Genomic DNA, 57,671 nt, shown 5'->3' with positions numbered 1-57,671 from the left:
CCTGGTCCGCGACTCGCTGCTGCCGGCGGTGCCGGCACCGGACCCGTGGTCGGCTCCCTGGCCGCCGCCGTTCTCGTTGCTGCCTGTGGCCTCGTTCATGACTACCTCCTTGACAACAGGTTAGGTCGGGGAACGCCTTGGCGCATCCGCCGTTCGGATGACTCGCGACCCTCGTTACCTGATCCGCAGCCGAAGCCGACACGGCCCCTGAGGCGTCCGAGGGGCGGTTACCGGCGACGCACCGCGCGCGAGGTGCCAATATTGGGCATGCCGGTGCGCAGCCGATGATCTATTTCCTGGTGAGACTACTCGTCTACACGCTCTCCGCTGCGGTGGTGCTGAACGTCGTGCCGGGCCTACTGGCGCGCGGCAGCGACGCTCCGGCGGCGGCGTTGCCGCCACTGCTCGCCTACTTGTTGGTGGGCCTCGTCTTCGGCGCGCTCCACTCCTTCGTGCGCCCCGTCATGCTCGTGTTCACCGGCCGCCTCTACATCTGGTCACTGGGCCTCATCGCCATGGTCGTCGACGTCCTCATCTTCTTAGGTCTAAGCTACCTGGCGCGAGAGGGCTGGGCGGACCCCCTGGGGCGCCTGACGACGGCCTTCATGGGTGCGGTGCTGATGGGCGTGCTCGTGTTCGTGCTCGACGCCATCGTCGGCTTCGACAGCCCCCGCAAGCCAGCCGAGTCCCGGGCCTCGCCGGCTTACTGGCGCTGGCTCGAGCGCCTGCCGGGCGGGGAGCGCAACCGCCTGGTGGAGAACCTGCGCACGGTGCAACTGATCGCCATCTTGCGCTCGTACCTGATAGACATAGCGCTCGGCTACACGTTCCTGGGGCCCGTCCGCAACTTCATGAAGCGCATCCTCTACCGCTTGAGGCCGCGCCTGGTCGAGGGAAGCGCGGCCGTGAAGTTGCGCCTCATGCTCCAGGAACTGGGGCCGACCTTCGTGAAGTTCGGGCAGCTGGTGGCGAGCCGTATCGAGGTGCTGCCGCCAACCTGGCGCGCGGAGCTCGAGACGCTCGAGGATCACGTGCGGCCGTTCACGTTCGCGGAGGCCTCTGCGCTCGTGGAGCGCGACCTCAAGATGCCCCTCTCCAAAGCCTTCGCCACGTTCGATCCCACCCCGCTGGCCGCCGCGTCCATGGGCCAGGTGCACGCGGCCACTTTGCCCGACGGGACGTCGGTAGTGGTCAAGGTGCTGCGCCCCAACATCGAAGTGCAGGTGCGCGGCGACCTGAACGTGTTGCGAGACCTCATCGCGACCCTCGAGGCGCGGCTTGGGCGGGTGCGCCGCTTGGGGCTCTCGCCGCTGTTCGACGAGTTCGCGGACTTGGTCGTCGACGAGCTCGACTTCGACAACGAGGCGTATCAGGCCGAGCAGCTCAGGCACAACCTGAAGGAGTTCCCGTTCGTGCACGTGCCGGCGGTTTATGGCGACTGGTCGAGCCGCCGGGTCCTGACGCTCGAGCGAGTCTCTGGCAAGAAGATCACGGACGTCACCGCCCTCGGCCTGGACGAGCGTGGGCGGCGCAAGTTGGCGCTTCAGTTCTTCGAGGTGCTCTTGCAGCAGGTCGTGCTTGACGGCTTCTTCCACGCGGACCTGCATGGCGGCAACGTCTGGTACGACCGCCAGCAGGGGCAGATCGTGTTCCTCGACATGGGCCAGGTGGGCCAGCTCGCGCGCGGCGACCGCGTTCGGTTGGCGCAACTCATCTGGGCGCTACACGACCGCGCCGCCGGCCCCACCGCGCGGGTGTTGCTTTCCGTGTGTCAACCGAACGTTTCGGTCGATTCGGCGGCGCTGGAGCGCGACGTGCGGCGCCTGCTCAACCGCCACCTCCTACTGCACCCCACGAACCCCGACGTCGGCGAGCTCCTGAGCGAGCTGGTGACGCTGCTCATGCGCCACGGGCTGAGGCTGCGGCGCGAGTTCACGCTGGCGTTCAAGGCCATGGGCCAGGGCGAGGGCATCATGCGCACGCTGATGGGTGGCGAGGAGGCGGACGAGGTGGTGGACATCGCCTACCGCACGCTGCGCGACCTGGTCCTCAGGCGCCTCGACCCGCGTAAGTTCGTGCCCGACGTCCTCGAGCCGTGGACGCGCGAGGCCATCGGCCGTGTACCGAACCTCGTGGGGGCGGCGCTCAACCTGCTGGAGGACTTCGAGCATGGCCGCACCGCCCTGCAGATGGACGTGGGAAACCTGACCTACCGTCTCGAGTCGGTGGAGCGCGGTTTCGAGCGGGGCTTCAGGCGCATGGTGCTGAGCATCTCGCTGGTGGGCCTCATGCTGGCGTCGGCGCTGGTCGTTGGAGCCCCGCTCACCGAGATAACCTTGCCGGCGGAACGCATCATCATCCGCATAGCCGCCATCGTCGGCGTGACCGTCAGCGCGGTCTCGACGGTGTTGGTGCTGGCCGGAGTGATCTTGCCACGCCGGCCGCCTCGCCGGAACTAGGCCTCAGGCGGCGCGGTCGGTCACCTCGGCCAGCGTGATGAGCACCGCTGCGGGTTCGTCCGACTCGTTGCAGGGCCGCACCATCAGCTCACCGGAGAAGCTGAACAACTCGTGCGTCTTGAGTGGGTAGCTTGCGCCCTCCAACACGACGCATGCCTCCCCCGCCATGCACTGGATGGTCACGGTGCAACCGGGGTGGTTGTGGACCGGCATGGCTTGGCCCGGTCCCATCGTCAGGTGGAGGATCGTCAAGCCGGGTTCTTTGACGAGAACCCGCCTGCTCGGGCCCGAGGGGTCGGGCACGAAGCAGGCGGCGAGGTCGTGGCGAGTGAGTGTCATGCCGGCCAGCATCTCACGTGTTTCAACAGCGCGACATTGACCTAGGTGATTGAAGTCGCTCTAGTACTTGCACACTCCCGTCGGGAAGATGGCCTCGAGCCGCGCCACTTGCGCGTCGGTCGGGCGCCAGTCGCCGTAGACGCCGGAAGCGACGGCGGCGCGCACGGGCTGCAGGTCGCACTTGTAGGCGTCACCCGTGAAGGGCGCGCCGGCCTGCGTGCGCGACGTGCCGTAGATCTTGTAGCGCTCCGCGCAGGGGCCGGCCCGGTGGTCGTCGATGATGCCCCACCAGGCGTCGGCGCCCGCGTACTGCAACTCACCATCGGCCGCGAAGCAGGAGTCGACGGCCCGCGCGGGTCGCGCCTCGGCCACGCTCATGCCGGGGTACTTCTCGAGGTTGGCCATCCATTGATCGATGACTTGGAACGCCTGTAGGGTCGGGTCGTAGCGGGGCTCGCCGGGCACCGCGTCGACGAACCAGATGACCTGGTTGCCCTCGGGAGAGCCGTTGCGCTTTATACGCTCGCGGATGACGAACGACTGCCTGGTGTTATGCATGTCCAGCTCACGCTCGAGGTAGTGCCTCACGTCGATGGTGGGCAGGTTCAGCTCGCCACGGAAGTAGAGTCCACTGCTCAGCACGGCGTCGATGGCTCCCGGGTCGGCGGCGGTGCGCGGGGCGGGTGTGAGGCCGTCCGGGCTCAGGTTCATGTTGCGCGAGCTCCACGGGTCGAACTGCGTGGGGTCGTCGCACAGCTGCTCGATGAACGGGCAGCCCTCCTGGACCATCTCGGACTGGTCCTTCCAGCCCCCCACGAACGCGTTGAGGTCGAGGAACTCCGCGGGCGTGATCTGGCCCTGGTTCAGGGCGACGAGGCCGTACTGCACCCCGACGTTGTCCCATGTGCTGCGCGCGTAGCCGTCGGCCCGGCGCCCGTAGACCTGCACGGCGTCCTCGAAGTGAGTCCAGTCGACGGCGGCCTGCTGTTCGGCCGTGATGCCGGGGGCAGTGCCGAAGTGGGGGTTCAGGGCGAGGGGGCTGAGGCCCCGCCAGCCGTTGATGCATTCGGTGAGGCCCGGTTCGCCACCGAAGTAGGGGTTGGGGATGTCGTCCCAGGCTGCCATGCCTTCGAGGATGGTGCGGTTGCTCCACGTGGCCCACTTGGAGTCGGGGTCTTGAGCCACCTTGGCGTCCATCCAGCGCTCCAGAAGCTCGCAGTCGCCAACGTGGATGGTCTGGGTCACCATGTCGGGGTACGGGTATTGCGGGATCAGCGCGTCAAGGAGGCCGGGAAGGTTCTGGCCGTAGATGTACTGCTGGATCCCCCCGCCGGAGCCGCCGAGACCGACCGTGTAGTCGGGGACGCCGTACGCGCTGACGAAGCGGTCCTTGACCATCAGCGCCGTCTCGCCGCCCACGATCAGGTTGTAGTGCACGTCCGTCTTGGTCCCGGTGGAGTAGGCGATGGCGTAACCGAGGCCTAAGTAGGTCGGGTTGAGCATGTAGCCCCGGCTCGGGCTTCCCTGATAGTGGCCCACGCCGACGCCGCCCTGGAACTGATAGATGAGGCGACGGTTCCAAGCGCTGAGGTCGGGCGTGGCGGCGTCTTGGCCGTTGGGCGAGAGCATGGCGATGGAGTAGATGAAGCGGTCGAGGGTGCCCCGCTCCCAGCGCACGATGGCGTCGACGTCACGGCCGTCGGGCAGCGTCACGGTGGCCATGTCGTCGGGCCGCGCCGCGCCGGCGTCGTAGGGCAGGAAGTCGTCGGCGGCGGTGGACCAGTACAAGAAGTCGACGCGCGTCTCCATGGAGCAGTCGTCGTCGAGGATGTCGCCAAGTGCGGCCCTGTCGCGGTGGCTCTCGGTGGCGCAGAAGAACGGCTCCTGCTGGGGTCCGGAAAACATGGCGTCCGTGCTTCGGTGGTTGGTCAGCGTCAGCCGATCCTTGTACAGCCCCGCCAGGACGGTGATCACCGTGTCACCCAGCGGCAGGCCGCTGACGAGACCCTCGAGTGCGTGACCCTTGCGGTAGGGAGCGAAGTCGGCCGTGACGTCCTTCGTGCCTTGCCAGACGCTCACGGCGCTCAGCTCTACGCCCTGGGGCACCTCGATCAGGAGGCGGGCGTCGCCGCCCGTCACGTACTCGGGTGGCCCGGAGGGGACCGTGATGACGAGCCGTTCGGCCGCCGCGGCCCCAGCCAGCAGCAGCGCAAGCAAGAGAGTGACGAACCGTTTACGTGCGAGAGGACTTCCGCGCATGTTTCCCGCCTTTCCATTCAACGTTTCGAGGCTGCATTATAGCCCGGCGTGCCCTCGGGTCCGGGGTGGCACTCGGCTGGAACCGGTCGGGGTCGAGACCGGCGAGGCTACGGCCGACATGGCGGTGGCGGGCGTGTCACCGTCAGCCGCGGATACGGGCATCCAGACTCCCGAGCAGCCGCCAGACGAACTCCTCGGTGCGCGAAACGGTCCCGGGGTCAACGTTTTTGAGCACGTCACTCACCTGGTGCCAATCGGGGATGACGCTTCCGGGAGTCAGGCCGACGAACGATAGGGAGGGCACACCGTTCGCCATGAAACAGGTGGCGTCCGTGTGCAGCGTGGTGTAGGGCTGCGAGTAGGCCTCGAGCTCGGGGTTCGCAACGCGGATCTCCTCGGCAATCGCGAAGAGTTCGGGTGACGGCCTCAAGGGGAACACCATGCCCTCCAGGCTCGTGTAGCACACGCCCACTCCGCGCCCACCTACGTTGTCGACGCTGATGGCGAAAGCGCCCTCGAGCAGGTCCGGATGCCTGACTATGAAGGCCTTGGAGCCCACCGACCCCACCTCTTCGCAGCCGCTTGCCAGGACCAAGACCTCCGTGTGCTGCAGGGGTTCTCGCGCCAGGCGCTGTGCCAAGCTCAACACCACCCCGACGCCGCTGGCGTTGTCGTTGGCGCCCGCCGTATGCGGAGTCGTGTCGGGCTGAAGCGTGAGCGCCAGCACGACCAGGTGGACGGGGGCGAGGCACAGCGCCACCCAGACCAACCAAGACCAGCCCGTGGCTGCGTACGCCAGGCAGACCAGCGCCGTGATGACGAACGCCGCCACCCCGAGGGCCGTGACCGTGCTGAAGAGCCGCAGGCGCCAGGGCCTCATGAAGACCCAGGGGGTGCGGTGCGTGTCGAGGTGGGCGACGAGCACGACCCGCGCCGTGGCGGCCGCGGCGCGGGTCACCGCAGGTATCACCGCCCACACGTTCTGGCTCGTGCCCTTGCGCACGAACGGCCGCAGCAGGTTGGGCCGGAAGTACATCTCGAGGAAGACCGAGGCGGTCGTGGCGAGCATGACCAAGCCGAGGAGCGCGGCCAACCAACGACCGCCGGCAAGGCCCGGTGAAAGCAGCAGCAGCACGGTGACCACCAAGGCAACGGTCGCGCCCAGCGCGAACGGCCGCCAACCCGAGACGGGCGAGGTGAACTCCTCGAGGCGGGGCTCGAGACCCGCGCCTCGCATGACGGCCGCGGCGTACTCCGCCGCCTGCCGCTCGGAGGGCGTCGTCGACCCCCGCGGACCGATGGTCTCCGCCAGATGTTTCACGTGGGTCATCGCGCTGTTGTCTTCGGCCTGAGGGCTCACGTCAACCACCACGTTACGCCGTAGACGAGCGCTCCCGTCAGGGTCGCGACGGCGACGTCCTTGCACCACCGGAACGTGGCGGCCGTGGCAAGAGCTCCGAGCACGGCCGCTATGGCGGCGCGTGCCTCGGCCGGGCTCGGCCCAGCTGCGATCACGCCGCGGGCGAACGGCACCAGGTAGGGCTCGAGCGAGGCCGCGAGCAGCGCAGCCACGGCGGCCACGCCGACGCTTCCGAGGAAAGCGCCGAGCGGTCCTGCGAAGCGCCCGCGCGTACGCCCCGCGCCCAAGCGCGTTGGCAGGTAGCGGAACAGGTAAGTTCCGACGCCCACGACGGCGCAGACCGCCACCAGTTCGAGGCTCAAGGCGCGCCGCCCGCACTGGGGCCGGCAGAACGTTCACCCCGGGCCGAGGACAGGACGCCGGCCAACCCGCCCGCCAGCATGCCCACTAAGATCCCTGTGCTGGGAGAGGCCAGCGCCGATCCGAGCGCGAACGCCGCCACCGCGACCACGGCCGCCGCCAGGTGCCGCCCCTCGAACATGGCAAGCAGGAGCGCAAGGAAGAGGGCGGGCAGCAGGAACCCGAGGGCCGCGTCGATGGCCGGCCAGCGCTCGAAGGCCCCAGCGCCCAAGACCGCGCCTAATGTCGTGCCCCCGACCCAAGCAAGGTAGGCCCCGAGGCCCAGACCCGTCTGCCACGCTTCGCTCCAGTTCAGCCTTCGCCCCGCGACCCTACCAAGGGCGCCGGCGAACACCTCGTCGGTGAGGCCGAAGGCCCACAACCACGACCAGCGCGTGGGCGGCCAGTCGGCGCGGGCCTCCCCACGTGCGCGGAGGTCGGCGCGGGTACGGGGTGGCACACGCAAGTCGGCGAGGGTCGCGTCAGGCGCGTCGAACGCGGCGCTGGTTAGGCGAGGGGCGCGGGGGTCGGCTAGGCGAGGGGCGCGGAGGTCGGCTAGGCGACGCAACCCCTCCAGCAGGGCGGGCGCGTAGAGCACGTGACGGGCATTCATGGCCAGGAGCGAGATCGCGGTGAGCGCCGGGGACGCCCCTCCCGCCAGCAACGCCAGGGCGAGAAACTGGCTGGCGCCTGCGTAGATGACTATCGACATGAACGCGGCCTCTGGCAGGGAGAACCCCGCCTTGGCGGCCGCCACGCCGAACGAGACGGCGACCGGGAAGTAGGCGAGGGCTACTGGCGCGCTGGCCAACAGGCCCCTCCCGAAGCGCGCGGCAGTGCCCCTCGGCTCCATGGGACATGAGCCTAACGCAGGGTGGTCACGCTGCCTCGCCTGCGCCCGACGCCGGCCACGGCATCGCGCGCGGACCGGGCCCGCGCGCGATGGGATGGAACTAGGTTGCCTCGAACCTCAGGGCAAGGTGATCGGATTCAGTAGGATGCTGCCCCCCTGTGCCACGGTGTCACCGCTGAGGGTGACGTAGGTGGTCACCGTGGCGGCGCTCGTGTTCGTGCCCCACTGGTTGTTGCGGGCGTCGATCGCGCTCTTCACGTTGAAAAGCTCGGCGGCTTTCGGCGCCGCGTCGATGGGGAAGTCGAAGACGTTGTCCTCGACCGTGGCCGTGATGCCCCAGGCCGTTGTGGCTTGGTCGGCGACGTAGAGCGCGCGGCTGAAGTTGGTGAAAGTGTTGCCGCTGGCGGCGACCGTGATGGGTGCGCCGCTGGTGGCAAACGCGAGCGCGACGGCGGAGGGAGCCGGCGTGCCGTTGACGGTGAACTCGTTGCCTGTCACGACAGTGTTCCCGACACCGGAGACAAACAGGCCGTAGGCGATCGGGTCCTCGCAAGTGACAACGTTCGCATCGACCGTCAGATCGCTCGAGGAGCCGCCTGACACTATCCAGTAGCCGTCCTCTAGTTGGATGTCGTTCGCGGAGACCACGCCGACGTCAGCCGCCGTCACCTGGAACGTCGCCTCCGTAGCTACCTGATTGGAGGCCATGGTCAACTCGCCGGCGCTGAACAGCGTCAGCAAGCTCGAGCCGCCGTTACCGCTAGTAGTCATGGTGTTGCCCGTAACCGTGAAGGTGTCCACGAGTGGGTCGGCACCGGTGCATATCAGGAACACCACGGCGGGGTTGACCGCAGTTATGTCCTCGGCCTCGAAAGTGTTCCCGGCCATCTCGCAAGACCCACCGTTCAACTGTGAGATGACCGCAGGTGACCCTGCACCGACGGCCGAGATGGTGTTACCTGCCAGCACGGCGGTAGTTCCCGACAGGTCTGGCGCCACGAAAACGATCGTCCCGTCAGCCGAGACGACATTATCCTCCAAACTCAACTGGCCCGTAGCGCCGGCGATCAACTGTAAGAGGCCGTCGTTCTCGCCGTCTCCCGCGGTCAACGTGTTGTGGCTCGCTGAAAGGAAGCCCGGGCTCGAACTGCCGCTCAGGTCGACCACGAGCGTAGCCGTGGCAGCCATAGTGTTGCCCTCGAGCCTGACGACGTCTGCGAGCGACCCGCCGCCTCCGGTGTAGACATAGATCTCACCGGAGCGGAAGTTGACGGGATCTTCACTCTTGAACACGCCCGCTCGCACGTCGCCGTTGCCCGCGAGCGTGATGTCACCCTCGCCGTTAAAGCTCTGTTGCGTGATTATGACCGTCGCGTCGTGCGAGCGGATGAGGACGTTATCGGTCAGGCTGATTGGCGCGAACTGCGTCTCGAAGATCATGAACCCGTTTACGGTGCCGTCGGCCAGGTTGCCGTCGAGCGCCTCGATGGTGCTGCCGACGAACTCTATGAATCCACCAGTGGGATCCGTGCCGCCGCCAAAGAAGGCGCTTGCGGCCCCGACGACATCGATCATCCCGTCGGCCGCACGAACCGTGGAGCCGTTCACCTTCATCCCAGCCTCAGCCAAGAGATAGACGTTGGTCGCCGACTCTACTGTCGAGTCCTGCACCGTTAGCGTCCCCCCATACGACCCGACCCAAGCCAGGTCCGAGGTGACGTCGACCCGCTCGAGCGTCACATTGCGGCCGGAGAACAGGGCCACTGTGCTGTCTCCGGCATCGATGGTGACGTCGGTCAGTGTGATGTCGAGCGTGGGGATCAAGAACATCGGAAAGCCGAAGGACCCGCCGCCCAAGACATCCGAGTAGCTGACGTTTTGCAAGGTAATCTTCGGCGTCGAAAGGCCGGCGGGCTCGAGTGCGACCTCGGGTGCGTGAGCCAACGCCTTGGCAGTGAATACCCGGGGTGCCCTGGTGGTCGTGGTGAGCGCTCCCGGCGATGAGACGACGTCAACCGGGGATCCGAGTTCGGAGAACGTCTCCGTGCTCCAAGCATCGGTCATCCCGGACGGCTGTGGTGGGGAGATGGTGCGGGTCACCATGGCCTCGTTCAACGGCATGGCAGTAAGCATGTTCGAACTGAGCGTCGCGAGTGTCTTGACCGCGTTGCCGTGGAAGAAGGCGATGAAGTCGCCTTCGATCGCGAGATCCGCGATCGTCACGGTCGCGCCCCAATCGGACAGGACGATAGCACCGCCGGTATTTGACAGCTTGACCGTCGTCTGGGTCTCACCGCGACCGTAAAGCCCGTGGTTGTCGAGGAGCAGTTCGTCGGTCTCCGCGCTGAGGTCGTACGTCTGCGCCTGCAGCAGGACGGCCGTGCCCTTGTCGAGCCCGTCCAGGAAAGCCTGAAGGCCGCTCGCGGTACCACTGTACTCCGCGCCTACGAAGAACGGGGAGAAGTCGTCCGTGCCGTCGGCCGTCTCTACCACGACGTCCTGCCAGCCGTCCAGCGTGCCGCTTGCCACCGTGGCCTCTATCTTGTCGTTGGCCCAACTGCTGACGACGGCTTCGACGCCTCCGACCATGAGCTTGCCGCTGGTGCCGAAGTCGGCACCGTCGACTACGATGGCGCCACCGCGAGGAGCGACCGCCGGCGTGACCGCACTGATGGTGGGTTTAGGCGGCACTGGAGGAGTGGTTGGCCCCCCACAGGCGGCCAACACGGCCACTAGCAGAGTGGCCAGCAGGATTCTGGCGTACGACATGCAGTACCTCCCGAGCTTGGTGTTTACCGTCGGATTCTAGGGGGGCCGAAAGGTGCGTGCAATGACAAACCGGACACACCTCCGGCCATGAGCACCCGACCACCTCTTGTTAGCGCTCCCGAGCACTTGTCAATCAGCCGCGCTGATCTGGTGCGCTGCCTCGTGCCATGGGGCGACCTTCTTCGGTGCCAGCATCAGCCCGCCTGATAGGCCTCCCGCAGCCGCCTTACTCGCGCCCGCGCCACCGTGAGCCGCGGGTCGCTCGGCAACAGCACTTCCGCAGCCCCCTCCCAACACTCGAGGTCGTCCGCCAAGCGCTCGGCCAGGGAGAAGAGCGCATCGGCGTCGCGCGCCTCGAGCGCCGCCTGGCGCAGTTCCTCTTCCAGGTTGAGCCGTTCCTCGACCAAGCCGGGCGCCTGGCTCTGGGGCACGAGGGCGCTCCTATACAAAGCGACCGCCTGCCGCACCTCGCGCTTGGCGAGGTGGGCGCGCAGCTCGAGCAGGTCCGAGGAGAACGGGACGGCGAAGCGGTAGGGCGCGTCGCTCACCGGCAAGAACTTGCGCATGCGGGTCATCATGGCGCGCATGCCGCTCTTCGTGAACGGCTCCTGGCCGTCGGGCACGAGGTAGTCGTTGAGTGCCTCGAGGGCGATCCCATCCGGGTTGGCCACCAGGGCGGCGGTCACCTCCGCCAGTCGCTGCGGGAGCGGGTTGCTCTTGCCCTCGTAACGCGCCACCGGCTCTCCCAGGAGCTCCAGGCGCAGGCTCGCCTGGGGCTTGGAGACGCTGCTCCAGACCGCCGCGAAGAGCTCTTCGGGACCACTAGCGACCCTTAGCGCCGTGATCGAGGCGCTCGACACGAGGGCCAAGGTGTCTCGCGGCAGGTTGGCCCCGCCGCCTTCGGCGGCAAGCAGGTAGTGAAGGACCGCGCTCAACCGGTGCTCGGCGGCGAGGTCCGGGGCCAGCACCGCGTCGAGCAGGTCCTCAGCGGCGCCCTCTGCCTGCGAGACCGCGCCGACCATGCCGCGCGCGAGGCGCGCGACGGTCCACTCGTAACCGCGCGACTGCTCGGCCAGCCCCACCACGTCTTCCGCCACGCGCCTTGCCTCGTCGAGCCTGCCGAGCTCGAGCAGCACGCGAACCAGCAGTTGACCGTGGATGGCGCGCGCGCGCCTGGGGCTAGCGTGGTAATTGGCCAACGCCAGCTCCAGCGCGGCCCGTGGGTCGGATTCGGCCAGCTCCAGGGCCGCCAAGGTGCCGCGCAACAACATGGACAGCTGTGGCAGGTTGCCCTCGGCAAGCGCCTGGGCGTTCTCGAGCACGCCACGCATGCCCACGAGGTCACCGCTCATGATGTTGGCCATCGCCAGGTCGTTCACGACCTGGAGCCGCCTGGCGCCGTCGACGACGTCTCCCCTGTCGAAGACGTCGAGCGTCCACCGCGCCCAACGGGCGGCCTGAGCGTAGTCCCCCATGCGGCCGAGGCGCGCGACGAGCATGCCGGCGTTACGCACCAGGTCGTAGGGTCCCCCCACGTCGTCGGCCAGTTGCACGGACTCCCGGAGGACCTTGAGAGCCTCGTCGGGGTCGGGATGGAGGCGACCGTACTGCCACAGGGTCAGGGGCGTCCGGCGCGCCTCGACTGCCTGCTTGGCCAACTCGAACCCCTGCTGAAGCGGCAGCGCGCCGGCGCGGCGGGCCCTCAGCTCCGGCGCCACGTGAACGGCGAGGTAGGAGTCGACGTCCGCCAGCACGTCCGCCACGTCGGCTGCGGCAAAGCCCGCCACCAGGCGCCATTCCAACACCCTCTCCGAGCGCGAGTACTCCTCGGGAAGCGCCGAGAGGAGCAGGTGCAAGCGGAGCAACAGTCCGTCCTCCTGGAAACGCGGCCCAGCCTGCCTGAGGAGATCGTCCACCAACTCGGGGGCCTTGAGTGTGGCCAGTTCCAGTGCCGCCACGTACTCACCCTCGCGCCGCAGGGCCTGGATCGCCAACGGCGCCTCCACGAGCCGCGCGTCCTGGGGGTCGACGAGGGCGCCGGCCGGGCTGGGAACCGTTGGAGCAGGGATACCCGCCAGGTCGTTCCCCCGCCTGAGCAGCTCGGTTATGCGGCCGTCGGCCACGTGCCACAGGGCCTCTACCTGCCCGGTCGGTACCGCCCGAGGCACGAGCAGCTCCGCCTCCTCGAGCGACACGCGCAACTCGTCGGGGCCCAGGACCGTCGGGGTCCGGGGCAGCGAGTTCCGGGGCCGCCCGCCGGAGGGCGTCGCCTCACCTCGCAGGTCCAGCAGGACCCTGAACCCGCCCCCGTGGAGTTGGAGCAGGTCATCCAGTAGCGGTTCGTCAACGAGCTCGGTCGTCATGGCGAGCCACAGCGGCCCGATGTCTGCGGCGTGGTGCCGCATGGCGGCCAGATGTGCCTTGTACGGCAGCGCCGCCCCGAGCAGGCGGGTACCTATGGCGTCGTCGACGGCGCGCGCGAGCGCGTTGCCCTGCGCCACCGAGTCGCCGACGGCGCCGCGCCCGACCTCGAACCAAGCGACCGGGTGGCGGCCCCTCAACGCCTCGATGAGGAAGGGCGTCCCGTAGGCTTCGCCGCCCGTCAGGACGACCGGGCGGTCCGACCCCTCGATGGCGCTGACGAGGCGCGGGAGCCACATGGCTTCAGGATAGCCACTGATCGGCTCGCCTAGCGGGAGGCGCTAGGCGTTTGCCCGGCAACGTGGCCGAACGTAACGGCCTTGGGGTCTAGTGGCTAGCGGAGGAAGGCTGCTTGCCCACCGCCATACCGGCGAGTTGGGCGCTCAGTGCGAAGGGGAAGTCGGCCTGACGCTGCAGTTTGGCGACGGCTTCGATAAGCGTGGTGTTGCGCAGCAGGACCTTGTCACCGACGAACGTGAACGAGGTGGTGGCCTGCAGTTGGCGCAGGGCTAGTTCTTGATCCATAGGCAATCCCATCCTCTTCTCTCATTGTTGTTGTGCCCAGTTGCCAGGCGCTATGGCCCTGATGCTAGGCGCTGCCGCGCTTCGCCACCGCTTCACTCGACGGCGCCGGCCGGTGAAGCGCCTTTGAAGCGCACCTTCGATTAACTTCACTACAACGTCACGGAGGTGTTCCCCACCATGCGCAACCTTAAGAAGATCGCCGCCGCTCTCCTCGTTACCCTCGCAGTCTCCGGCCTCGCGGCCGGCAGTTTCGCCGCCTACTCGCCGTCCAGCGCCGTTTTCGCAGGCACCAGCAACCTGCCCGGCGAGTGGGACGTCGGCTGAGCCACCTGCCATGGTCGTCGCTGCCGGCTTGACCACGCTCGACCGGGCGCCCGATCTACCGCAGCGGCAAGCGCTTCCCTTTCCCCCGATGAGCCCAGAACTCGACGACCTCCAGCACTTCTATCAACCCATCGCCTCCCTTGGGGCCGCTCCGGCCGGTTGGTCCGAGGCGCTCGTGCGCTGGCGGCTGGCCGACGGCACCGTTCGGGGTCCGCTCGACATCCTGCCTTACTGGCTGGCGCCGGGCCGTAGGGAGGCGTTCACCCACTTCACCCTCCTGCGCGCGGCGCAAGCACTGGCCACGAATCCCGGCGTGAGCATGTCCATCAACCTCACTCCCGGCCAGCTTCTGCTCCCGGTGACGCTGTGCACGGTGACCGGGATGCTGGAGAGCGTGACGAGGCGGCTCTACGTCGAGGTGGTGGAGGCGCAACCCGAGGAGTCGCCGGCACTGGCACGCCAGCTTGCCGTCCTCAGGGAGCGCTGCGGGGCAGTCTTGCTCGACGACGTCACGCCCACCGACCTGGACGGCCGCTTACGCTTCGGCACTCCGGTGGACGGCGTGAAACTCGACCGCAGCGTAGTTCGCGCGGCTCTCTACTCGGAGGGGGTGTTGCGAGACGGCGCCCAGGAGTTCATCCAAAGGGCGCGGGATCGTTTCGAGTTCGTGGTGGCCGAGGGGGTCGAGGATGCGTCCGCATGCGAGGCACTGAAGGCACTTGGCGCGAGCCACGTGCAAGGCTTCGGGATCGCCAAACCCGAAGCCGAGCTGCGGACGTCGGTGACGATCACGAGCGATCGTCACCATGCCGAACGGCAGGTGGGAACGAAGCTTCCCGCCATTGCCGGACGAACGGCTCAAGCCCCTAGCTGAGGGCGTCGGCGTTTCCTCCTGCGCCGACGCCACTAGGGCAAGCCGCCGTTATGAATCGAGCCGGCCTGGCTACAAGGTAGCCGCTCCGCTCGAGGGGTCAAAGAGAGAGAAGTCGCAGCGCCATCAGGTGCATGCGACGCACGCGGGCCGGGGGGTCCAGGTTGGGGTGAGGGTCACGTTGGGCACGTGACCCTCACCCCATTCTCGAGGCGCCGCGTGCGGGTCACGCGAACGCAGACCACCCCGTTCCGTTGCGGGCCCAAGGTGAAGATCCCGCGTAGGCCACGCGAGCGCGGGCTATCCTCCGAGGGAACCAGATCGTTGGGATCTTGCCTGAAAGGGACGACTTGACGCGCTTCAGCTTTGCTCACCTCGCCGACCTCCACTTGGACACGCCGTTCCAGGGCCTGCGCAACCGGAACCCGGAGTTGGCGGCGGCGCTCGAAGGTGCGTCACTGGATGCCTGGGACCGCGCGGTGGACGCATGCTTGGATGCGGGCGTCGACTTCGTGGTGATGGCCGGCGACGTCTACGACGGCGAGGACGCCGGCGCACGTGCTCAGCTCCGCTTCCGCGACGGGCTCGCTCGCCTTAGCGCGGCGGGCGTCCCGAGCTTCGTGGTGCACGGGAACCACGACCCGCGGGGTGGGCGCTGGTCTGCCGTCAAGGCGTGGCCGGACGGCGTGACCATCTTCGGCCACGACGAGGTGACGAGCGTCCCCGTCATCCGTGCCGGAGAGGAACTGGCGCTCGTCCACGGCATCTCTTATGCCACCCCTCAGGTGACCGAGAACCTCGCCGCGCGCTTCCACCGAGACTCGGCTTTCGCCGGCTTCCAGTTGGGCCTACTGCACGCGAACGTCGACGGGCGCGGCGGCCACGCGAACTACGCGCCCGCCACGCTGGCGGACCTGCGGGCGTCGGGCCTCGACTATTGGGCTCTCGGCCACGTGCACGCCCGGACGATCCTAAGCGCCGAGCGGCCCCTAGCCGCCTACCCCGGCAACCTTCAGGCCCGCCATCCCAACGAGACGGGCGAGAAGGGTTTCCTGCTGGTCGACGTCGTGGACGGCGTTGCGACTGAGAGCTTCGTGCCGGTAGGCCTGGTGCGCTTCGAGAGCGTAAGCCTGGACATCGGCGAGCTGGGCGACCTGGAGGATGTCCAGGACGAGCTCATGAAGGCGGCGCTCACCCCGGCCGAGCGAGCCCTCGTCCTGAGAGCCGAGCTGCGCGGCTCGGGCCCCAGCCACGCCGACCTGGCCAAGGCGGGCGAGGACGGGCTCGTCGAGTACCTGCGCGACGTCGCGCCGGCTCGCGTGTGGTGGGACGATGCCCGTCTGCTCACCCGCCCGGCACTTGACCGCGAGGCCCGCCTTCGGGCCGGAGACTTCGTGGCCGACCTGCTGCGAGTGAGCGACGCAGGGCGCCAGTCTGCAGCGCAGGCCGTTGAGCAGTTGGTCGAGGAGCTCGCCCGCCACCCCCAACTGAGGGCGGTGGCCGACCAACTCGACCTCGAGGATCTGGTGGCGGACGCCGAGGGAGTCTGGGACGAGGCAGAGACCTTGGCCTACGACCTGATAGACGCCGGCCTGGTCGAGGGCTGAGGGATGCGGCTGCGCGGGCTTGCCGTTCACAGGTTCAGGGGCATGAGCCCTCTCGAACTCGACCTGGACGCCCCACTCGTGGTCGTGGAGGGGCCGAACGAGGCAGGAAAAAGCAGCCTGCTCGCCTTCATTCAGGCCCTACTCTTCCCCACCTCGACCCCCAGCCAAACACAAGTGGACGGCAGCCTCGACCTGAGCGCTGAAGGGAAGGAGTACCGGCTGGAGCGCTCCGGCGGTCGCTCGACCCATCGGCTCACCGAGCGCCTCACCGGCGAAACACTGGACCTAGCCCTCCTCGCCGACCTGACAGGGAACTTAGACGCCGGCGTCTACCGCAACGTGTTCGCGTTCGGCCAGGCCGAGCTGCAGGCCCTGAACGCGCTGGACGAAGCGGCAGTCAAGGAGCGCCTTTACTCCGCCGCCGTGGCCGGCGCCGGCAGGAATGCCGGGTCAGCGTCGAGGGAGCTGGAGGCGCGCGCGTCCGCCCTTCTGAAGCCGCGCAGCCAGTCGACCATCCTCGCCGGGCTGGCCGCCGAACTGAACGAGCTGAACGAGGTGGTGAGGAAGGCGCGCTCGGAGGCCCGAAGCTTCGCCGAGCTACAGAGCGAGCGCGAACGAGCGGCGCAGAGCGCGGACGAGAGTTCACGCTTCCAGCAGGCGGCGGCCGAGCGCCGCGCCTGGCTCGAGAACGTCCTGCGCGTCTGGCCTGCCTGGCAGGCCCGGGCGGCCGCTACCGCCGGCCTGAAGGAAGTGGCGGCCGAAGAGGCACGGCTCGAGGTTGCCGAGGACGGGGGCCCGGCGCCGGCTGCCTGGCTCAGGTTGGCCGGGCGCATTTCCGGCCTCGAGGCCGACCTCGGAGCCCACGAGCAGACGCAGGGGGAGGTGAGCAGCCGCCTCTCGGAGTTGAGCAAGCACGTCGAGACCCTCAGGGCCGGTCTGCGTAACCTTGGGCCCGGGTGGACAGCGGGACGGTTGACCGGGTTCGACGGCGGGGCGGAGTGGCGCGCCCGCGCCGCGGCCATGGCGGCGGCGCTCAGGGAGGCCGACGAGGCCCGAGCGCGGCTGCAGGGCGCCCGCGAGGGCGCGAGGCAAGCGGTAGCGGCCGCTATCGACAGGGCCGAGGAGAGGCGCCTCGAGCTCGACCGGAAGCTCGCCGACACCGCCAGGCAGCTCGCCCCGGGAGCACTCGAGGGCGAAGGCGCCGTCGGCCCCAGACTGGCCGACCAACGCAGCGAGGTGGTGGCCCGCCTCGACCTTCTCACCAAGCTCGAGGACCTGACGGCAGACCTCGCCCTGGTGAACAACCGGCGCGCCGGGACCCTGGAACAGTTGCAAGCAGCCGCCAACGCCCAACAGGCGGGGCGCTGGCGCCGCTGGCTGGGCTGGGGCATCGTCCTCGTCGGCACGGGAGGCGTGGCGTGGCTGGCCTGGCCGGACGATCGAACGCTGGCGCTGGTGGCAGTCGCGCTCGGAGCCGCTGCCGCTGCGCTTCTGTGGCCCTGGCAGCGCCACGCCGCGACCGAGGGAGTGCGGCCGGCAGCTGAGCTCGAGGCGCGTCTGAACGGCCTACGAGCAGAAGGGTTGGGGCTCGAGGCCGCCATCGGGGACGCGAGGGCCGCGCTGGGGCTTTCCGAAACGGGGTGTATGGAAGCCGGCAACGCGGAGGTGCGTTCGGCAGAGCGCCGGGCCACGGCCCAAGTAGCGGCGCTCGACGCGGCCATCGGAGCGCTCGAAGGCTTCGAGGCCGCCGAGCGCGAGGTCGACAGGTCGCGGCGGGCACTCGAGGACCACGAACGGCGGGCCGAGCAAGAGGAAGAAGCCCGGAACCGCGCGCTGAGCGAGTGGCAAGCCTGGTGCGAGTCGGTGGGCGTGGACCGGGGCACCACCCCGGCCGCCCTCGTGGATCTCGTCAACGAAGTCGAGCGGCTCAAGGGCGTCCAGGCCGCCTTCGACGACGTGACCGCCAAGTTGCGCCCGGCGATGGACAGGGCCGATGACTTCCGCGCGCGCGTGAGCGCAGTGGCGGCGGAGCTCCGGCTTGACCCGACCGGTGACGACGTGGCCGACACGGTACGCGACTGGGCCGACAGGCTTAGGGCAAGCGCAGGGAAGCAGGCCGGGTTGGCCACGGAGCGCGCCCGCCTGGAGGCGCAAGTAGCCGCCGCCGATCTGGAGTTGAGGACGCGCTTCGGGGCCGAGGCCGCTCGAGCGGCCGCCCAGTTGGCACAGGGCACTCCGGTGCTTTGGAACTCGCAACTTACCGAGGCGACCGAGCAGGAGCGGCGTTACGCGGACGCCGCGAAGGGACACCAAGAGCAAACGGGACAACTCCAGCAGGCGTTAACGCAGCTCGCAGCCTCAAACGCCCTAGCCACCAACCTCGAGGCAGCCGACCGCGTGGCCACGGAGGCGCACGCCCAGGTCCGGCGCTGGCTGGTGGCCCGCCTCGCCAAGACCCTGATAGACGACACCCTGCGGGAGTACGAACGCGACAAGGTGCCAGACGTCCTGCGCCGCGCCGGCGACCACATGGCGACCGTGACTAACGGCGCGTACGTGCGCGTGCACTTCAGCGAGGACGAGGGTCTCAGGGTCTTCAGCCAGCGCGACGAGGTGAAGGCGACGCAGGAACTGAGCCGCGGCACGCACGAGCAGCTCTACCTCGCGGTGCGGCTCGGGCTCATCGAGTCGTTCTCAGAGGCGAACGTGGCGCTGCCGCTGGTGCTCGACGACGTGCTCGTGAACGCCGACCCAGAGCGCGCCGAGCGGATCGTACGGGTGCTGGTGCAGGTGGCGGAGAGGCAACAGCTCCTCTTCCTCACCTGCCACCCGCACCTCGCGCTGCTCGTCATGGAGAAAGCGGCCGAGGCCAAGCATGTGAGGTTTCCGCCGGCCGCTTAAGCAGGAGGACGCACGTGAACTTCGACCTCCCAAACGCGGCCTTGGGGCGCGCCGGATCTTGGACAGGTTCGAATAGACGCCAAGAATGGGCGGTTGTGAGACTCTTGTGAGATTTCTGTCAGAACCCAGTTACTAAACTGCCCCGTGCTGATCTCCCGCCGACGGAGGTATGCCATTCGGCCCGAGCCCTAGCCGTGACGACCGGAACAGGGTTTGTCACCACAAGGGGTAATACTTTACTCAAGAAGGTCCCGGCTCCCCTGGAGAAGCCGCATTAATGAGAGCAGCAATCACAAAGGCAGTAAACAACGATCCACCGCTTCGGCGCCGTGGCGATAGGTATGACCCGCGACTCGCACCGGTAGGCGTGCTGAGCCGCATCGTCGGGGATGCCGGCTTGATCGTCACGGCCGTGGTCGTGTCTCAGATTCTTCTTGCGTTCTTCACGGCGGTCCCCCGGAACTCTTGGATAGTCGTCGGCATCGAGTCTCTTACGAACTCGGGTCCGCTGCTTGCCGGTACCCTCCTTTTATTCGTACTCGCGGCCAACACATTGATGGGCGTCTATGGCCATCAGCGTACGTTCGCACTTGCCGAGAAATTGTTGTGGCTAGGACTGAGCACCTTGATCGGCGTCGTTGCTGCAGGCGTCATCCTGTTCCTTACGTTAGGTGTCCATGCCTTGTCTATAAGCAGCGTGCTCGCGGCCGGGCTTCTCACGTTGATCATTCTGCCGGCAGCTCGGTGGTGGTCGTGGGCGTACCGGCTGGATATCAAGGGGGCTGAGTACCGCTACGACCTGGCCGTCAGGCGGCGGGCAGCCGAGAAGCTCCTTGCTGCAGGTGGTGACGACAGCACAACCGGCACGGTCCTAGTCATCGGTGGTGCGGGCTATATAGGTTCGGCACTCCTGCCGCGCCTGTTCGACACCCATGACAAGGTCAAGGTCCTCGACGTCCTCATGTACGGGAAAGAGACCATAGCCCCTTACTTGAACCACCCGAAACTCGAGATCATCAAGGCCGATTACCGTCAGCTCGATCAGTTGGTGACCGCAATGCAAGGTGTCGACACGATCGTCCACCTCGGCGGCTTGGTCGGCGATCCGGCTTGCGCCTGGAACGAGTCCCTGACGGTCGAGGTCAACCTCACCTACACGCGGGTCATCGCTGAGATCGCCAAGGCGAGCGGCATCAAGCGCTTCGTCTTCGCAAGCACGTGTTCCGTGTACGGCGCCAGCGACGAGATCCTGGACGAGGAGTCGGGCCTCCACCCGGTGTCCCTCTACGCACGAAGCAAGATCGGATCGGAGCGCGCTCTTCAACGCCTGATGACTCCCGAGTTCGCCGTGACCATTTTACGGTTCGGCACCATCTACGGCTTCTCGGGCCGGACGCGTTTCGATTTGGTTGTGAACCTGCTTACCGCCAAGGCCTACTTCGACGGGGTAATTACCGTGTTCGGTGGGAACCAGTGGCGGCCATTCGTCCACGTTGAAGACGCTGCGAAGGCGATAGAGAAGGTGGTCAATGCGCCTGTGCCCCTCGTTGCAGGGCAGACGTTCAACGTGGGATCGGAAGAGCAGAACGCGACTCTCGGGGACGTGGGCAGGTTGGTGAACCGCTTGGTTCCGACGGCCACTTACCTCGACTCCGGCATTGACGGTGACCGCAGAAACTACCGCGTCTCCTTCTACAAGATCCGCGAGGAGCTCGGCTTCAAACCGGATTGGACGCTGGAGGCAGGCATCAACCAGGTCCTCGACGCCCTGAAGGCCGGTAAGGTCACCGATTACCGCGACCCGCGCTACAGCAACGTGGCCTCCCTGAAGGAACTGACCGATAGAACCTTCTTGAGCACCGCAGCCGATGACGCGCGTGAACTGATTTACGCGGGGGACGAAGAATACCGCATGCCAGCCCGCTTGGATGAGGAACGGGTGCCTGCAACCACAGACGGAAGGTAGTACCGAATAGGGAACTTGGGCGAGGGCGACGCTTGTAAGCGTCGCCCTCGCCTTTCGTTTGCCGGCCTTGACACCCCCGCCCGCGTGGGTTCTACTACTGACAACTGAATCAGCAGTCAGGTTCTCGGCGCCCGCCCACAGGTGGTTGCGCCGAGCGATACCAGGAAGGCCGAAGTTGAGCCCACTCCCACGACCCAGCACCGCGCGCGGCGAGGCCACGAGACGCAAGCTGTTGGACGCCGCCGAGATCGAGTTCGGCGAGAACGGCTACGTGGCGACGTCCGTATCGAGCATCACTCGGCGTGCCGGCGTGGCCCAGGGGACCTTCTACCTCTACTTCCCCGGTAAGGCCGACGTGCTCCGCGAACTCGTCCAGCACATGGGCCGGCAACTGCGGCGCGCGCTCAGCGAGGCCACCGCGGGCGTCGAGGGCAGGCTGGAGGTCGAACGCGTGGGCCTAGAGGCGTTCATCCGCTTCTCGCTCGAGCACCAGAACCTCTACAAGGTCGTTATGGAGTCACAGTTCGTCGACGAGTCCATCTACCGCGAGTACTACCAGGCCCTCGCCGACGCCTACGTGGTGAACCTCGAACGGGCCCAGGCCAAGGGCGAGATAAGGCCCGGTGACGCCAGCGCGCAGGCGTGGTCGCTCATGGGCACGGCTCACTTCCTCGGGCTCAGGTACGCCATCTGGCGCCACGAGGTCCCGCCACAGGCCGTCCTCGACGCGACCTTCGACATGCTGGCCAGGGGGCTCGCCCCCGAGAAGGCTGCGAGGGGGGACGCGGCGTGACCGGCGCCGGTGCAGGCATCACGGGCCTCGGCACCTACGTGCCGGCGGGCCGACTGAGCGCCGCCGACCTGGCCGCGGCAACGGGCCTCCCGGAGTGGGTGGTCTCGGACAAGCTGGGCATCACCGCCCGGGTGCTGCCGGGCGAGGACGACCACCCGGTCGCCATGGGCGTGACGGCGGCCGCGAGGGCGCTGGCCGATGCCGGCGTGGCGCCCGACGAGGTCGACGTCGTCATATCGATCACCGAGGAGTACAAGGAGTACCCGGTGTGGACGGCGGGCATCAAGCTCGCCTACGACGTCGGCGCACGCAACGCCTACGCCTACGACCTGGGACAGAAGTGCGGCACCACCGTCCTCGCGCTCAAGCAGGCCAAGGACCTCCTCACCGCCGACGAGAACGTGAACGTGGTCTTGGTCGCCGGCGGCTACCGTAACGCCGACCTCATCAGCCTCACAGACCCCGACGTGCGCTTCATGTACAACCTGGGCGCGGGCGGCGGTGCGGCCGTCGTCCAGCGCGGCGCCGGGCACCGGCTGCTCGGCTCGAGCATCGTCACCGACGGCAGCTTCTCGCTCGACGTGCTGGTGCCCGTCGGCGGAACGAAAGAGCCCCTCACGAGGGAGAACCTTGGCGACTACCGCCTGCGCGTCACCGACCCTCCCGGGATGAAGGAGCGCCTCGAGCCCGTCAGCCTCGCGAACTTCGTGCGCGTGGTCGAGGAGGCGCTCGAGCGCAGCGGGGCCGGCCTCCCCGAGCTCGACTACCTTGCCATGCTGCACGTCAAGCGCAGCGCCCACGATTACCTCTTGGGGCGCCTCGGCTTGTCGGGCGAGCAGAGCATCTACCTGAACGAGTACGGCCACCTGGGGCAGGTCGATCAGATCCTCTCGCTGGAACTGGCGAGAGACCGCGGCCTGCTGCACGCCGGCGACCTCGCCGTGGCCGTGGCGGCCGGGGTGGGCTATGTGTGGAACGCCATCGCGCTGCGCTGGGCCGGAGATCAGGAGGCGTCCGCATGATCCTCGACGTCGCCGCTCGCCGCGCCGACCTCACGCCGGAGCAGGACGCCCTCTGGTGGGAAGGCCGCTGGTACACATACGCCGAGTTGAACGAGCGCGCCAACCGCACAGCCCTACTGCTCGCGGGCCTGGGCGTGCGCAAGGGCGACCGCGTGGCGATAGCCGCGCACAACCACATCGGACACATGGACCTCATCCTCGCCACCGCCAAGCTCGGTTTCATCTTCACGCCACTGAACGTGCGCCTGGCCAACCCCGAGCTCCATGCCCTTGGCGAGTACCTGCGCCCGAGCGTCGTGCTGCACGACGATGACCACGAAACGGCCGCGCGGGAGGCGGCGAACGGCGCCCCACTCCTCGACCTCACGCCCATGGGGGGCGAGGTGGCCGCTCGCGGTACCTCCACCCCGGCACTTCCCACGGCAGACCTGACGCCCGAGGACGCGCAGATGATCCTCCTCACGGGCGGCACGACCGGGTTGCCCAAGGGGGCCATGCTGCCTTACCGGCAGGTCTTCTACAACGCGGTAAACACGGTGTTCTCCTGGGGACTGCGTGACGACGACACCGTCGTCCAGTCCACCCCCTGCTACCACGCCGCGGTCAACGTCTTCACCACGCCCCTCTTCCACCTGGGCGGGCGCACCATCTTGCAGGGCAAGTTCGACCCCGCCGAGTACCTGCGGCTCGTCGAGGAGCTGGGCGCCACCGTCCTCTTCCTCGTGCCGACCATGTACGCCATGCTCGCCGCCGACCCGAGCTTTCGAACCCGCGACCTGTCCGGGGTGCGCTGGGCCATCTCGGGCGGCGCCGCCTGCCCCGAGCCCGTGCGGCGCGCGTTCGCCGCCCGCGGCGTGCGCTTCCGGCAGGGCTACGGCCTCACCGAGGCGGGGGTCAACTGCTTCGCCATCACGCTCGACCAGGCGGAGGAGAGGCCCGAATCGGTGGGCAAGCCCCTCCTCCATGCCGAGGCCGCCGTGCGCCGTCAGGATGGCAGCGTTTGCAGCCCGGGCGAGGTCGGCGAGCTCACGTTGCGCGGCCCCCACGTCTTCCTGGGCTACTTCGACAGGCCCGAGGCCACGGCCCAGGCGCTTCGCGGCGGTTGGCTGTGGACCGGCGACCTCGCCAGCGTGGACGAGGACGGCTTCTTCACCATCGTCGGCCGGCGCAAGGAGATGTTCATCTCCGGGGGCGAGAACGTGTTCCCAGCCGAGGTGGAGGCGGCCCTCTACGATCACCCCGCCGTGCTCGAGTGCGCCGTCCTTGGCGTGAACGACGAGCGCTGGGGCGAGGTGGGGCTGGCCGAGGTCGTCGTAAGGCCGGGGAGCAACGTCGGCAAGGAGGAGTTGCGCGAGCACCTACTTGGGCGCCTGGCGCGCTACAAGGTCCCCAAGTACATCGAGTTGACGGACGAGCTGCCGAAGAGCGGCGCCGGCAAGATCCTCAAGACCGCCCTCAGGGAGCGCTTCGAGCGCGCCTCGAAAGGGGGTGAGGCATGACCGCGAACCACGGGGTGAGGGTGCCGGGGGCAAGGCGAGCGGCGGCCGCGGCCACCGTGGCCCCGCCCTGGAACGCCCGACCACGCAAGCCCTCCAAGCGCCACGGACCTCGACCTTCACGGGGGGACCTCATGAGATGACCCACTCGACGCCGCCTCCGCCCGCAACCCAAGAGCCCATCTCCCGGCACCGTCCGGAGCCCCGCTACTCAGCGGGAAGCAAGTCCTGAAGGAGGAAGAATGAAGCGTATCCTCGCAACCCTCGTCTTCGCGGTCTTCGCCCTCGCCTCGGCGCAAGGCGTGACCATCGGCATACTGTCGCCCCTGACGGGCGGCGCCGCCGGCACCGGTCAGGCCCAGAAGGCGGGCTTCGAGCTCGCCCTCTCCCAGATCAACGCCGCCGGCGGCGTCCTCGGCCAGCCGCTCAAGATCATCATCGAAGACACCAAGGCCGACCCGGCCACCGGCGTCGCCGCGTTCGAGAAGCTGATGACCGAAGACAACGTCGAGTTCATCGGCGGCGGCTACTCCTCCGGCGTGACCCTCGCGCTCGTCGAGTCGTTCAAGACCTTCCAGCCCATCGTGTCGTGGATCGGCGGCGCAGTTTCTGGCGTCGGCATCGACGGCTTCGACGGCATCGAAGAGCTCCTCGGCCAGGAGCCGTGGTTCTTCCACGTGCACCCCTGGGACTACCAGAACACCGAGGCATCCACCGCCTTCATGTCCAGCACCGGCGCGCACACCGTGGCCCTGCTGCATGAGGACTCCGCCTTCGGCGGCCCCGGCGCCGTCGCCGCGGCCAAGCTCCTCACCGACGCCGGCATGGACGTCGTACTCGTGGAAGCCTTCAAGTCGACCCTCACTGGCGGCACCGGCGACTTCCGCGCCATCATCGCCAAGGCCGCGGCCACGAACGCCGACGCGCTCTTCTGGATCGGCTACGACAGCGACGTCGTGCCCCTCATCAGCCAGATCCGCGAGATGAAGTTCAACCCGCAGTACATCTTCGGTGCCCCTCCGGGCTGGCCGAGCGAGTTCGACACGGCCCCCGAGGCGCAGTGCGTCACCGGCCTCATCGGCTACCTTCCCAACCTCCCCAACCCCGAGGCCAAGAAGTTCCTCGACGCTTACCAGGCCATGTTCAACAAGGCCCCCGACAACTACATGGCCGCCCTCGCCTACGCGCAGCTGTGGAGCTACGCCGACTCCATCAATGCAGCCGGCACCACCGACCAAGCCGCCGTCATAGAAGCCATGCAGACGGGCACCTTCCCCTCCCCCATGGGCGAGTGGAGCTTCAAGCCGTCCGTCATCGCCCTGCACCAGGGCTTCGGCGCCGAGATGTGGAACGTGTTCCAGTTCCAGAACGGCGTCCGCGAGCTCGTTTGGCCCGCCGACCGCGCCACCGCGCCGCTGGTCAGCTGCCGCTGAAGTAGTCGCTGAGAGCGTGGGGGTCGGTACAAGTCCGGCCCCCACGCTCGACGACCTCTCAGTCTCATGGACCTATCTCTGCTACCCCAAGCGCTGGTCTCGGGCGTCCTCGCCTCCGGGCTCTACGCCCTGGTGGCGGTAGGCCTCGCGCTCGCCATCGGCGTCATAGGGATCGTCAACTTCGCACACGGCGAGTTCTTCATGGTCGGCGCCTTCCTCGCCTACCAGCTCTTCGTCAGCTTCGGGTTCGACCCGCTGTTATCTCTACTGTTCGTGGCGCCGGCTCTGGCGGTGTTGGGCGCCGTCATCTACTTATCTTCCATCCGCTTCGTGCTGCAAGCACCGGAGCTCAATCAGATGCTGCTGACCTTCGGGCTCAGCATCATCTTGCAGAACCTCGCACTCCTCATCTGGGGCGGCGACCCGCGGACCATCTCGAACGTGCCGTACCGCTCCTTCGGCGTCCAGTTCGCCGGCGTCAGCATCGGCGCTGTGCCCCTCGGCAGCTTCATCATCTCGCTCATTCTCGTGGCGGCGCTCTACTGGATGCTGGCGTCCACGCCACTCGGCCGCGCCATGCGCGCGGTGGCGCAGAACCGCATCGGCGCGGGCCTGGTGGGGCTGGAGGTCAACCGGGTCTACCTGGTGGCCTTCGCGCTTTCGGCCCTGCTGGCCGGCATGGGCGGGGTGATGATCGCCGTCATCCAGTCGCCCACGCCCACCATCGGCCTGGCGTTCACGCTCAAGGCGTTCGCCATCGTGGTGCTCGCCGGGCTTGGCAACATCAGGGGCATCGTGGCCGCGTCGCTCACGGTCGCCCTCGCCGAGTCGCTCGTGGCCACCCTGGTGCCCAACGGCGACGCCCTACGGAACATGGTCTTCTTCGCCATCATCTTCGTGGCCCTCGTGTGGCGCTCGCGGAGGACGGCGTGAAGGGGTTGGGGCGCGACCTGGCGCTCGCCATCCTGTTCGGTGTGATCCTCGCCGTGCTGCCGGTGGCGCTGCGCCAGTTCTTCGGGCGCTCATCCGTCAGCTACCTCTCGCTGGCCACCAACGCCCTCGTGCTCGCCACGCTGGCGCTGTCGTGGGACATGCTCGCTCGCACAGGTCAGCTCTCCCTCGCGCACGCCGCCTTCACCGGCGCCGGGGCCTACACGGTCGCAATCCTCTTCAAGCTCGTGAACGCGCCCCTCTGGGTGGGCATCCCACTGGCCGGCCTGGTGGCCGCGGTGCTCGCGCTCGGGCTGGGCTCGGTCACCCTCCGCCTCTACGGCATCTACTTCGCCATCGCCACCCTCGCGTTCACGGAGGTCCTGAAGGCCGCCGTGCAGCAACTCCCCACGGCTGTGGCGGGCGGTGCGGCCGGCATCAACGTCCCTACGCTCTTCAGGCCCACCTTCGTGCCCGGCGCCATGGAACGCTGGGAGTTGGCGTTCTTGCGCAACCAGAGTTACTTCTGGGTGTACGCGGGGCTGTTGCTGCTTGCCGTGATCGTCTCGGTCATCTTGCAACGCTCCCGCCTGCGGTCCGCCTTCACGGCCATACGCACCAACGAGCAAGTGGCGGGCGTCATGGGCGTCAACGCGGTGAGCGTCAAGCTCCTCGCCTTCGTGCTCTCCAGCTTCATCGCCGGGTCGCTCGGCGCCATCGAGGCGCACCGCCTCGGCAGCGTGAGCCCGGACGGTGCCTTCTCGGTGCACACGACGGTCCTCGCGCTCGTCACGCCCATCTTCGGCGGCCTGTACACCACCCTCGGCCCGATCCTGGGCGCAACCGTGCTCGCCGGCCTGGAAGAGACGCTCAAGCGCACCTTCTCCGAGGGCTACCTTATCGGCTACGGCATCGTGCTGGTGGCGAGCATCCTCTTCATGCCGCGTGGGCTGGTGGGCCTGATATCGCGGCTGCTCAGGCGGCCACGCAAGGTCGTCCCCGCAGAGCCCGAGGAGGCGCGGCCGTGAGACCCATCCTGCGCGCGGCGGGCCTGTCGAAGATGTTCGGTGGCCTGACGGCCGTCAACAACGTGTCGTTCGACGTCGAGCGGGGCGAGATCTTCGCCATCATCGGGCCCAACGGGGCCGGCAAGACCACGCTCCTCAACCTCGTATCGGGACTGCTTGCGCCCACCTCCGGCAAGCTCGAGCTGCTAGGCACCGACATCACGCACCTGCCGCCTTTCCAACGCTGCCGTCTGGGCCTGGGGCGCGCCTTCCAGGTCGTGCAGCCCTTCCCCGAGATGACCGTCTTGGAGAACGTGCTCGTGGGCGCGCGGTTCGGCTCCGACAGGGTGAGCTTGGCCGAGGCCCAGCGCCGCGCCGACCTCGCGCTGGAACGCACCGGCCTGGCCCCTATCCGCGAGCACTCGGTGGAGGACCTCAACCTCATGCAGGAGAAGCGCCTCGAGATCGCGCGGGCGCTGGCCACTCAGCCCGAGGTGCTGCTCCTCGACGAGGTCATGGCCGGCCTGCGGCCGGCGGAGGCTCGCGTTGCCGTCGAGCTGGTCAGGAACGTTCGCGAGGAGGGCGTCACCGTGGTGTTCATCGAGCACGTGATGCCCGTGGTGCGCGACCTCGCCGACCGGGTGCTGGTCATGGACCACGGCTCCGAGCTCGCCCGGGGCACCTACGCCGAGGTGACGAACGACCCTAAAGTGGTCGAGGCCTACCTCGGAACCGAGGACGACGCGCCAGAGGGCGACGCAACGGAGGGCGGCGCATGACCAAGGCCCTGGAAGTCCGTGGCCTGCGGGCCGGTTACGGCAAGATCAACGTCTTGTGGGACGTCGCTCTCGACGTGGAAGAGGGCGAGCTCGTAATTATCATCGGCGCCAACGGCGCCGGCAAGACGACCCTGCTTCGCACCATCAGCGGGTTGGTGCACGCGCGCGCCGGCACCGTGAAGGCGTTCGGCACCACGTCGCTGGTGGGCTGGTCGCCCGCCAGGGTCGTGCGCGCCGGAGTCGGCCACGTACCCGAGGGTCGGCAACTCTTCCCGCTCATGACCGTGAGCGAGAACCTCGAGAGCGGCGCCGCGTACCTGCCCCGCGCCCGCGGGCGGGCCAACGCCAACCGCAAGCTCGTCTTCAGCCTCTTCCCGCGCCTGGCCGAGCGCGGCGCGCAGCTGGCGGGCACGCTCTCGGGCGGCGAGCGCCAGATGCTGGCCATAGGCCGCGCGCTCATGAGCGACCCGCAGTTGCTGCTCGTCGACGAACCGTCCTTGGGCCTCTCGCCGGCCCTCTCGAAGACCGTCTTCCAGGCCCTTAAGAAGATCAACGCCGACGGGGTTACTGTCGTGCTGGTCGAGCAGAACGTGCAGCAGTCGCTGCGCCTCGCCGACCACGCTTACGTGCTCGAGAACGGCGAGGTCGTGAAGCGGGGCACGGGCAAGGAGTTGCTGGTGGACCCGGCCGTGCGCGAGGCTTACCTCTCGATGTGAGGGTCCGAAGTTCCCAGGGTTCAGCGCTGCAGGTTCAAGGCCACGTGCAGCGCCGCCACTTGCTCCATCACTGCCGACGGGTCATCGCGCTCGAGTACGAGCGTGGCCCTCGTGGCACCAGCGGCCTCGAACGCCACCTCGCCCTGGAACTGCACCTTGTCAGTCACCATCCACGGGCCCTGGGCCGTGGCGAACCCGCGGCCCAGCACGGTGCCGTCCTCCGCGACGACCGACACGGGGAACGTGCCCTCGAAGAACCAGGGCCCGACTGCCTCGCCCTCGAAGCGCAGCGGGCTGCTCACGGTGGCGCCGGGAGTGGGCGTGCCGAGGGTGATGAAGGGCGCCAGGTTCGACTTGCCTGCGGCGGGCCACGTAACGAAGCGAGCGTCACCCTCGAGACGAACGCTCAAGCCGTCCAGCACGTCGAAGAACTCGCCGAGCACGGCCCGCCGATCTGCGTCCGTGAACTCCTCGATGCTCCCCGCGGGGTAGTTGCCGAACTGCGACTCGACGACGCGCACGGTGAAGTCGTAACACGCCCCTCCCGCCCACAGGCGCCGCGCCTCGCCCGTTGCGTAGGTGCCGGCGGCGCCGTCCGTGAGGTTGCCGAAGCGGGCGGTAGACAAGCTGCCGGAGCCGTCCTGGTCGACCGCCAGCCCGGGTTGTAGGCCGACGTAACCGGGGGGCTGGGTCAACAGGCACGAGATGGGCGCGCCCAACTCTGGCCGCGGCCGGATCGCCATGCCGGCGACCCTGAAGTTGGTGTTCTCGTAAGAGGTCTGGGGCACGTAGAGGCAGTACTCGAAACCGTCGTCGCAAGGCGGGATCGTCGAGGAGGCGCGGACCTCGTCCTCGGCCGTGGCCAGGGACATGCTGGCGGGGTAGTGCAGGGTGACGGCCCCACCCGACAGGCTCAGGGTGAGCATGGGGGCAGAAGTACCGCTCGGCGCCGGGCTCTGGGAGGCTGATCCGTCGGCGGTCCGCTCGAGCTCGGACTCACTAGCAGCTGAACCGTTGGCGGGCCGCTCTACCTCGGCCCCACTCGCCCCGGACCCTCCCGCACTGGATCCTGCGGCGCCGGGCCGGACTTCGCCGGCACTGGCCTCAGTTTCGCGGACCGTGGCCCCCGCCTCGTTGCCGACGGTCCCTTCCGGCGGACCGAGCAGGCGGGTGACGAGCACGGCCACCACCGCAAGCACGATCACTATCCAGAACAGGTTGGCATAACGCCGCTTCATCGTTTCCATCTTGGAGCCCCTGGATGTGATTCGGTGGCTGCCACGCACATCGCGCGTTAATCAGCTCCTGAGAGTTCCAGGTGCCGGCTCTTCCGAGGCGCCGGCCAGCAACTCGGCCGCCTGTGGCAGCACCTCGGCCAACGGCGCCTCGACGCGCAGCGTGGCCTCGCCGTCTGCGCGCGTGGGGCCCTGATTGACCACGGCCACCGGCTTGCCCTGCACCAGGGCGGCTTTCACGAAGCGGTAACCGGAGAAGACCTCCAGCGACGACCCGAGCACCAGGAGCGCCTCCGCGGCCTCGAGCCAACGGCCTGCCTGCTCCACACGCGCCCGGGGGACGTTCTCGCCGAAGAAGATCACGTCGGGCTTCATCACGCCGCCGCAGACGGTACACATGGGCACGCGGAAGGAACTCGTTAGCGCCGGGTCGAGCGCCGCGTCACCGTCGGGCAGAATGTCGGCGTCGAGGCTCGCGAAGCCCGGGTTGAGCTCGAGAATGCGCGCCTGGAACGCGTCGCGCCGCTCCCTGGTGCCGCACGCGAGGCAGGTCACCTGCGCGAGATCGCCGTGCAGCTCGATGAGCGCGCGGCTGCCGGCCTTGCGGTGCAAGCCGTCGACGTTCTGGGTGACGGTGCCGGTCGTGAGGCCAAGTCGCTCCAGCTCGGTTACGGCGAAGTGGCTGGGGTTCGGCAGGCGATCGGCCATGGCTCCCCAGCCCACGGCGCTGCGCGCCCAGTAACGCTGCCTGGCTGCAGCGGCGCCCGTGAACTCCTGGAACGTCATCGGCTTGGGCGCCGGCCGACGGCGGTGGACGCCGCGGTAGTCGGGGATGCCGGAGTCGGTGGAGATCCCGGCGCCCGTCAACACCATGCTGCGGCGCCCCTCCAGGAACTCCATCAGCGCACCCACTCCAGTCGGCACATGGAACATGCCCGATGCTACAGGTCCGGGGGCCACTGGCCTGCCCCAGCCGCTACGCCGCCGGCACGCCTGATACCGCTTAGTTAGCCCCACGATGGACGCTTAGCTGTCATTCCGCTCGACGCTGCCTCAGCGCTACTTGGGTCCCACATAGGCGCCTCAGGCGGTACCATCGACCATGCTCAACCACGCTAGTTACGCCACCCTGATCGAGAAGGGCCGCTCCGCCGGCGCGGACTTCGTGGAGGTCTACGCCGAGCGCTGGCGCACCCGGCTGCTGCGCACCATCGACGATCACGTCGAGGAGGCCGGCAGCAGCCTGCAATTCGGCGCGGGCATTCGCCTGTTCTTCGGCACCAACGTCGTCTACGGCTACACGAACGACTTGTCCGACGCGGCCCTGGGCGAGTTGCTGAGCAGCCTCGTGGCGGTGCGCGCCGTGGAGGGCGCCGGCGTGCCCGACGCCACCGGTCGCGGCGGCCTCGACCTTCGCACCAAGCGTGCCGGAACCGACATCCACGCGCCGCAGGTGGCTTTCGAAGCCAGGGACAAGGCATGGCGGCTCGAGCGCATGCGCGAGCTCGAGTCGGGCGCGCGCATCTCGCCCGAGGTGAAGCAGGTCGAGGGCCGGCTGATCGAGTGGGAACAGGACGTTTCGGTGGCCAACTCCGACGGGGTGATAGCCGACGACAGGCGCGTGCGCACCCGGCTCATCGCCCAGGTGATCGCCACCGACGGCATCGACACTCAGGCGGCGCACGACGGGCCGGGCCTCTCCATGGGCCTCGAGCTGCTCGACGTCCACCCGCCGGCGTCGGTGGGCCGGCGCGCCGCCGAGGTGGCACTCCTCAACCTGCACGCCCGCAAGGCGCCCGCCGGCAGCATGCCCGTGGTAATAGGCAACGCCTTCGGGGGCGTCATCTTCCATGAGGCGCTCGGGCACTTGCTCGAGACCACGAGCGTGGCCCGCAACGCCTCGGCCCTCGCCGGGAAACTGGGCGAAGCGGTAGCGTCCGACGTGGTGACCTACGTGGACGACGGCACCACGCCGCACGGCTGGGGTTCCTCGCGCTTCGACGACGAGGGCGCGGCCACGGAACGCACGGTGCTGATAAACGCCGGCCGGCTCGAGAGCTACATGGTGGACCGCTGGGGCTCGCTCATGACGGGCTACCGCGCCACGGGCTCCGGGCGGCGCCAGGACTACACCTTCGCGCCCACCTCACGGATGCGCAACACCTTCGTCATACCAGGCAGCACACCCAAGGAGGCCCTCTTCGAGGGCATCGAGCTCGGCCTTTATGCCAAGACCATGGGTGGTGGCCAGGTGAAACCCGGCTCGGGTGAGTACAACTTCGCCGTCAACGAGGGCTACCTGATCCGCAACGGGGAACTGGCCGAGCCCGTTCGCGGCGCCATGCTCGTGGGCAGGGGGCCCGAGTCGATCAAGCGCATCGCGGCCGTCTCCGACGACGTCTCCACGGCGCCCGGCATGTGCGGTTCGCTGTCGGGCTCGGTGCCAGTGGAGGTAGGGCAACCGCACCTGCTGGTGAGCGAGATCATCGTGGGCGGGGAGGCGTGACGATGAAGGTAACCGAAGCCAAAGAGTGGTTGCTCGCCGAGGCCGCCAAGCGCGGAGTGGACCTGGAGGTCCTCTCCACCAGCGACCGGAACCTCCGGCTGGAAACGCGCGGCGGCGAGGCGTCGGACGTGCACTCCTCCACCAGGAGCGGCATCGGCCTGCGCGTAGTGGACGGCGGCCGCACCGGCTACGCCTCCACGGAGGAGCTGAGCGAGGACGCCCTGGCCTGGGCCCTCGACGAGGCCATCGAGAACGCCTCCCTCACCCCCGCCAACGGTGCCGCCCTCCCGGCGGGCGGGCCGCTGGGCCGCGTGGACCTCCTGGGCGAGGGCCTGTCGGCGACCATGGAGGACAAGCTGGGAAGCGCCGCCGAACTCGAGGAGACCCTCACGGCCGACCCGCGCCTGCAGGCCATGCAGTTCGGCCGCTACATGGAGACCGAGCAACGCCTCGAGATCGGCTCGAGCAAGGGCGTCGACGGCGGCTACCGCGCCGGTGTCGCCGTGCTGATGGCGGGCATCGTCATGCGCGAGGGTGAGAGCGTGAAGCAGGGTTACAACCTCCACGCCGAGGGCGACTACCACCAGTTGGAACCGGGCCGCACCGCCCTCGAGACCCTGGACAAGGTCGGGCGGCACCTAGGCGCCAGGCCGCTCGAGTCAGGCCGCCGCCGCGCGGTGTTCGAACCCGAGGTCGTAGGCGTCCTGCTCCAGCTACTCGCCTTCTCGCTGTCGGGAAAGGCGCTGGCCGAGGGCAAGAGCAAGCTGGAGGGCAAGCTGGGGCAGCGGGTTGCCTCTCCCCTGATCACCATCGTGGACGACCCCACACTCCCGGGCGCCCTCGGCAGCCGCCCGTTCGACTCGGAGGGCACGGCGTCCAGGCGCCTCACGCTCGTCGAGGAGGGCGTCCTGCGGTCGTTCATGCACAACTCGGAGACCGCCAGGCGCACGGGTCAACCGAACACGGGGCACGCGTCACGCACCTACGCGAGCACGCTCGGCGTGAAGCCCAGCAACCTTCTGCTCCTCCCGGGCCAGGGCATCGACGGTGCCGACGGCGTGCTGATTACCGACCTCATGGGGGTGCACGCGGGCGCCAACCCCATCAGCGGCGACGTGAGCGTCCAGGCAATGGGCCTCGAGAGCGTGGGCGGTGAAACGTTCCCTGTAGACGACTTCGCCATCTCCTTCAACCTCTTCGAACTCCTGCAACGCGTGAGCGCCGTAGGCACCGACCTCACGTGGTCATACGGCTTCGGAAGCCCCATCCAGGCCCCCAGCCTCTGCGTGGAGGACCTGAGCTTCGCTGGAGGTTGAGGCGGCGGACAAGGTGGCCTCCACCAGGGCCGACTCGTTCCCGACCAGCGCACCGGCGTTGAACCGCCGCAGAACGGTGAGCGCCAGCAGCGCCAGCACCCCGAGCGCCGCGCCCACGGAAGCGAACCCGAAGCGAAACGAGGTGGCAGCCACCACCAGCCCACTGAGCGTCGGGGCGAAGACCTCGACCGTGTGGTTGATGGAAAGCCTCAGGCTCAGGGCTACGCCGCGGTCGCGAACCGGGACGTGTGAGGCCACCGCAACGATGCTGAGCGGGAAGGCTATGCCAGTGCCGAAGCCCACCACCACGGCAAGCGCGGCGAACGTGGTCACGCTGTTAGCCAGAGACAGCAGGCCGACGCCCGAGGCGACGGCCACCATCGAAACCACCAGGGTGTTCCCGGTGCCGCCCAGCAAGCGCGTCACAAGCGGCATGATCGGCCGGATCAGCACGGACGTGAGCGAGCCCAGGCTCACGAGCGAGCCGATGAGCGTTGCCGACATGCCCATCTGCTCGAGCATCACGGGGAGGAACGTCTCGCGCATGGTGATCGCGAGGAACACGCCGGCGCTCGTGAGGACGGCCATCTGCAGGCCGACGTTGCGCAGTGTGTCCAACACCACGCCCTTGCGGCGCGGGTTGGCCCGCACCCGGCGGTCCCGGTCCTCCGGTGCGGAGCGTGCCACCAACAGGCCGATGGCCGAGGCCACCAGCAGCACCACGAACACGACCAGGAAGCTCGTGCGGTAACCGGCGTGATCGATGGCGATGCCCACGAGGATGGGCCCCACCATGCGGCCGCCGGCCATCCAGGTGGAGTAGGCGGCGAAGTTGCGTTCGTGCGTGCGTCCGTTGCCGAGCGACGCCACCAGCGACTGCGAGGCCAACGTGAAGAAGATGTAGAAGAAGCCGAGAAGGAGGCGCGACGCCGCCAGGGCCGGCACGCCGGGGAACGCCACGACGCCGAGCGGCGCCAGGGTGAGGCCCGCCAGCCCCAGGAAGTACCAGCGCGGCGCGCCCAAGGCGTCCATCCAGCGCCCGGCGGGAAGCGCCAGCACGACCGGGAAGATGCCCGGCAGCGCCATCAGCACGCCCAACCACTGAGCGCCCAGGCCCAGGTCGACGGCGTAGAGCGGCGCCATCACCGCCATCATGCTGGAGGCCATCGCCATGAGGCCGGAGCCAAGGCACTGGTAGAGGAAAGAGCGGGCAGCGGGCAGCGGCGTGTCCTTATCCGTGAGAGGCCCGGCGGCGACCGCCGATGGCTGGCCGTTCCGGGTGACGCACAGGGTAACGCCGTTGGCCGACCACCGGTAGTGGTGTACGCTTTGCCCATGAGAAAGCGCATCTTTCTGCCGCTGGTGCTCAGCGCCCTCCTTCTGGCCGCTTGCGGATCGTTCATGCCCGTCCACGAGTTCAAGGGCACGGCGACGGTGAACGCGGTCTCGGCCCCGCTGCTGTTCCGTTTCACCACCTACGGAGAACTGGTTCGCGGCACGTACTTCCTCGCCGACTCGGAGGAGCCGACCGGCCGGACCGAGGGGACTCTCTCCGGCACGAAGCTCGAGATGACGCTCATCTCGGGTGACTGCGTCTACGACTTCAAGGGATCGGTGGACGCCGAGGAACTCCTCGGGACCTTCTCGTCACGGACCACGGCCTGCGGTCCAGGCGGGTCCTGGGCCCTGAAGTCCGTCGGCTCCTGAGCTAGCGCCATGAGCGCGCCCGCTGTCGCCACGTCCATCACTAGCATCGACACGCCCTGCGTGGTCGTCGATCTCGACGTGGCGGAGCGCAACATCCGCCGCCTCCAGGACTACCTGGACGAGCACGGCATACAGAACCGCCCCCACATCAAGACGCACAAGCTCCCCCTGCTGGCGCACTGGCAGGTGGCGGCTGGAGCCTGCGGCATAACGGTGCAGAGCATCGGCGAAGCCGAGGTCATGGCGGGCGCCGGTCTCACCGACATCCTGATCACTTACAACGTCATGGGTGAGGAGAAGGTCCGGCGCCTGGCGCAGGTGGCGCGCATGGCGCGCGTGCGGGTAGCCGTAGACAACGAGGTGGCGCTCGAGGCCGTTGCCGCCGCGGCGCTGCTCGCCGAGAGACCCATCGGCGTGCTCGTCGAGTTCGAGTCCGGAAAGCTGCGGCAAGGCGTAGTCACGCCCGAGGAGGCGGCCGAGCTCGCGCAAGTCGCGGCGGGCCGGCCCTACGTCGAGTTCCTCGGCCTGCTCACCTACCCGAGCTCCGAGCGCGTGCCCGGCTTCGTGACCCGCACGCGCGAGCTGCTGGCCGAGGTGGGGATCGACGTGAAGGTCGTGTCCGTCGGCGGCACACCGGGAATGTGGCGTACGCACCTCACGGGACTCGTGACCGAGCACCGCGCGGGCACTTACATCTACAACGACCGCAACAGCATGGCCGCGGGCAGCGCCTCGCTTGAGGACTGCGCCCTGCACGTGCACGTCACGCTCGTCAGCAAACCCACCCCCAACCGCGGCGTGATAGACGCCGGCTCGAAGACCCTCGCGGCCGACCCTTTCCCGCAGGACCGCGGGGGCGGCTACGGCTTGATCCTCGAGTACCCCGAGGCCATCGTCACCGTGCTGTCCGAGGAGCACGGGGCCGTCGACTTCTCGGCCTGCTCGCGCACCCCGGCGATAGGCGAGCGCCTGCGCGTGATCCCGAACCACGTGTGCCCAGTCTCGAACCTGCACGACGAGGTGTACACGCACCGGCGCGGCGTGCTCGAGGCGGTGCTCCCGGTCGCGGCCCGCGGCAAGACGCGTTAGCCGGCCGCCGGTTCACATCGCCGGCACCTCCGTGACCGCTGACCACAGTCCAACGAAACCCGGCGCTAGCCTGTTCGTGCTTCGGGAGGCACGGCCGGGTCACCCCGATGACCGGCACGCCCGCCCTCGGTAGCGAGCCGCAGTCAGCCAAGGCCCCCAAGAGCCGGCGCGACACCAGCGGCCGCGACCCGACGTCTTCCCACCGCCCGAAGTCAATGCTCATCGGGGAGAAAGCCGGCGAACATGCGAATCGGAATCCGGTCCATGTGGCGGGTACTCCGCCTTGCACTGTTGATCATCTTGGTCAGCGGCGCCGCCTGGGCGCAAGACGCGTCCTCCATCACCGCCAACTCCTTCACCGCGGACTTCTCGACGATGAGCCTGCTGAAGGACCTCGCCCAACAAGGCAAAGGCAAGATAGGCGTGCTGCTACCCGAGACCACGACCTCGGCACGCTACACGGCGTTCGATGAGCCGTTCCTCAAGCGGGCCTTCAAGGAAGCGGGCGTACCCGACTCCGACGTCATCATCACGAACGCCCAGGGCAGTGAGTCTACTCAGCTGACGCAGGCCCAGGCCGCCATCACGCAGGGCGCCACGGTACTCGTGGTCGACCCCATCTCGTCGGGCGTCGGTGCCTCCATCGAGAAGGCCGCCAAGGATAGCGGCGTGACGGTCATCGACTACGACCGCCTCACGCTGGGCGGCTCGCGCGCCTACTACGTGAGCTTCGACAACGTCCAGGTGGGCAAGCTCATCGGCGACGGCTTCGTCGACTGCGTGAAGGCCTGGAACGTCACCGACCCGCACGTTCTCATCATGAACGGCGCGCCGACCGACAACAACGCCACGCTCTTCTCGCAGGGCTACCACTCGGTGCTCGACCCGCTGTTCGCGAACGGCACCTACACCAAGGTCGCCGAACCCGCCGGCACGTGGGACCCGGCCCAGGCCAGGACCACGTTCGAGGGCCAGTACACGGCGCACAAGGAAATCAACGCCGTGGTCACCCCTAACGACGACAACGCCAACGCCGTCATCGCTTACCTCAAGACGCTCGGCGTGCCCGCCAACACCTTCCCGACCACCGGTCAGGACGCTACGCTTCAGGGCCTGCAGAACGTTCTGGCGGGCTACCAGTGCGGCACCGTCTACAAGGCCATCAACCTCGAGGCCCAGGCGGCCGCCGCCCTCGCCATCTTCGTGCGCGCCGGCCAGACCCCGCCCGCCGCGCTGGTGAACGGCACGACCAACGACAGCCAGGCCAACATGGACGTGCCGTCCGTGCTCCTCACCCCCATCTGGGTGACGCCCAAGAACATGGCCGACACGGTCGTGAAGGACGGCTTCACCAAGGCCTCCGACCTCTGCGCGGGCTTCGCCGATCAGTGCAAGGCCGCCGGGATAGGGCAGTAGGGTTCTAGCGTGACTGACGAGCAGGCTCGGCAACCGGTGAAAGCGGCTGCCGAGCCGCTCTTACGCCTCGAGGGCGTGCGCAAGAGCTTCGGCGCGGTGCACGCCCTCAAAGGCGTGAACCTCACGGTGCCCGCGGGGCAGGTCACTGCGCTGGTCGGCGACAACGGCGCCGGCAAGTCGGTGACGGTGAAGGTCGTCGCGGGTACTTACCTGCCCGACGAGGGACACATGTACTGGGAGGGCAGACCCGTAAGGCCGCGCAGCCCTCGCGAGGCCGCCACGCTCGGGATAGAGGTCGTCTACCAGGACCTCGCGCTGTGCGACAACCTCGACGTGGTGCAGAACATGTACTTGGGGCGCGAGCTCCTTCGCAACCGGCTCCTCGCCGAGGACGACATGGAGCGCAACGCCATGCAGACCCTTTCGGAGCTCCGGGTAACCACCGTGCAGTCGGTGCGGCTGCCAGTTGCCGCCCTCTCGGGTGGTCAACGCCAGTCGGTGGCCGTGGCCAAGGCAGTGATGTGGAACTCCAAGCTCGTGATCCTCGACGAGCCCACGGCCGCCCTGGGCGTGGCCCAGACCAGGCAGGTCCTCGAACTCGTGACGCGCTTGGCCGAGCGCGGGCTGGGGGTCATGATCATCTCTCACAACCTCAACGACGTTTTCGCTGTCGCCGACCGCATAGCCGTCATGCGCCTGGGCCAGGTCGTGAGCGAGGGGCCGACCGCCGACACCGACGTGCAGACCGTGGTGGAGCTCATGACCACCGGTAAGGCGGGCGCGGCGTGACCGACGTCGACACACCGGCCCTGGCCGACGCGGTCCCCGACAAGGTCGTCAAGCGCCTCGCCCGTGGCGGCGGCACGAACGTCGTGCCCGTCCTCATCGGCGTGGTCGTGATCGCCATTATCTTCCAGTCGTTCAACGATCACTTCTTATCTACCGGTAACCTCGTCAACCTGCTGGTGCAGGCCTCGGTGTTCATGCTCATCGGCATGGGCGAGGTGTTCGTGCTCCTCTTGGGCGAGATCGACCTTTCCCTCGGCTACGTGGCCGGGATCGGGGGCGTGGTCGTCACCGAGCTCGTGCAAGTGCGCACGGGTTGGCCCTGGTGGGCCGCCATCCTCGCCGCGCTGGCCGTCACCGCCGCCATCGGGCTCTTCCAGGGCAGCCTGGTCACGCGGTTGCGGCTGCCGTCGTTCGTGGTGACGCTCGCGGGCCTGCTCGGCTGGCAGGGCGTGATGATCATCATGCTCGGCACCGGCGGCACCATCCCCATCCCCGACGACACCATCAACGCCATCGCCAACGGCACCATGTCGCCCGCCTTCGGCTGGGCACTCGCCGCGGTTGTGGTGGTCTTCTTCGCTTACATCACCATCAGCTCCGACGGCAGGCGCCGCGCCAGCGGGCTGGCGGCGCCAAGCGTCTCTCGCACCATCTTGAAGGTGGCGCTTGCCGCCGCCGCGGCAGTGGCCCTGCTGCTACTCACCAACGCCAACCGCGGCGTCGGCACCTACGTGCTCAGGGGCATGCCCTACGTGATCCCCCTCGTTTTCGCCGTGCTGGCCCTCTGGTCGCTGGTACTCACTCGCACGCGCTTCGGGCGCTACGTTTACGCCATCGGCGGCAACGCCGAGGCCGCCCGCCGTGCGGGCATCTCGCTTTCGTGGGTGAGGACGCTCGCCTTCACCTTCGCAGCAGTTACGGCGGGCGTGGGCGGCATCGTCTACGCCTCGAGGCTGCGCTCCATGTCGACGAGTTTCGACGGCGGCACCATAGTCTTGTACGTCGTGGCCACCGCCGTCATCGGCGGCACGAGCCTCTTCGGCGGCCGCGGGCACCCGCTGCACGCCGTGCTCGGCGGCGTGGTCATAGCCGCCATCGTCAACGGCATGGCCCTGCTGGGCCTCAGCGCGGCCATCCAGTTGATAGCCACGGCCATCGTGCTGCTGGCATCGATCATGGTCGACGTGATCGTCAGGCAGCGCGGCGCCGGCAGTTGAGGCCGATGACGGCCGATTGACGCACCGCGGGTATCCTCGCTGGCATGATCAACCACCGTCGTTCTTTCGCGACCGCGCGCGCTCGCGTAGCGCTGACCACCCTCGTGGTGGCCGCTGTACTCGCCGGCTCGGCCACGGCACAAGAAGTCGGCCACGTGTACGACCCGGCCTCGTTCGAAGCCGAGGCCCGGGCGTTCACAGGGAGCAGTTACCTGGCCGTAAACGTCGACGAGCTCGAAACGGCCATCGAGGCCCACCTGCCCGCCACCGACTCGGTGTTCCTGGCCTCCGGAAGCCTGAGCCCGTTCGCCAAGGCGCTGCTGGCGCTTCAGGCCGTCGACGGCACCTTGGAGCACACCCGCCACCACGTGAGCGTACGTGTGCTGCTTGCCGAGCAGCCTCCGGCGGCTTACCCGGTGCCGTTCGTGTTCCTGCAGGTCGATCGCTACAACCTCGGCCCCGCCATCCGCGACGAGCTGGTGGCCGAACTGGGCGAGGACCGCGTTGCGCCGGCGGCCGAGTTCGGCGAGGGGCCGCACGTGTCGTGGCGCTTCGTCATGCGCCGAGTGATGGGGCAAGAGGCCGCCCTGTTCACGGCCGTCCGGGCAGAACTCAGCGAGGAGCAGGCAGGTGCGGCCGACTGTCTCGGCATGGCGTGCCTGCTCCCTTATGGCGGCACCGAAGAGATCGCCGTTTGGCACGAGGTGGAAGAGGTACACCTGGGAGCCGAACTGGACGGCCTGGCTTATCCGGGAACGGTGGACGGCCTGGCCCGCCCTGCGGCGATGCTCGACCTGGTCGCCGCTCGGGCGCACTTCGACCCGTACGAGTCCGAGGTCACGGGTAGCCACCTGCTAGTCGCGGAGTTCGTGCTCGAGGCGGGTCTGGCCCAGGACCAGGTCATCGAGCTGGCGCTACGGCAGGGCCACCTGCTCGACGACTCGTTGGCCGCCGAGTGGCAGCGGCTGGTGGCACTGCCGGGGATGGGTGAGGCGCCCCAGTTCTACGCGGCGCGGGCGTACGAGTGCCGGCGCGGAGACGGCGGCTTCGCCGCTCCTGGGGAATACTGCCCCTAGTGCGGGGCCCCGTACTGAAGGAGGTAGGACCGTGCAAAAGTACAAGTACGAGTTCGTACGAGTCGATTACACCTTTCTGGCAAAGAACCGGATGGCCCCCTACAGGGAAGAGGTCGAGCGTCGCGCCGCCGACGGTTGGCGCTTCGTCACCTCGGTACTGCCACCTGACTTCATGACGGGCGGGAAGTTCGAGTTGGTCTTCGAGAAGGAAGTGTCGGAAGCGGGCTGAGAGATCGCCGCGCCGCCTTGCGCCGGGTTCAGCGACTCGAGGGGGCCGCGGCGGAAGCCCGAAGCCGCTCAGGGGCCTCACTCACCGCCGGGGCGCGCGCCGCCAGGCGCAGACGCGTGGCGCGGTGCAGCCACAGCAGCCAGGTTCCGAAGAGCACGAGGGCGGTGGCCTGATGCGTGGCCGCCAGATCGATGGGTACGAACGACAACAGCGTGGCCACCCCCAGCGTCCCCTGAACCAACACCAGGGTCGCGAGCACCGCGGCCCAACCCAGCTCCAACCGGCCGCCAGGCGCGCGCCGGCCGCGCAAAGTAGCCACCACTAGCCCCAAGGCCATGGCCAACAGCAACAGCGGCAGCGTGCGGTGGATCCACTGCACCGTGGCGATGTTGTCGAGCAGGTTGCGCAAGGGCGGATCCAGGCGCCAGGCGGCCGGCGGCCACCAGCCTCCCGCCATCAGCGGGTAGGTGTTGAAGGCCAGGCCGGCGTCGAGTCCGGCGACGAACGCGCCGTAGGTCACCTGCAGCACGAGGATGACGCCGAAGGCCACCAGCCAGCCGTACAGCCTGCTTCGCGACGCCTCGCGCCGCTTCGGCAGCAAGTCCGCGGCCGTCCAGAGGCAGAACGCGAAGATGGTGAACGCCAGCAGTAGGTGCGCCGCCAGGCGCTCGTGCGCCACAGACGGCCTGTCGACGAGGCCGCTCGCCACCATGAACCAGCCCATGAGGCCCTGCAGCGCACCGAGACCGAACAGAAGCAGCAACCGCCGCGCCAGCGGCCCCTTCAGGTAGCCCCGCGCCCAGAAGAACAGGAACGGCACGAGGAAGACCACGCCGATGAAGCGGGCCAGGAGCCGGTGGGCGTACTCCCAGTAGAAGATGGTCTTGTACTCCGCCAGCGTCATGTCGGGCCGCAGCTGCCGGTATTCAGGGAAACGCTGGTACTGCGCGAAAGCGTCCTGCCACTGCGCCTCGTTGAGCGGCGGCACCACGCCGACGAGCGGCTCCCACTCCACTATCGAGAGGCCCGACTGCGTTAACCGGGTAACGCCCCCGACCACCAACATGGAGAACGTGAGCGCCGCGCCCAGCCAGAGCCACACGACCACGTGGCGTCGCCGAGCGGAGTTCAGGTGGGCACCTAAGGGAAGGGTTTCGAGCGTGCTGGTCTCGTTCACTCTAGAGAACTTTACCCCCGTGGGGAGTGGGCGGTCGTCGGCTTACCACCTTGCGCGAGGCATCGGCCTCACCGAGAACCGGTCGCTCGCGACCGTGACCGGCTTACTCCCTCGCGCGGAGTATCGGCTGATCAAACCACCATGGCGCTTGAAGGCAAACCGTTACTCCGGGTGTGTCGCCGCCCACGCCCGGCGCGCGACCTCGAACATAGACTGCTCGGATGTTCCTCGAGATCTTGCCTCAAGACGTAGCCGCGTGGCTCGAGCGCCGCGCCAAGGTGGTCGACGTGCGGGAGCCGTGGGAGTTCGCCGGCGGCCGCGTGCCCGGATCTGTCAACGTGCCGCTCGGCGAGTTCATCGCGCGCCTGGGCGAGCTGACGTCGCCGCTCGTGCTGGCGTGCGCCAGCGGGGTGCGCTCCGGCGCTGCAGCCGACTACCTCGACCGCCACGGCTTCGGCGAGGTGGCCAACTTGGTCGGCGGGATGCTTCTGTGGGAAGACGCGGGGTTGCCGGTCGAGAAGTGAGCCTCGGTACCCGTTGTCGCGGACGGTAGTTGAGCCTCAGTACCCCTTAGCGCGATCGATGACGTTGAGCAGCGGCTCGCCGGCCAACAGCCGCCGCACGTTCTCGCGCACGAGGCCCTCTCCCCCGATGGGCCGGCCACCCGCCGCGTGGGGCGAGATGATGACGTTCTTGAACCCCCAGAGCGGCGAGTCGGCGGGCAGCGGCTCCTCGGCGAAGACGTCCAGCGCCGCGCCACCGATCTCCTGGCGCTCGAGTGCGCGCACCAGGTCCGCCTCGTTGAGGCAGTCGCCCCGGCCCACGTTCACTACCCAGGCGTAATGCGGTAGCTGCGCCAGCCGCCGTGCGTCAAGCACACCGGCGGTGGCGGGCGACGCCGGCAGGATCATGACGAGGGCGTCGGTCTTGGGCAGCAGCTCGTCCAGCTCGGCGTCGGTGACGACCGGGTATCCGGCCCTCGTGCCCGCCCGGGTGGCCACGCCCGTCACACGTGCGCCGTGCACCTTAAGCATCGGCGCCAGCGTGGCCGCGATGCTCCCGAACCCCCAGATCGTCACGTGCGAGTCTTTCAGGGTCGTGAACACGTCCGGGTTCCTGTCGGGCTGCGCGCCTCCCAGCTCGCCGGGCCAACGGTGCTCGTGTTGGGCGTCGCGCATGATGTGCAGCCGCCGCGCGGCGGCCAACAGCAAGGCGACCGTGTGCTCGGCCACGGGCCAATCGTGCAGCCCGCGGCCGTTGCTGATGGGCACCCCCTGGCCGAAGCCGGCGGCTATCAGCGTGTTCGACCCGGCCATGAGGCCCTGGACCAGCCTCAACCGCTCGAGCGACCGAGCGGCGTGCCGCAACTCATCCGGCGGGTTGAGCCACGCCACCAGCACCTCCGCGTCGAAGTGCTCCTCGGGAACCGGCAGTAGCGGGTCGTAGCCGACGTAGTCCACGCCCTCCTGTTGCCGCGCGAAGTCGAAGGCGGCGTTGGTGGGGAACAGTACCTTCGTGGCGCTCGCCGCCCTACTGCGCAGTTGCGCCGGTCACGCGCTGGTCGATCGCCTCGAGCAGCGCGTCGAGCTCGAACTCCTCGGGCTTGGTGTAGACGCGCTCGCCGTTGACGTCGATCGTGAAGATGCCGTGGTCGCCGGGCTTGAGAGTGACGCCGCCAAGCTTCTGGCCGAAGCGTTCTAGGATCGACTTCTGAACGTCGAGCGCCCGAGGAAGGTGGCCGCAGGGAACGCAGTACTGGATGTGGACGGTGTGGTTGGACATGGTGGGGGTCCCTTCTGTGAGTCTGCTACCAGGATAGGTGAAGGGGCCGGTGCTGGGGGTAGTGACGAAGCATGGCAGTCGAGCCCCCCTAACCGTCCGCGAGCAGGCTGACGGGCGTCGGCGCACCTTGGTCTGCTCGGGTGTCGAATTCGCAGGGTTGTTGCGTGCGCGTACTTCGGAGCCTAGGGGGGTCAGGAAGCCGTGGAGCAAGTCAGCGCCAAGTTACTTGGACGGACCCGCCTGGCCTACCCCACCTGGCCGCGTCAACGGCCTCTAATCCTCTAGCTGCGCCGCTCGGCCCCAGCTCTCCTCGAACACGAACTCCGACTGCGGCAGGCGCTGCCGGGGGCGCGCGTCCTTCTCCCGCGTCCTGTCATCGAGGGCGGCCGGATCGCCCGGCCTGCCGATGGCCACCAGCACCGCCACCCGGTACCCGGCAGGCACACCGACGGCGTCGCCGGCCGCCTCGGCGTCGAAGCCGTCGAACGGGTGCGCTAGCAGCCCGTCCGCGGTCGCCTGGATCAGGAGGTTCTCTAGCGCCAGGCCCACCTCGAGCAGCGTCAAGTGGTTTGGCCTCGGGGGCTTCTCGGGGTGCTCGAGCAGTTCCTTCGCCGCCAGCAGGAGGAGGTGAGGCGCCTGTCGAGCCCAGGCGTTGTTCGGCCGCAGGGTGTCGGTCAAGCGCGCGAACGCCGGCCCGCCGCGGTGCGCCAACACGAAGCGCCACGGTTGTGAGTTGCCCGCCGAAGGCGCCCAGCGCGCCGCCTCCAGGGCGCGGGCAAGCAGTGTGTACGGGACCGGCCGAGAGTCGAACGCGCGCAAGCTGCGCCGTGCCGCTATCGGGAGGAGGAGCCCGCCCGCGCCGGGTCCAGCTGCAGCCTCGGACCCGCGAACGGGCTGGGGTGCGGCGCGCGGGTGCCCCAACCACTCGAACCGCACCTCGGAACCGGGAGGGTAAGGGTCCGGTGCCGGTTCGAGGCGCACCAGGGCGTCGGCGGACGCCGCCGCGAAGACGTCGGCCGAGCCACGCTCGGCCGCCGGCGTAACCTGCCAGCCGGTTTCGCTCCCCTGAATCCGGCAGAGCCTGAACGTGCTACGGGTGCCGCTCACGGTGATCGGTTCGGTCAGCACTCCCGCCGAGGTCGGCGGTTCGGGGTCGAGGCCCATGCTCACGCGGATCGCGGGGCGAACGTAGCGGTGAAAGCCGAGGTGGGCCGACAGTGGGTTGCCTGGCAGGCCGAAGATCAGTTGGCGGGCCCGCGGGTTCGAGCGCGGCCTCGCGAAGGCCTTCGTCGCGAACAGCAGTGGATGCCCCGGCTTCTGGCGCACCCGGTGGAAGACGGTGGTTGCGCCGTACGCGGCGATGGCCTCAGGTACCAGGTCGTAGCGACCGGCGGAGACCCCGCCGATGGTCAGGATCATGTCGTGATCGGAGGCGGCCTCGAGCGCTGCCCGCAACGCGCCGAGCTCGTCGCCGGCGTGCAACTGCGTGACGGCCTTGACGCCGCATAGCGTAGCCATCGCCGCGAGCATCGGGCCGTTGCTGGAGCGGATCTGCGCGGCGCCGGGCGTTGCTGCCGCAGTGACCAACTCGTCCCCGGTCGAGATGACCGCCATGCTGGGAGGGCGCCTTACCCGCACGGCCTTACGGCCCACGCTTGCCAACAACGCCAACCGGAGCGGCTGCACCTCCTGCCCCGGCATCAGGATCTCGCTGCCGGCACGGCATTCGGACCCCCTCGGAGCCACGTTCTGGCCGGGCGTGACGCCTTGGGGAAGGCGGACCTTGCCGTGGGCTTCGCCGACCGCTTCGACGGGCACGACCGCCTCCGTTCCCGCTGGGCACGGGGCTCCTGTCATGATCGCCACGACCGCGTCGTGGGGCAGCGCGATGCTCGCGACGTGACCTGCCGCCACTTCTCCTGCGACCGGCAGCTCGCGCCCGGCATCGGCCACGCGGACGGCGAAGCCGTCCATCATCGCCCGGTCGAACGGCGGATAGTCGCGGTCGGCCACGACGCTCTCGTCCAGAACCGAACCCAGCGCCCTGGCGAGCTCGACCTCGACGGCACCCAGCGGCGCCGCGGCGGCCAACACCAGCTGCAGGGCCCTATCGGGGTCTACGTTCCTAAGTGGCTCTGTTCGGGCGGGCGCCATCGGTCCAGGCCTCCACGCTTACCAGCGGCTGAGTCTCGTGCGGAACCTACCCGGCCTATTCCTGCGCGTTGCCCGGCCGGACCACCCCAATATACTGCCGGCCGACGAGCTGCCGGCAGGCGCCCACTTGGCAGCGGGCTCGGGCTCGGAAGTCGGCCCCGTGCTATCCTTCCCGCACGAAGTGAGTTCGCTCGGTCGGCCTGGACGCCCTTCGGCGCCGGATACGACCACGGAGTGCCGGCCTAGGTGGACTCCACGAAGAGCCAGCAGCGTGAAGCTGGAGGCACGACGTGGTGCGAGCAAAACCGACGCTGGACGCCGAGCAGCGCATCGTCGACCTGGACGGCGGCGCAGAGGTTCTACTTGGCGCCACGCGGACGCAGGAGGAGGCCGGGCAGCAGTCGGCCGGACCACCAACCGCCCCGGGCACCGTGAACCCGTTGGCTGCTCTGGCCAGTATCACGACGGCCCTGTCCGTTGACGGCCTCGAGGCCGGCCTGGAGCGGTCGCTCGAGCTCATCCGCGAGACCACGGGCGCCGAAGTCGCCGACCTGTTCCTGTCCGAGCCTGGCGGCCTCGGAGCGGTCCTCACCAGTCATAAGGGCCCATTCCGACGGGCCTTCTGCCAGCTGGTTCGCTTCGACCGCGGCGAGGGGTTCCCGGGTCTGGTACTGGCCAGTGGCGCCCCACTGCTGAGCGACCGCTTGCAAGGCGACCCTCGCTACTTGCGTCAGCAGGTGAAGGACGCGGGCTTCAAGGCATACGTTTGCGCTCCGCTCCACCACCACGGCGAGGTGCTTGGCGCAGTCGGGTTGGCCTTCCGCAACGCGGCCGTCGACGCGGTGGAGCAAGCACGAGACTTCCTCATCCTGGTCGGCGGCCCGATAGGCACGGCCGTGCAAGCGACGCTGGCCGGGGCCTCCGCGGCCGCCCTCGACGTAGACCTCATCGGTGCTGGTCTGGAAGCGAACCTGGAAGACCTGGCCAGGCGGATGATGCTGGCCAGCGGCGCGGACGCGGGCGAGGCACGGTTGCTGGAGCCTGCCTCCGGAGCGACCGGCACGAGGACGACGGTGAGCGTCGGCGCCGGACCTGTAGCGCGTCGCACGCTGCCGCCTTGCGCGCCAGAGGAGTGCCCTGCCATCGTCCAGGGTCGGTGCGAAGTGCTCTACGGTAGCTCGGAAACCTGGCCCGCCCCCTGCCGGAGTCGGCACACCGCGGGCGGTCTGCGGCTCTGTGTGCCGCTGCTCAGCCACGGTGCGGTGTTCGGCCTGGTGAGCCTGTGGCGCCGAGAGCGCGGGAACGAGCCGCCGGGTCGCGACCTCGTGATGGTCGAGACCCTGGCGTCCTCCGGTTCGCGGCTCGTGGCCGGGGAGCGGCTCCGGGGCGACGCGGAGCAGCGCTCGCGCGAACTCCACCGGTGGCTGCTGGTGGCTCCCGGCGAGCCGCCACGTGCCGAACCCAGGGTGGCGCCACACCTGAGCATGCGCTGCTTCGGGTCTTTCGAGCTTCGGGTGGACGGTGCTCCGGTACTCCCGCATGCCTTCGGCCGCAAGAAGGCGCTGACCCTACTCAAGGTCCTCCTCACGCATCACGGTCGGCCCGTTACCAAAGACGCCTTGATCGAGGCGCTCTGGCCTGGCGGCGATCCCGCCACCAAGACGAGCCAGCTCTACGTTCTGGTGCACGAGCTGCGGCGCCTGGTGGAACCGTCCCGGATGGACGAGCCGACTGTCATCGTCACGGACGCCGACCGGTACCGCTTCGAACCCTCGGGTACCGCGCGCATCGACGCGTGGGAGTTCCGAGCCCTGGCGGAGCTGGGCTTCAAGTCTGACGAGCAAGGAGACGCGCCCAAGGCCATGGCCGCGTTCGAGGCAGCGGTCGCGCTGTACCGTGGCGACTACATGGACGACGAACCTTACGCCGACTGGTGCCAGCAGGAGCGCGAACTGCTTCGTGAGACCTGCCTGGAGCTGCTGCAGCGTTTGGCGGCTCTCACGGCCGCTGCGGCCGAATGGGGCCGCAGCGTGCGGTTCCTCCGCACCGCCGTCGAAGTCGATCCATTGCGGGAGCGGAACCATCGCGAACTGATGCAGGCCCTCTGGGTGGTCGGCCGCCGCGACGAGGCAGTGCGGCAGTACCATGTCTGCGAGGGCTTGCTCAGGCGCGAGCTGGGAGTGCCCCCGCTGGCCGAGACGAAGCGGCTCCTGGAGCAGATCCGCCTGCGGCCGCGCCCCTGACCGTCAGCGCGCCGGAACGCGGGCGGCCGCCGCGCCGGTGACCAGCGACCACGCCAGGCCGATGAACGTCACACACCAGGCCGCCAGCGCCACGTAAACGAACGCCCGCGGGACCGCCATGAGGAAGCCTAAGTGCATGGCGTCGGCCAGCCGCAAGGTGCAAAGCGTGTACATGCCCAACGGGAACACCGCCCCCCAATAGCCCGGGTCGTAGCGGAGCGGGAAGCCCTTGACGAGGTGCCGCCACAGCCCCATGACGAGCAGCATCGGGATCCACCACGTGCCCGTGGCCCAGAACAGCACGGTCACGCCCTTCAGGAACGGCGCCAGCGCCTCCAGCAGCGGCGCCGCGTTCTCGCCGTTGGTGATCATGAACGCTCCTGCCAGAGCGGAGATGGCCATGGCGCCCATGTTTATCCAGTAAGGCGGCGTCAGGTCGCGCGGCGAGAACGGGAAGAAGGTGTAGCGGTAGAAGATCAGGGAGATCATCCAGACGTAGAGCATGCCTCCCCACAACCACATGGAAAGCGCCATGAAGGTCAGCGGCAAGCGCAGTTGCGCCTCCACCACCGGCAACAGGCTCATGCTGAGCACCACCACCGCCTGCGTCGCCACCACCGCCAGCAGCCAGCCGCCGTTGATGCCTTCGGCAAGTGACGGCTTCTTCTCCTTGGTCACCAACGCGCTGAAGATGCTGAAGGTCAGAACCGCCCACAGGCTCGCGGCCACGACCCATAGGAGCTTGGCGGCGGCCCAGGCCTGCCACATGACGATGGCCTGAGAGCCGAGCACACCGGTGGCGGCGACGATGGTGAAGAACCCGGGTCCGGTCCCGTGATCGCTCAGGTCCGCCAGGAAGCTGGCGGGATGGCGGAAAAGGCGCGCCAGGGTGAGGCCCCAGAGCGCCGCGTACGCCAGCACGTTCAGGTTGCCGAGAACGCTGGCCGCCCCCGGCAGACCCAGTTCGTGGCACGCGATGGCCATGACCCCCGTGGCCATGACCATGGCGAAGTAGGACGGCGGGAGGATGCGAACGGCGGCATCGAGTCGCGTCAGTGCCTCGTGAGCTCGGTGGCGCGCCCCGCTCCTGGCCGCCGTGCGGCGCGCCATCGTCTAGTTGCCGCCGCCGGCCGGCGGCATAGCCTCCACCTCGCGGCCGGGTGATGCCGTCACGGCAGCAGGTCGTCTCGGAGGTAGGCCACCAGTGACCAGATCTTCTCCTGGCCGAGGCTTCCGAACGCGGGCATCTCCTGTCCCTGATCGCCCGGGATGCCGGCCGCTATGCGGTAGTAGAGCTGCGTGGGCGAGGTTCCGGCCTTCACCCGGCCCGCCGCCAGATCCGCCGGTCGCGTCGGCAGACTCGCTGCCGCGGGACCGTCGCCATGTCCCGTTGCGCCGTGGCAGGCGCTGCACATGGCCGCGAACGTCTCCCTACCGGCCCGCGCCTCACTCGCGTCGAGCGGTGGAACGGTGCCGATGTCCACCGTCGGTCCGGCCGTCGGCCTGCCCACCCAGAAGTAGTCGATGACCCCTACCAGGCTGTCCAGTTGGGCCTCGGTGAGGTGCCCGAAGGACGGCATCCCGGACACCGGCAGGCCATTGACGATCACATGGCGCAGGTCGGCGTCGGACGCCACGCCGTTGGTGGTCGAGACGAAGCGGAACTTGCCCTGCGTCAGGTCGCGAGGCGGCACGGCGAAGCTGTGGGAGTTTCGGCTCAACACCTTGGCGTCACCATGAGTGCCGTGACAACGGGCGCAGGAGCCGAGATACAGGGGGTAACCCTCGAGGGCGGCCACCGCGGCCGGGGTGCCCTCGTTCAGGGCCGCCGTGGCCTGCGCCGTCGGGGCTCCGCCCGGTAGCGTGGGGGTGCGCAGCACCAGCCCGGTCCCTAGCAGGAGCAGGAAGATGGTGCCGGCCGAGTAGAGCAGCACGGAGGTGTCGGTGCGCAACATCAGCTCGAAGCGGCGCTGGAACTTGCGTGTAAGGCCGCGCATCGACTGGTAAGGGCGTACCAGGTAGTTGATGGGCAACGTCCAGGCGTGAACGAGCTTGGTGAACGGGAAGTAGGCCAGGAGGGCGAACGCGAGGAACACGTGGAGCTGGGTGTAGAGCGGCGCCCCCACCATCAGCTCGGGCTCCGGCTGGAAGCGGAAAAGGCTGGCGAGCCAGAGCCCGGCGTTGAAGGAGGCGCCCCAGATCCACTGGGCCAGCGACTGGTAGAGCGCCAAGCCCATGATCGCGATGAGGAACAGGTGGACGCCGTAATCGTCATGCTGGCTCAGGGCCCGCACCTCCGGCACGGCCAGTCGGCGCAGCAACGCGATGATCGAGCCGCTTAGCGCCATCAGGCCACCGACGACGCCGATCCAGAAGAACGCGAGGACCCAGCTTCCCAGGCCGAGCACGCCACCCAGGATGCCGATCGTGTGCCCTACCAGCAGGAGCACGATGCCCCAGTGCAGCAGCAATGAAGCCACGCCCAGGAGGTCGCGCGCGAACATGCTGGAGGCGCGGGTGGTGAACTCGAAGGGCCGTTTGCGTAGCCGGATGAACGGCACCACGAAGAAGAGCGTGATGCAGACGTAGGGGAACACGGCCCATAGCAGCAGGTTCATGGTCGGGCCTCCTCGCCTCCGGTCGTGCCCCTGGTGCCCCCAGCGCTCCCGGCTGCTTCTACGAACGGTTTCAGCATCGGCAACTCCAGCGCCGACGGCTCGGCCTCCCAGGCAGGACCAGGGCAGCTAGCCGCGTCGTGCTCGACGAGCAGGGCCAGGCACTCGATGAGCCTGGCGTAGGGCGACTCGTACTTCTCGAGCTTCTGGCGCAGCACGGGTAGGGCCGGCGCGACGTGCCGTTCGAGGAGTCGGCGCCGCAGGCCGACCCCGTCCAACTCGCCTTGGGCCAGGGCCAGCGCGAGGAACTCGGCGACGAGGGGCAGGAAGTCTGCCATCTCGTTGCCGGCAGGCTCGAGCCCGAAATGGCGGTAGATGGCCTTGAGCTCGAGCATGTAGGCGTTGCGATCTGAGAGCCCGGCGCCGCGGCAGGAGCTCGGCTCCTCGAACATATAGGCGCCCAAGTAAAGCGGGCAAGTCGGCGCCAGCTCTAGCAGCGCCAGGTACTCGTCGAGGTCGTCGGCGCGCGGGGAAGCCAGGAAGGCGTCGATGGGCTCCGTGACCGCCGGCACCCCGTCGAGCACTCGCCGGCAGTCCTCCAGCGTGGCGGCGTCGCGCTCCTCCGGGTACAGGAGCAACTCGGCGATGAGCAAGTAGGCCGCGGCCAGCTGCAGTTGCTCGAGTCGAACGGCAGTTGAGGTGAGGGCTCCTGAGTGCATCAGTGTTCGACCCCCACGTCCGGCCCGTGAAAGGTGGTGCGCCGCTTGGGACCCTTGTCGGCGGTGAACTCGGCGAAGCCGGCGAAGCCGCGCTCGATGTACGGGGTGCTGGCGGTCTTCTCCGTATGGGTCGTGGGGACCACGAAACGCTCGTGGTAGTGGGCCAACGAGAGCAGGCGGTGCATGTGGCGCGCGTCCTTCACGGTGAGGCCTACGTCGGCCATGACGCGCTCGTCGACCCTGCCCTCGACTCGTTCGGAGCGGCGGAAGCGGCGGACTGCCAGTTGCCGCGCCAACGCCTTGCGCACCTCGGCCACGTTGCCGGCCGAGAGGAGGCTGGCGAGGTACTCCATGGGGATGCGGAACTCGTCGAGGCCGGGGAACAGCTCCCCGTCGCCGGTCATGTCGTAAGGACCCTCGGCGCTGTCGGCGCTGGCTACGGGGCTCTCGGGCGGGATGTAGAAGAGGCTGGGTAGTGTGCGGAACTCGGGGTGAAGCGGCAGCGCGATCTCCCAGTCGACCACCATCTTGTAAACCGGTGAGCGGCGGCAGGCGTCGAGCCAGGCCTCCGTCACGCCGGCCTCCCGGGCGGCCGCGATGACCTCGGGGTCGTTGGGGTCGAGCAGCAGGCCGCGGTGCAAGCGGACCAGGTCGGCCTCGGGGGCGTTGGCGACCTCGGCCACCCGGTCCAGGTCGTAGAGCAAGGGACCCATGTAGCGGATGCGCCCGGGGCACGCCACGAAGCAGGCGGGCGGCTGCCCGGTCTCGAGCCGCGGGTAGCACAGGATGCACTTCTCCGACTTACCGGTCCGCCAGTTGTAGTAGGTCTTCTTGTACGGGCAGCCCGAGACGCAGTAGCGCCAGGCGCGGCAGCGGTCCTGGTCGATGAGGACGACGCCGTCCTCCTCGCGCTTGTAGGCGGCGCCGGAGGGGCACGAGCCGACGCAGGCCGGGTTCAGGCAGTGGTTGCAGATGCGCGGCAGGTACATCATGAACGAGTCGCGGAACTTGAGGTAGGCGTTGCGCGCCTCCGGGGACATGTTCTTGAAGTTGGGGTCCGCCTCGCCGGTGCCGCCTACGAACGCACCGGCCGCGTTGTCCTCCCAGTTGACCGCCCACTCGATGTCGATGTCCTCCTCGCCGCTAATCTGCGACTTGGGCCTGGCCACCGGTTGGGAGAGCTTGGTGGGGGTGGCGGAGTGGAGGTCCTCATACGTGAAGGTGAACGGCCCCTTGCCGTAGTACTCCTCCATCTGGGGCATGACGGGGTTGTAGAAGAGGTTGAGCATCAACCAGAAGCGCGAGGCCTGCCTGAGCTTCGGTTTGTTGCCCCCCTCGTCGCGCGTCCAGCCGCCCCGGTACTTGTTCTGGTCTTCCCACGCCTTGGGGTAACCGACGCCGGGCTTGGTCTCGACGTTGTTCCAGAACATGTACTCGGCGCCCTCGCGGTTGGTCCACACGTTCTTGCAGGCCAGGGTGCAGGTGTTGCAGCCGAGGCACTTGTCGAGGTTGAAGACCATCGCCATCTGCTGTTTCACGCGCACGGCTCACATGCTCCTTCCGAGCTGTTCCTCGCGGTAGATGACCTTGCGGCCGCCCGCCTCGAGCGGCTTCTTGCGGATCAACACGACGGCGTCGCGTTCGGAAGGGCTGGGACCCTGGTAGTTGAGCCAGTAGGTCCAGTTGGCGTAGCCGCCCACCATGGTGGCCGGGTTCATCATGATGCGGGTGGCGGCGTTGTTGTTGCCGCCGCGCAGGTCGCTGGCGCCCCGCTCGCGGGCCAGCGAGGAGAACGGCACGTTCACGTGGCGTTCGGACGAGTGGTAGAAGATGGCCATGTCGCGCGGGATGGTGGCGCTCACCACGGCGCGCACGACGCTGATGCCGTTCTCGTTGTAGAGCTCGACCCAATCGTTGTCGCCCACGCTTATCTCGCGCGCGTCGTCGTCGTTGATCCACACCACTTGGCCGCCGCGGAACATGTTCAGCATGTGCCAGGTGTCCCAGAACATGCTGTGGATGGACCACTTGCCGTGCGGCGTTATGTACCTGAACGCCTTGGTGCCGGGCAGCTTGAGGTCGGCGGCTGAGACGTCGCCGATCTTGATCATGTCGACGGGCGGCTTGTAGGTCGGCAGGTCCTCGCCCAGCTCGCGGAACATGCGGTGGTCGAAGTAGACCTCCTGACGCCCCGACAGGGTGTGCCAGGGCTTCAACGTCTCGACGTTCATGGTCCAGGAGGCGTAGGTGCGGCCGCCGCTCTCGATGGCCGACCAGTGCGGGGAGGTCATCGCGCGCCGCGGTTGCGACACCAGGTCGGGGTAGTGGTGGCGGATCTCGCGGTCGTGCTCGGCTAGGTGCGCGAGGGGCACGCCGGTGCGCTTCTCGAGGCCCCGGAAGATCTGGTACGCCACCTCGCCGTCGCTCTCGGGCGAGATGCGCAGGATGATCTCGGCGACCTGCTTGGCGTCCTCCATCGACGGCAGGCCGTTCTTCTCGCCCACCAAGTAGCTCTCCTTGAGCTCCTCCACTATCTCGGAGAGGTCGGTCTTGATGCCCTTGGCGCCGTAGCCGTTGGGCCGGGACACGGCGGGACCGAGGGTGGTGTACTTGTCGAGGATCTTGGTGTAGTCGCGCGTAACCACGCTGACGTTGGGGAAGGTCTTGCCCGGCACCGGCGTCTCGCCTGTCGCCCACCAGTCGACCAGCTCGCCCAGCGGTTGCGCCAGCTCGTCCGGCGTGTCGGTCGACAGCGCCGTCATGACCAGGTCTTCGACCGGTTCGCTCAGGTACGTCATTGCCAGCTCCGAGATCTTTGCGGCGACGTGCTTGAAGGCGTCCCAGTCGTGCTTCGACTCCCACGATGGGTCGTGGGCCGGTGTGAAGGGGTGGAAGAAGGAGTGGAGGTCGGTGCAGGTGAGGTCGTACTTCTCGTACCAGTGCGCGGTGGGCAGCACGATGTCGGAGTAATTGGCCGATGAGTCCATCCGCAGGTTGACGTTGTAGACGAGGTCGAGCTTGCCGTGCGGCGCGTCGTCGTGCCACTCTATGTCGTCGACCAGGTCTTCCGAGCGGTCGTCCCCGAGGACGTTGTTGTGGGTGCCGAGCAGGTGCTTGAGGGCGTACTCGTGGCCGCGCATCGAGGTGCCGATGAGGTTGCCGCGGTAGATCCACAGCACCTTCGGGTGGTTCTCGGGAGCGTCCACGTCGCGCAACGCGAACTCGAGCTCCCCGTCACGGAACTGCTTCGCCACCCAGGTGGCCACCTGGGCGTCCGTGGTGCAGCCGGCTTCTCGCGCCTGCTTGAGCACCTCCATGGGGTTGCGCTTGTCGAACTGCGGGAAGAAGGGCAGCCAGCCGTTCCTGACCGCCAGCATGTTCATGTCGGCCACGTGCCCGGCCTTGCCCGGGAACACCTTGGCGCGCGGCGCCCACAGCGGCTCCAGCGTCATGCCGTCGTAGCGCCACTGGTCGGTGTGGAAGTAGAAGTACGAGGTGGAGTTCGCCTGCCGCGAGACGACGTCCCAGTCGGCCGCCCCACCGAGCGTGCCGATGGCGGCGAAGGGGCGTACCTTCTCGGTGCCGACGTAGTTGTTGAAACCGCCGCCGTTACGGCCCATGCAGCCGGTGAGGATGCCCATGACGGCCATGGCCCGGTGGGTCAGCGGTCCACCGTGGTACCAGTGGAGGGCGCCCGAGCCGGTGATGAACATGCACTTGCCGTTGGTCTTCTCGGCCGTGTCGGCCCACTCACGCGCTACACGCAAGACCAGGTTGCGGTCGACGCCGGTCTCCTGCTCCTGCCAGGCGGGCGTGAACGGCTGTGACGCGTCGTCGTAACCCTCCGGGTAGGCGCCCGACAGCCCGCGCCCGACGCCGAACTGCGCCAGCAGCAGGTCGTAGGCGGTGGTCACTCGCACCGGCCCGTCCTTCGTCTGGACCATGCGAGACGGCACGCCGCGGAAGTTCGCCGTCGCCGGCACGCCCTTGCCCTCGGTGGTGCCGAACTCGACGTTGAAGGTGTGGGTGAAGTCGGCGAACGCCACCGTCGCCTCTTCATAGGCGCCGTCCATCACCGTCAGCGCAGGCTCGAAGGCCTCGCCGCTGCGGGCGTCCTCCTGCTTGAGGTTCCACCGACCCGTGGTGCGTTCTTCCCAGCGGAAGCCGAGCGAACCGAGGGGCAGCCGCAAGCCGCCGTCCGTGTCGAACTGCATGAGCTTCCAGTCGCCGTGTTCCTCGTCCTCGTAGCCCTCCAAGTCGGAGGCGCGTAGGAAACGGCCGCTCACGAAGTGACCATCCTCCTCGTCGAGCCGCACCAGGAACGGCAGGTTGGTGTACTGCGCCACGTAGGGCAGGAAGTAGTCGGAGCGCTTGGCTACGTGGAACTCCTGCAGGATCACGTGGATGCAAGCGAGCAGGAACGCCGAGTCGGTGCCCGGTTTGAGGGGCACCCAGAGGTCGGCGAACTTGGTGATGTCGGCGTAGTCGGGCGAGAGGTTGACGATCTTGCCGCCGTTGTACTTGTGCTCGGAGGCGAAGTGGGCGTCGGGTGTGCGCGTCATCGGCAGGTTGGTGCCCGCGACGATCCAGTAGGCGCTCTGGTACCAGTCGGCAGCCTCGGCCACGTCCGTCTGGTCGCCCCAGATGGCCGGCATCATGTGTGGCAGGTCGTGGTACCACTCGTAGAAGCTCAGCATGGTGCCGCCGAGCAGGTTCGCGAGGCGCTGTCCCGAGATGAAGCTGACCATGCTCATCGCCGGTATGGGGGAGAACGAGGCGAGATGGTCGGCTCCGTAGCGCTGAATGGTGTAGATGGTGGCGGCGGCGATGATCTCGGTCGACTCGTCCCAGGTGCCGCGCCGCCAGCCCGCCTTGCCGCGCGCCGTGCGGTACGCCTTCGAGCGCGCCTCGTCTTCGACGATGGCCGCCCAGGCCTCCACCGGCCCCTTGCCCAATTCGCGCTCGGCCCGGTAGAAGTCGAGCAGCACGCCGCGGATGTACGGGTACTTGGGCCTCACCGGGCTGTACGGGTACCAGGACGACGAGATCCCGCGTTGGCAGCCGCGCGGCTCGTAGTTCGGCGTCTCGTCGTTGATCTGGGGCCAATCGGTCTTCTGCAGCTCCCAGGTGATCATGCCGTCCTTGACGAACACTTCCCAGGAGCACGAGCCC

Annotated in this window: 46 protein-coding genes (2 of these 46 running past the window's edge); 25 read left to right on the top strand and 21 right to left on the bottom strand. The window is 68.3% G+C overall.

What is annotated here, in order from left to right; translation table 11 throughout:
- Positions 1-99 carry the beginning of a DUF4342 domain-containing protein gene (locus ROY82_00955; GenBank protein ID MDT3681033.1) on the bottom strand. The gene continues 270 nt to the left of window position 1, outside the view, so the window shows 99 of its 369 coding nt (coding positions 1-99); it begins with the start codon at positions 97-99; its stop codon lies beyond the left edge, outside the window.
- Positions 100-284: 185 nt separating this feature from the next.
- On the opposite strand from ROY82_00955, the gene ROY82_00950 reads away from it, so the two are divergent.
- Positions 285-2,459, top strand: a complete 2,175-nt coding sequence (locus ROY82_00950; GenBank protein MDT3681032.1) for an AarF/UbiB family protein — start codon at positions 285-287, stop codon at positions 2,457-2,459.
- A 3-nt stretch (positions 2,460-2,462) separates the two neighbouring features.
- Here ROY82_00950 and ROY82_00945 read toward each other — a convergent pair whose 3' ends face one another.
- From ROY82_00945 to ROY82_00910, 8 genes are all read right to left on the bottom strand, one after another.
- Positions 2,463-2,798 (bottom strand): hypothetical protein, encoded by a 336-nt coding sequence (locus tag ROY82_00945; protein ID MDT3681031.1) that lies wholly within the window; start codon positions 2,796-2,798, stop codon positions 2,463-2,465.
- 60 nt (positions 2,799-2,858) lie between these two features.
- Positions 2,859-5,057, bottom strand: coding sequence for a DUF6351 family protein (locus tag ROY82_00940; GenBank protein MDT3681030.1), 2,199 nt, complete (start codon positions 5,055-5,057; stop codon positions 2,859-2,861).
- 142 nt (positions 5,058-5,199) lie between these two features.
- Positions 5,200-6,417, bottom strand: coding sequence for a M28 family peptidase (locus tag ROY82_00935; GenBank protein ID MDT3681029.1), 1,218 nt, complete (start codon positions 6,415-6,417; stop codon positions 5,200-5,202).
- The gene (locus ROY82_00930; protein MDT3681028.1) at positions 6,414-6,779 is read right to left on the bottom strand and encodes an AzlD domain-containing protein; all 366 of its coding nucleotides are present in this window, start codon (positions 6,777-6,779) and stop codon (positions 6,414-6,416) included. Before ROY82_00930 ends, ROY82_00935 begins: the two co-directional genes overlap by 4 nt.
- Entirely contained in the window at positions 6,776-7,669 is an 894-nt protein-coding gene (locus tag ROY82_00925; GenBank protein ID MDT3681027.1) for an AzlC family ABC transporter permease, read from the bottom strand. The genes ROY82_00930 and ROY82_00925 overlap by 4 nt, the downstream gene beginning before the upstream one ends.
- A 117-nt stretch (positions 7,670-7,786) precedes the next feature.
- On the bottom strand, positions 7,787-10,438 hold the full coding sequence (locus tag ROY82_00920) for a hypothetical protein (GenBank protein ID MDT3681026.1): 2,652 nt from the start codon (positions 10,436-10,438) through the stop codon (positions 7,787-7,789).
- 194 nt (positions 10,439-10,632) lie between these two features.
- A complete protein-coding gene (locus ROY82_00915; protein MDT3681025.1) occupies positions 10,633-13,098 on the bottom strand; it encodes a hypothetical protein in 2,466 nt (821 codons plus the stop codon).
- Between the two features lie 88 nt (positions 13,099-13,186).
- Positions 13,187-13,384 (bottom strand): hypothetical protein, encoded by a 198-nt coding sequence (locus tag ROY82_00910; protein MDT3681024.1) that lies wholly within the window; start codon positions 13,382-13,384, stop codon positions 13,187-13,189.
- Between the two features lie 177 nt (positions 13,385-13,561).
- Here ROY82_00910 and ROY82_00905 point away from each other — a divergent pair, with 177 nt between their 5' ends.
- The 13 genes from ROY82_00905 (at position 13,562) to ROY82_00845 (ending at position 29,229) form a co-directional block, all read left to right on the top strand.
- Positions 13,562-13,708 (top strand): hypothetical protein, encoded by a 147-nt coding sequence (locus ROY82_00905; GenBank protein MDT3681023.1) that lies wholly within the window; start codon positions 13,562-13,564, stop codon positions 13,706-13,708.
- Positions 13,709-13,796: 88 nt separating this feature from the next.
- Positions 13,797-14,582 (top strand): EAL domain-containing protein, encoded by a 786-nt coding sequence (locus tag ROY82_00900; GenBank protein ID MDT3681022.1) that lies wholly within the window; start codon positions 13,797-13,799, stop codon positions 14,580-14,582.
- A 329-nt stretch (positions 14,583-14,911) separates the two neighbouring features.
- Positions 14,912-16,186: a DNA repair exonuclease gene (locus tag ROY82_00895; protein MDT3681021.1), complete on the top strand. Its 1,275-nt coding sequence runs from the start codon at positions 14,912-14,914 to the stop codon at positions 16,184-16,186.
- Positions 16,187-16,189: 3 nt separating this feature from the next.
- Positions 16,190-19,087 (top strand): AAA family ATPase, encoded by a 2,898-nt coding sequence (locus tag ROY82_00890; GenBank protein MDT3681020.1) that lies wholly within the window; start codon positions 16,190-16,192, stop codon positions 19,085-19,087.
- Between the two features lie 367 nt (positions 19,088-19,454).
- Positions 19,455-21,053 carry an NAD(P)-dependent oxidoreductase gene (locus ROY82_00885; protein ID MDT3681019.1) on the top strand — a complete coding sequence of 533 codons (1,599 nt, stop codon included), beginning with the start codon at positions 19,455-19,457 and terminating at the stop codon, positions 21,051-21,053.
- 175 nt (positions 21,054-21,228) lie between these two features.
- A complete protein-coding gene (locus ROY82_00880; GenBank protein ID MDT3681018.1) occupies positions 21,229-21,846 on the top strand; it encodes a TetR/AcrR family transcriptional regulator in 618 nt (205 codons plus the stop codon).
- Positions 21,843-22,868, top strand: a complete 1,026-nt coding sequence (locus tag ROY82_00875) for a 3-oxoacyl-ACP synthase (protein MDT3681017.1) — start codon at positions 21,843-21,845, stop codon at positions 22,866-22,868. Before ROY82_00880 ends, ROY82_00875 begins: the two co-directional genes overlap by 4 nt.
- Complete coding sequence (locus tag ROY82_00870) at positions 22,865-24,367, top strand: AMP-binding protein (protein ID MDT3681016.1); 1,503 nt, start codon at positions 22,865-22,867, stop codon at positions 24,365-24,367. The genes ROY82_00875 and ROY82_00870 overlap by 4 nt, the downstream gene beginning before the upstream one ends.
- Before the next feature lie 239 nt (positions 24,368-24,606).
- Positions 24,607-25,797 carry an ABC transporter substrate-binding protein gene (locus ROY82_00865; GenBank protein MDT3681015.1) on the top strand — a complete coding sequence of 397 codons (1,191 nt, stop codon included), beginning with the start codon at positions 24,607-24,609 and terminating at the stop codon, positions 25,795-25,797.
- Positions 25,798-25,863: 66 nt separating this feature from the next.
- Positions 25,864-26,730, top strand: coding sequence for a branched-chain amino acid ABC transporter permease (locus tag ROY82_00860; GenBank protein MDT3681014.1), 867 nt, complete (start codon positions 25,864-25,866; stop codon positions 26,728-26,730).
- Positions 26,727-27,755: a branched-chain amino acid ABC transporter permease gene (locus ROY82_00855; protein MDT3681013.1), complete on the top strand. Its 1,029-nt coding sequence runs from the start codon at positions 26,727-26,729 to the stop codon at positions 27,753-27,755. The genes ROY82_00860 and ROY82_00855 overlap by 4 nt, the downstream gene beginning before the upstream one ends.
- On the top strand, positions 27,752-28,513 hold the full coding sequence (locus ROY82_00850) for an ABC transporter ATP-binding protein (protein MDT3681012.1): 762 nt from the start codon (positions 27,752-27,754) through the stop codon (positions 28,511-28,513). Before ROY82_00855 ends, ROY82_00850 begins: the two co-directional genes overlap by 4 nt.
- Positions 28,510-29,229: an ABC transporter ATP-binding protein gene (locus ROY82_00845; protein ID MDT3681011.1), complete on the top strand. Its 720-nt coding sequence runs from the start codon at positions 28,510-28,512 to the stop codon at positions 29,227-29,229. Before ROY82_00850 ends, ROY82_00845 begins: the two co-directional genes overlap by 4 nt.
- A 20-nt stretch (positions 29,230-29,249) precedes the next feature.
- Here the strand turns inward: ROY82_00845 and ROY82_00840 are convergent, their stop codons facing one another.
- Together ROY82_00840 and ROY82_00835 are read right to left on the bottom strand one after the other, a co-directional pair.
- On the bottom strand, positions 29,250-30,467 hold the full coding sequence (locus ROY82_00840; protein ID MDT3681010.1) for a Gmad2 immunoglobulin-like domain-containing protein: 1,218 nt from the start codon (positions 30,465-30,467) through the stop codon (positions 29,250-29,252).
- Positions 30,468-30,527: 60 nt separating this feature from the next.
- Positions 30,528-31,397: an NAD-dependent protein deacetylase gene (locus tag ROY82_00835; GenBank protein MDT3681009.1), complete on the bottom strand. Its 870-nt coding sequence runs from the start codon at positions 31,395-31,397 to the stop codon at positions 30,528-30,530.
- Positions 31,398-31,566: 169 nt separating this feature from the next.
- Between ROY82_00835 and ROY82_00830 the strand changes: the two genes are divergently transcribed.
- Both ROY82_00830 and ROY82_00825 read left to right on the top strand, forming a co-directional pair.
- Positions 31,567-32,970, top strand: a complete 1,404-nt coding sequence (locus ROY82_00830) for a TldD/PmbA family protein (GenBank protein ID MDT3681008.1) — start codon at positions 31,567-31,569, stop codon at positions 32,968-32,970.
- 2 nt (positions 32,971-32,972) lie between these two features.
- Positions 32,973-34,286 carry a metallopeptidase TldD-related protein gene (locus ROY82_00825; GenBank protein ID MDT3681007.1) on the top strand — a complete coding sequence of 438 codons (1,314 nt, stop codon included), beginning with the start codon at positions 32,973-32,975 and terminating at the stop codon, positions 34,284-34,286.
- Here the strand turns inward: ROY82_00825 and ROY82_00820 are convergent.
- Complete coding sequence (locus ROY82_00820; protein MDT3681006.1) at positions 34,215-35,699, bottom strand: MFS transporter; 1,485 nt, start codon at positions 35,697-35,699, stop codon at positions 34,215-34,217. The genes ROY82_00825 and ROY82_00820 overlap by 72 nt on opposite strands.
- On the opposite strand from ROY82_00820, the gene ROY82_00815 reads away from it, so the two are divergent.
- From ROY82_00815 to ROY82_00785, 7 genes are all read left to right on the top strand, one after another.
- Positions 35,622-35,993: a hypothetical protein gene (locus tag ROY82_00815; protein ID MDT3681005.1), complete on the top strand. Its 372-nt coding sequence runs from the start codon at positions 35,622-35,624 to the stop codon at positions 35,991-35,993. The two genes, ROY82_00820 and ROY82_00815, sit on opposite strands and share 78 nt — an antisense overlap.
- Before the next feature lie 9 nt (positions 35,994-36,002).
- Positions 36,003-37,082 carry an alanine racemase gene (locus ROY82_00810; GenBank protein MDT3681004.1) on the top strand — a complete coding sequence of 360 codons (1,080 nt, stop codon included), beginning with the start codon at positions 36,003-36,005 and terminating at the stop codon, positions 37,080-37,082.
- 243 nt (positions 37,083-37,325) lie between these two features.
- Complete coding sequence (locus ROY82_00805) at positions 37,326-38,498, top strand: substrate-binding domain-containing protein (GenBank protein MDT3681003.1); 1,173 nt, start codon at positions 37,326-37,328, stop codon at positions 38,496-38,498.
- 9 nt (positions 38,499-38,507) lie between these two features.
- Positions 38,508-39,287: an ATP-binding cassette domain-containing protein gene (locus tag ROY82_00800; protein ID MDT3681002.1), complete on the top strand. Its 780-nt coding sequence runs from the start codon at positions 38,508-38,510 to the stop codon at positions 39,285-39,287.
- Positions 39,284-40,504 carry a hypothetical protein gene (locus ROY82_00795; GenBank protein ID MDT3681001.1) on the top strand — a complete coding sequence of 407 codons (1,221 nt, stop codon included), beginning with the start codon at positions 39,284-39,286 and terminating at the stop codon, positions 40,502-40,504. Before ROY82_00800 ends, ROY82_00795 begins: the two co-directional genes overlap by 4 nt.
- A gap of 44 nt (positions 40,505-40,548) precedes the next feature.
- Positions 40,549-41,580 (top strand): hypothetical protein, encoded by a 1,032-nt coding sequence (locus ROY82_00790; GenBank protein ID MDT3681000.1) that lies wholly within the window; start codon positions 40,549-40,551, stop codon positions 41,578-41,580.
- A 31-nt stretch (positions 41,581-41,611) separates the two neighbouring features.
- Complete coding sequence (locus ROY82_00785; protein ID MDT3680999.1) at positions 41,612-41,809, top strand: DUF4177 domain-containing protein; 198 nt, start codon at positions 41,612-41,614, stop codon at positions 41,807-41,809.
- A gap of 28 nt (positions 41,810-41,837) precedes the next feature.
- Here ROY82_00785 and ROY82_00780 read toward each other — a convergent pair whose 3' ends face one another.
- Positions 41,838-42,986, bottom strand: coding sequence for a COX15/CtaA family protein (locus ROY82_00780; GenBank protein MDT3680998.1), 1,149 nt, complete (start codon positions 42,984-42,986; stop codon positions 41,838-41,840).
- 221 nt (positions 42,987-43,207) lie between these two features.
- Here ROY82_00780 and ROY82_00775 point away from each other — a divergent pair, with 221 nt between their 5' ends.
- On the top strand, positions 43,208-43,510 hold the full coding sequence (locus tag ROY82_00775) for a rhodanese-like domain-containing protein (protein ID MDT3680997.1): 303 nt from the start codon (positions 43,208-43,210) through the stop codon (positions 43,508-43,510).
- A 36-nt stretch (positions 43,511-43,546) separates the two neighbouring features.
- On the opposite strand, the gene ROY82_00770 is transcribed toward ROY82_00775, so the two are convergent.
- The 3 genes from ROY82_00770 to ROY82_00760 all read right to left on the bottom strand — a co-directional run bounded on the left by ROY82_00770 (position 43,547) and on the right by ROY82_00760 (position 46,922).
- Positions 43,547-44,446 (bottom strand): NAD(P)-dependent oxidoreductase, encoded by a 900-nt coding sequence (locus ROY82_00770; GenBank protein MDT3680996.1) that lies wholly within the window; start codon positions 44,444-44,446, stop codon positions 43,547-43,549.
- Positions 44,447-44,516: 70 nt separating this feature from the next.
- Positions 44,517-44,768: an Rdx family protein gene (locus ROY82_00765; GenBank protein ID MDT3680995.1), complete on the bottom strand. Its 252-nt coding sequence runs from the start codon at positions 44,766-44,768 to the stop codon at positions 44,517-44,519.
- Positions 44,769-45,041: 273 nt separating this feature from the next.
- Entirely contained in the window at positions 45,042-46,922 is a 1,881-nt protein-coding gene (locus ROY82_00760; GenBank protein ID MDT3680994.1) for a molybdopterin-binding protein, read from the bottom strand.
- Positions 46,923-47,212: 290 nt separating this feature from the next.
- On the opposite strand from ROY82_00760, the gene ROY82_00755 reads away from it, so the two are divergent.
- A complete protein-coding gene (locus ROY82_00755) occupies positions 47,213-49,165 on the top strand; it encodes a BTAD domain-containing putative transcriptional regulator (GenBank protein MDT3680993.1) in 1,953 nt (650 codons plus the stop codon).
- A 3-nt stretch (positions 49,166-49,168) separates the two neighbouring features.
- On the opposite strand, the gene ROY82_00750 is transcribed toward ROY82_00755, so the two are convergent.
- The 5 genes in view from ROY82_00750 to ROY82_00730 are tightly spaced (at most 59 nt apart) and all read right to left on the bottom strand, a layout consistent with a single transcriptional unit that may run on beyond the window.
- A complete protein-coding gene (locus ROY82_00750; GenBank protein MDT3680992.1) occupies positions 49,169-50,275 on the bottom strand; it encodes a tellurite resistance/C4-dicarboxylate transporter family protein in 1,107 nt (368 codons plus the stop codon).
- Between the two features lie 59 nt (positions 50,276-50,334).
- A complete protein-coding gene (locus ROY82_00745; protein ID MDT3680991.1) occupies positions 50,335-51,783 on the bottom strand; it encodes a respiratory nitrate reductase subunit gamma in 1,449 nt (482 codons plus the stop codon).
- Positions 51,780-52,499 (bottom strand): molecular chaperone TorD family protein, encoded by a 720-nt coding sequence (locus ROY82_00740; GenBank protein ID MDT3680990.1) that lies wholly within the window; start codon positions 52,497-52,499, stop codon positions 51,780-51,782. Before ROY82_00740 ends, ROY82_00745 begins: the two co-directional genes overlap by 4 nt.
- A complete protein-coding gene (gene narH, locus ROY82_00735; protein MDT3680989.1) occupies positions 52,499-54,043 on the bottom strand; it encodes a nitrate reductase subunit beta in 1,545 nt (514 codons plus the stop codon). The genes ROY82_00740 and narH overlap by 1 nt, the downstream gene beginning before the upstream one ends.
- Before the next feature lie 3 nt (positions 54,044-54,046).
- Positions 54,047-57,671 carry the 3' portion of a nitrate reductase subunit alpha gene (locus ROY82_00730; protein MDT3680988.1) on the bottom strand. It continues 206 nt past the right edge of the window, so only the last 3,625 of its 3,831 coding nucleotides appear in the window; the start codon falls outside the window, past its right edge — the gene reads right to left on this strand; it ends in the stop codon at positions 54,047-54,049.

The sequence above is a fragment of the Truepera sp. genome (assembly GCA_032027045.1).
GTDB lineage: Bacteria > Deinococcota > Deinococci > Deinococcales > Trueperaceae > JAAYYF01.
Note: the sequence above shows the minus strand (reverse complement) of the source record. Positions and strands in the feature narration are given on the sequence as shown.

Bases quoted from the DNA above. Each gene is read 5' to 3' on its own strand.
- ROY82_00950 (MDT3681032.1), top strand. From the start codon at position 285: ATGATCTATTTCCTGGTGAGACTACTCGTCTACACGCTCTCCGCTGCG.
- ROY82_00945 (MDT3681031.1), bottom strand. From the start codon at position 2,798: ATGACACTCACTCGCCACGACCTCGCCGCCTGCTTCGTGCCCGACCCC.
- ROY82_00940 (MDT3681030.1), bottom strand. From the start codon at position 5,057: ATGCGCGGAAGTCCTCTCGCACGTAAACGGTTCGTCACTCTCTTGCTT.
- ROY82_00925 (MDT3681027.1), bottom strand. From the start codon at position 7,669: ATGGAGCCGAGGGGCACTGCCGCGCGCTTCGGGAGGGGCCTGTTGGCC.
- ROY82_00920 (MDT3681026.1), bottom strand. From the start codon at position 10,438: ATGTCGTACGCCAGAATCCTGCTGGCCACTCTGCTAGTGGCCGTGTTG.
- ROY82_00915 (MDT3681025.1), bottom strand. From the start codon at position 13,098: ATGTGGCTCCCGCGCCTCGTCAGCGCCATCGAGGGGTCGGACCGCCCG.
- ROY82_00910 (MDT3681024.1), bottom strand. From the start codon at position 13,384: ATGGATCAAGAACTAGCCCTGCGCCAACTGCAGGCCACCACCTCGTTC.
- ROY82_00905 (MDT3681023.1), top strand. From the start codon at position 13,562: ATGCGCAACCTTAAGAAGATCGCCGCCGCTCTCCTCGTTACCCTCGCA.
- ROY82_00900 (MDT3681022.1), top strand. From the start codon at position 13,797: ATGAGCCCAGAACTCGACGACCTCCAGCACTTCTATCAACCCATCGCC.
- ROY82_00890 (MDT3681020.1), top strand. From the start codon at position 16,190: ATGCGGCTGCGCGGGCTTGCCGTTCACAGGTTCAGGGGCATGAGCCCT.
- ROY82_00870 (MDT3681016.1), top strand. From the start codon at position 22,865: ATGATCCTCGACGTCGCCGCTCGCCGCGCCGACCTCACGCCGGAGCAG.
- ROY82_00865 (MDT3681015.1), top strand. From the start codon at position 24,607: ATGAAGCGTATCCTCGCAACCCTCGTCTTCGCGGTCTTCGCCCTCGCC.
- ROY82_00860 (MDT3681014.1), top strand. From the start codon at position 25,864: ATGGACCTATCTCTGCTACCCCAAGCGCTGGTCTCGGGCGTCCTCGCC.
- ROY82_00845 (MDT3681011.1), top strand. From the start codon at position 28,510: ATGACCAAGGCCCTGGAAGTCCGTGGCCTGCGGGCCGGTTACGGCAAG.
- ROY82_00840 (MDT3681010.1), bottom strand. From the start codon at position 30,467: ATGAAGCGGCGTTATGCCAACCTGTTCTGGATAGTGATCGTGCTTGCG.
- ROY82_00835 (MDT3681009.1), bottom strand. From the start codon at position 31,397: ATGTTCCATGTGCCGACTGGAGTGGGTGCGCTGATGGAGTTCCTGGAG.
- ROY82_00830 (MDT3681008.1), top strand. From the start codon at position 31,567: ATGCTCAACCACGCTAGTTACGCCACCCTGATCGAGAAGGGCCGCTCC.
- ROY82_00825 (MDT3681007.1), top strand. From the start codon at position 32,973: ATGAAGGTAACCGAAGCCAAAGAGTGGTTGCTCGCCGAGGCCGCCAAG.
- ROY82_00815 (MDT3681005.1), top strand. From the start codon at position 35,622: ATGAGAAAGCGCATCTTTCTGCCGCTGGTGCTCAGCGCCCTCCTTCTG.
- ROY82_00810 (MDT3681004.1), top strand. From the start codon at position 36,003: ATGAGCGCGCCCGCTGTCGCCACGTCCATCACTAGCATCGACACGCCC.
- ROY82_00805 (MDT3681003.1), top strand. From the start codon at position 37,326: ATGCGAATCGGAATCCGGTCCATGTGGCGGGTACTCCGCCTTGCACTG.
- ROY82_00790 (MDT3681000.1), top strand. From the start codon at position 40,549: ATGATCAACCACCGTCGTTCTTTCGCGACCGCGCGCGCTCGCGTAGCG.
- ROY82_00775 (MDT3680997.1), top strand. From the start codon at position 43,208: ATGTTCCTCGAGATCTTGCCTCAAGACGTAGCCGCGTGGCTCGAGCGC.
- ROY82_00765 (MDT3680995.1), bottom strand. From the start codon at position 44,768: ATGTCCAACCACACCGTCCACATCCAGTACTGCGTTCCCTGCGGCCAC.
- ROY82_00760 (MDT3680994.1), bottom strand. From the start codon at position 46,922: ATGGCGCCCGCCCGAACAGAGCCACTTAGGAACGTAGACCCCGATAGG.
- ROY82_00750 (MDT3680992.1), bottom strand. From the start codon at position 50,275: ATGGCGCGCCGCACGGCGGCCAGGAGCGGGGCGCGCCACCGAGCTCAC.
- ROY82_00745 (MDT3680991.1), bottom strand. From the start codon at position 51,783: ATGAACCTGCTGCTATGGGCCGTGTTCCCCTACGTCTGCATCACGCTC.
- ROY82_00740 (MDT3680990.1), bottom strand. From the start codon at position 52,499: ATGCACTCAGGAGCCCTCACCTCAACTGCCGTTCGACTCGAGCAACTG.